The organism is Alteromonas sp. 009811495, from assembly GCF_028865455.1.
Lineage (GTDB): Bacteria > Pseudomonadota > Gammaproteobacteria > Enterobacterales > Alteromonadaceae > Alteromonas.
The window spans coordinates 3113324-3170994 of record NZ_CP113972.1 but is presented as its reverse complement, the minus strand read 5'-3'; the positions used below and the strand labels follow the sequence as shown (position 1 = coordinate 3170994).

Below are 57671 nucleotides of genomic sequence, written 5' to 3'. Positions count from 1 at the left end.
CTACATCAACAGTAACTGGCTTTGTTACTGCATAGGTGCCAATGTATTGGCTTAGTTCGTCTTGGCTAATTGGCACTACGGTTTTTATTTCAGCTTCCGAATAGCCAACGTTTAATGCTTCTTTTAAACGTATTTCTAGTTCGGTTATTAACTGCCTGCCGTTATTGCCGTTTGTCATAATGGCGTAGCCGTTGCCCGTATCTAGCTCAATGTATAGCTGCGACATAAATCCAGCATCTGCGCCGCCGTGGCCAAAGCCTAAAATTTTCCCGTTGTCATCCATATTGATGAAAAAGCCAATTCCCACATTAGGCGGCTCAATACTTGGTGTATTGTTGGTTAACATTTCTTGTGCGGTAGCTTGAGATATCCAGTCTGTTTTTTGCCCCAAATACGCACCGCGTACACTGCTTGCAAACTTCAACATGTCTGATGGCGTACTCCACATGCCTGCTGCAGCTAGTGTGGCGTAGGTATGCGCCCCACCTTTAATTGGCGAGCCATCACCATCGTACGGGGTAGCCATATTGTTCGATAGGTTTGTTGTTATGGGTTGTTCGTACCCTGAACGCGTCATGCCTAAAGGTTTAAATAAAAGCCGTTGCGACATAGTCGGCAAAGTTTCGTTAGCTACGTCTTGCAAAGCAAGTTGAGCAAGCGTAGTGCCGCCACCTGAATAACGCATTCGCGTGCCTGGTTTAATATCAACAACTACTGCGCTGGTGTTTGCTGGCCCGCTTCCCTCTAACACTTGCTGCAAAGTTGGCACTGGCTCACCCGTTGCGTAACCAGGGAAGCCGTGCACTGTGGTGCCCGCCGTATGGCTTAACAGTCGGCGTAACGACACCGCTTCTTGGCCAGTCCATTCATGTTCGGGTAGTTTCCAGCTGGTAAGCAAATTATTTATGTCGGTATCTAAATCAATGGGGTTATTTTGGCGGTACTTCATCAATACTGCTGCAAATGCGGGCTTAGAAATACTGCCTGCTTGGAATACCGTGTTTTCATCAACCGCCAATTCGGTTGTTATATCTTTAACGCCGCTTTGCATGGTCCAGGCTAGCTGTCCATTTCGCATAAATGCGACAGACACCCCAGGCACATTGTAATGCGTCTGCCGTTGCTCTAACGACTGATAATTAACCGCTTGCCCTTCTATTCGAATTCGGCCTGCTAGCCCAGTTTTTAAAAGGTTGGCTTCTTGTGTTTTTTCGACTGGTGAGGAAGAGGCGGTTACGGTTTCAGGTTCCGCGCAGCCTAAAAGTGATGCAAGGCAAAAAGAAAGTGTTAAGGCAGTAAGTGTCTTGGTTGTTTTCATCAGAAGTATTCCGTTACGCGTTTTCTTTTTTTAAGTAACTTCATTTGATGCATGTTCTGGAAATATCCCAGCTTGAATTTCGCCAATGATTAAGTTTGGCCCTTTGTTTAGTATTAAAGAAATTTTAAAACTGTCATTAGTTTCTAGTGTTTTGCTGCGGTGCATACATGACCTCTCCTTCATTTTTTCAGGCTAGACTGTAGGATTTTTTTCAACTCCAGCTGAACTGTCTTTGATGATGATTAAGTGTTGGTAGTGTTCAGTTAATGATGCATTGACTCATCAAGTTTATATGATTTTATCCAGACTGTGTTTATTAACTGCTGGATAAGTCATATGCCATATTGTCACCAGACACTAGCACACAGATAATAAGGAATGCTAATAACGGCAACCCAACTTTATACTGCAGTCTTTATTGGAAAAATTGACACTATACGAAATTGACAAGAAATGTTGATTGTTTTACTTTTGATAGCACGGATTATGGTTGTTCCGTCGAAGATGCTTACTACTGGCAAAAAGGACTGAACATATGGCCGACCAAATCGAACTGATTATTGAGGAACGCGTCAAAAGGGAGTTGCGCGTTTATAAAGTAGCATTTTTTGCATTTATAGCAGGGTTTGTCTTCTTTATAACTATTGGCCTCATATCCAAAGGGGAACTTTTTCGCTTTATTATAAAAACCGTCTACCCACCCAACTTGATTTATACGGATATTTCTGTAGAGCTAGAAAAAGATGCCAAGCTCAAGAATAGCCTCGTAGAAAATGCTGACTACGACAAATTAACTATTCCAAATGCTACTTTACAAACATTCCCAACCTTATCTAAACAACTTCCCAGTACTGTATGGAGTACGTTATCAAGTGGAGAAAGGGAAGATTATGTGAAAATGGTCTCGAATAGAGACTTCTTTGAAACAATACTTGAATACCATACAGACCTAGCAAAAATATTTATTCACCCAACCTCTAACCGAGCCAGATTGAAAGCAGAAATTCAAAACCACGGACGTATTCCATTCGATGTGCAGCTTTTAATGGCTGGCGCTCATTTAGAAAATAAGCCCACTAAACATTGTAATCAAGATTTTCACAATGGCTCCCTTCAAGCCATATTAGTCATTCCGTCTTCATACCCTGCACAAGAACTAGGTTTTCTAGATTGCCGTTTCGGATGGCCTAAAATTAAGTTGCAAGTAAATAATTTTTCTGGGATTGAGTTAGTAGGTGTTAGGCGTAATGGAAAAACAAATCGGCCAATCCTACTTTTAAGCCGCGAGGCCGGACGACAGCTAAAGTTAAATGGTTGGAATTCATACAGCGCGAATGGCTACGGAACTGCACAAGTTTCAGAAGTTTTATGAACTAAAGAAACTTCGAGTCAAACATCTGAACCGAAAAATAGAATTGAGCGAAAGAGAATTCTCAATAGTGAAAATAGCTATGGCCATCTTTTAGCTGCGTGATTTAAAGGACTTGACCAAATTTCAGATGGTTCGCCGAGTGGAGAAAAGTTATATTTTTTCAGCAATCATAGTCTATCACTTGTTGCTGGTTTTGCGTAAACACTCTTCAGACGCAGATACGATTGACTTAGTTCTATCAAATGCTTTTTCAGCGCGAACAGTGCGAGGGCACGAGACGAGGGGGCTAAATCACCGACCATCGAAACTTAAACTGCGCTGGCGGAGTGAAAGCCTGTGGTTAAATCTTCAAATTTTAAGATTTAGCATTAATAAACTCACGTTTACACATTGATATTTGTAGTACTTGTGCTCTCTTAGACAATCCGGACAAACCCGTGGATAATTAACTACGATATATGGGGTATCAATAGCCCGCCGAAAAGTCCGATTAATTGGAGAAATCTTTGATGGGGTTTCCGTAAGTCCTAAAGCTGACAACAATGGTTTCGGATCGTGCTCCCCAGATAATAACTGGTGGATTGGCGCACGATTATTTTTCCAAGCTAACCCGCATGACGCAAAAGATGACCGACATGCCTAAAACCGTTATCTTCTGAAACTCGGATAAGGTAACTGGCCAAGCACTCTTCAGAGTTGATGAAAGGCCGTGACAACAACATTTCAATCTCCTCCGACTTACTAAAGTAAGTATTGCTGTCTGTACATTTGCAGCCCACTTTACGCAATCATTTAACACAGGATATTTGTATTCAAAAGGAGTACTTCTAAATAGCAAGCGGGCTAACTCCGTCAGTTTATAAACACAGCGTTTGCCAAGCACAGATTTAATGGTTAAAAAAAAATAATCGGTCAATTTTTGTTCTATACTAAATTTTGCAAATTCAATCATCATCACAAAACGTCCATACGGAACTCGTGCGAATTAAACAGATTGCTCGCATTTGAACATTTTAAGGGATTAGCTATGAAACCCAATTTGGCGTGGCCAAAAACCGTTCTCTTACTTAGCATTATGCTTTTCCTTGTCACAATAGCACTGGCATTTGTTGGTTCACTCTCATATGGACTGCTAAAAATCTATTCGATTTGGGGGGCAAGCATTGTTGGTCTGCTGCTTTTCATAGGCTGTCTAGGAAAAAGAATTTGTGGGCAATGGACAGGAGTTCTTATCGACGGTCGATTTAAATACAGCTTGTCTAGAGCACAAGCTCTTATATTGTTTATTTTACTCGGTTCAGCAATCTACGCTATTACGATCCACAACTTAGAGTGGCAAAATATTCCGTGCAAATACAGCGAGGGTGACCCATTTTCGGTTCAAGACAGCGCAGAAAATATTCGCCAATTAATTACGTCTGATGGAAACCATGTTTTTTTGTTACAGGCTGATGGGTGTGAGTATCAACTAACCCAGGATGAAAGTGTTGTGGACTCTGTTAAAAAGTCATCCATGGAAATAGACATGAAGTTTTTTGCCTTGATGGGTCTAGGACTTAGTACCGGATTGATGTCCCCTTTGTTGCGACGCAGAACAAATATCGAAGGTGCCTCCGAGAAAGTCGAAGTGCCGCCAACCCATCAAGAAGCCAGCGCAGCCTCCCCCTCAATAAAAGCAGCGATTGGCAATGTATTGGTGAATAACAAATCAGATGAAGCCGAGTTTGCCGATATTTTTGTTGGCGAAAAGCTAGACGACGCGGAGCAAATAGATTTGTTCAAAGTGCAAATGGCATTTTTTTCCGCGATCGTCTATGCCGTCTATCTCTTGCTCCTGAATGAAACTTTTCTCATACACAGCGGCTTTTTTATCAGTGATCTTCCTTCTATTGAAGATGAATTGCTCACACTACTGCTGGTTAGTCATGGCGGATACCTTAGCGGCAAAGTGATTGGCTCTTCTATTGGCAAACCCGCTCCCTCCATCGTCGCGAACAATTCAGTAGAAAAAATTAACCAAAAACAAATAGCAAGCAAGAAAAGAAAACTGAGATTTCAACGCGATACTATCAGCGCGATAGCAGAAGCAGCGCGGCGCCGAACAAAATAACTAATTATCAAATGTAACACATGCATTTGTATCAAGGAGAGAACAATGGGACTTTCAGTCGATTTAGCAATGTCGGTAATTTCAGGCGTTATCAAACTTGGTGGCCGCATTGACAAAGTGCTAGCAGAAAACCGTGCGGTACAAGCCGACTTTGTGTTACCCGAATTTTATAACAGAAACATAGCCAATCTGGACATGAGTAACGCCGCAGTTGCTATTGTAACCGGTATTTTTAGTAATAATTCGCGCAATGAAGCGGTTAGCATTAGAACTATACTGTCTTGGCAGGATGATGAATTAGAAGCCAATGCGGCAAGCGTTAATAGTGAAATTTCTGCGCAAAACCTGCGCTCGCTATTAACTTTAATCGGGTCAGAAGACTTGGCACCGGGTGCGTACGTAGCCTTGGTAGAACAGAATGAAAACCTAAAAGGCATATTTGGCGATTGGTTTTTTGAGCATTATGTGAACCCACAAAACCCCAACCTAGCGCTTGCACAGCAACTTGATCAATACAGGGTAAATCGCAGAATTGCGTTAAATGATAACGATATCTATCGCACGTCGATGATGATTTCTGCAGGACGAGTCACTCAATCTTCCAGCGCATGGCGCATTGCTATGGCTTCTTTAGATGTATTTGGTGAGTTAACGCTGGAAAATCAACAGTCACTGATCAAAGACGAAAAAAGTCGGAAGATCGTTTCCTCGGTGCTAACTTATTTCACTAAAGGTGATTTGGAAAACGACGTTCAGACCCTGGATAGTCTATTCAAGCGAGTGCTTTCGGCAACACTCAATGGGTTGCTAGATACAAAAGATACGTGGAAAGGCGATGAAAAATGGGTAACCAGCTTACTTGAAGCTCTGGCGGACGCACGATCTTCTGTTGATGAATCAAACCAAGAAGATTACCTGGTTGGCTTGCTATCAGGCGAGGGATACAACCGCTTGGTGGGAGAACTAATAGAAGAAGCCGGCGAATACTTAGAAAGCGAAGACGCAGGCGAAACTAAAAGTTTTAAAACCGTCGTCGCCAAAATGCTTTCTAAAACCGCTGAGTATTATAGAGAAGGGCCAGAGGGTGGCGACTTTAAATTTGTAAAGCAGCATTGGCCAGATATTGCGCGGGCTGGACTCAAATCATTCGCAACACATAGCGAAGACTTATTGTCTGGCAATTCAGAATTAATGAAGACAATACTGACATCTGCCACAACCGCTTTAGGCGCGAGAACCGGAGATTTCAACGGAGAAGATCTAACAGTAGCAGCGCAAGCAATTATTAAAGCAGTGGGAGAAAACCCTGAGCTAATTGACGATCAAACATGGATGGGCACGGTCTTCATTAGTTTTGCAGACACGGTTCAAAACGTTGGATTAATCAACACATTTACTAAAACCGGTATCGAGCAGTTAACCCGCACAACCTTGCTTGCCATTGTCGAGCATCCACAACTAATCAAAGACAATGGAGAGTTTGTCACTGCGTTTATTCGGGACTTATTGTCCGGACTTGCTGCGACCAAAACAATTACAGCTCAATCTCTTGGGCAGGTTGCAATTGGTACAGTACTAGACGTAATCAGCACTCGACCAGAACTTGTTAAACCTGATAGCGCTATAACGCCGGTAATTGGCAGCTTTGCCGCAGAGTTAGGTAAACTCATAGACAATAGCACCCTCTCCCGGCTCCAGGGTGAGGACATTTTAGGGGCCGGTGTACGCGCAATAGCAGCCAACCCTTCACTGCTGATAAAAGCTCAAAACACAGTGACATTGAAACTGGTAGACAAAATTCTCGAGGTGACCAATAACCACGAATCACGTTTACTCAATGGTTCAGGATTAACGCAGTTAATCGCAACGAGTTTGACGTTGCTGGCTAGCCACGGAAAACGATTAATCGATCCGGACACTAATGATCCGGTTCAAACCTTGCTGAACAACTTTGCCGCCGTCTTGACTGCTTCCCTAGATGAAGCGGCCAGACAACTTGGAAACAGCATCGACTTGAACACCCTACCTGCGACAATTGAGGAATTATTAACACGATGGTGTCGCGGCACTTTATCGGTGGATTCCTTCGAGGGAGAAGCCTTTGCAGACCTATTCGAGCAAATTGCTTATATCGTTGCTGACAGAATTAAATTGCCACAGCTATCTTAACGTGTCTAAGGAGAGAAGGATGTTTAAGCGTGTTACGTTTAGTAAATTAACACTCATTGCAGCACTCAGCGCAGGCTTGCTTAGCGGTTGCCTGACAACAAAGGACGTTTCGCTTGCAGTAAGAGCTGCAAATGCTGAAATACAATCCGCTGCATTTGCCGACCCATCGGCGTTAACGAACTTACCTGTGGACGCTGATTCAAAAGAAGTAGAGTCAGCGGAAACGCAGCTTTTGAAATCAATCCAAACACTGGAGGAAATCGGAAAACAGCAAAGTACGCCATCCATCAATAACAAAGCTGCAGTTGCAGCCCTAAAGTTGCGTCTAACCATTCTGTATATCGTGACCGATCGATATAACCTGGCTGAAGTAACAGCAAAGTCTATTGAACAAGGCGATTTATCAAGTCAAACACAGCGCACATTTGCTGGAATAACAAATGAATACGCTGCGTGGCGCAAAGTCACTAAAAGTGGCACTGACTTCAGAGTGTGCGGGCCAGGAGAGTCAGATGTGAATTCGTCCAGCTGCCTGGATTGGGAACACTACCCCAAAAAACTAAATGATGCTCAAAACGTCTTGGTTAATACTACAGACGGTGCTGCTCCTGTACTCTTGTCACCAGAGAACTCTGACATACATGCATTTTTGTCGGTCTGGAAAGGACGAGTAGGTGCACAATTTGTTTCACAGCGTTCCAACCAAGTTATTAGCCCTGCTCAAGTTAACTCAGCATCAATGCGCTTGGCATCGGTTGTTGCAGCGGTAACACCTTATCTAACAAAAACGCAAAGCCAAGATCTTGAAGACCTATGCAATGGCGTTGGCCAGACAATTCCGGTTGTTAAACGAACCCTACAGTTAAAAAATATGATGAACGATTTTGATAATATGATTGAAACAAAATTGGTCACGCCGAGTCTGTCGGAAGAGGCCAAAGATGAGCTACTGCGCCATCAATTTAAGCATGCTAATTCAGATTGGTTTAAAGGTTGTAAAAACCTTTAAACCAATCAATCAGCGCAAAGAATACTATGAGTGACGGTAATAAAGTAGCTTATATAACAGCTGGAGGTACAGTAGTTGCCGCGTTAGTGGCGGGTTATTTTGTTTACCCAAGAAACCAACCTCCCGAAGCCATTATTGACCCTGCACCTGACGGTAGCAAAGTTTTTACAATTGTGCAGGGCCAAACTGCGCAATTGACCGCAATTGATTCAGGCGACCCTGAAGACTCTGATTCTGATTTGTATTTCCAGTGGACATCAATTGATGGAGAAACACTATTCGAAGGCCTAGGAGTAAAGTATAGGGTTTTAGAGTTGTCTAACTTACATCCTGAAACCCATGTAATTATCTTGAATGTGACGGACGAAAAGGGCAATGGCAAAATGGATTCTGATAAGGGAACACTGGTGGTTACTGCTGGACAGTCTCCAGAAATACGTATTTTAAATTACCCCACTTCAGTTGAGATACCAGGATCAGCTACCTTCGATGCCTCTAAGTCTATTGATCCCCAAAACCTGAAACTAAATTTTGCATGGTTTGTAGACGGAAAGGTTGTTGGGGAACACAATCCTAGCTTAACCTATCCCAATTTTATCGAATCTAAGACTTATACCGTAGAGCTTGTCCTTACAAATTCAATTGGTCTACATTCCAGTTGGAAGGCAGAGGTTGTAGGAAAAAGACCTCCTCGCCCCGTGAGCATAACAACAAGAGTTCTGGGGGGCCCACTTGAAATTATGAGGCCAGGTGAAGTTGTAACGTTTAGCGGTGAAATTATTACGAATGGTTACCCCATCAAGGTGATCGCCGATCGACTCGAAGTCGATGATGCAAGGATAACTAGCTTCCAACGCATATCATCAGATGAGGAAGTTACCAATGGAAGCAATGGTAGGCCAGGTAGCAATGGTACTGCCAGAGGTGAAAATGGCCGTTCAGGACAGAATGGAGCAGATGGGTCTGCCGGAACCCAAGGGCAGAGTGCAGGACAAATCGAAATAGAGGTTAATGAATTTTCTGGAAATCTTGAAATCTTTAATGTCGGCACGAACGGAGCTCACGGTGGGAATGGTGGAAATGGAGGCGATGGCGGAGATGGGGCTCGAGGCACTCCATCAAGGTCAGGGCTGATAGATTGCTCATCAGGACCTGGACGAGGTGGGACAGGTGGAAATGGAGGAAACGGTGGCTCTGGAGGTCCAGGGGGTATAGGTGGGAATGGTGGCCCAATATCTATAAAAGTTGATGAAAAATTTAATGGCCTAATAGAAGCACAGACAATTGGTGGAGCCGCAGGAGCTGGCGGAAGACCAGGTGCCGGCGGTACAGGAGGGGCTGGTGGTCCAGAAGGCGAAACACGTGGATGGTGCAAATCAGCCGCCAGATACGGTGGGTCAGGTCAAAATGGGGAATCAGGGTCAGTCCCACTCCCTTCTAGCTCTGGAGTCCCAGGGGAGATATCATTTAACGTTAAAGGCCAAGAAACCTCGACAAGACAAGGAAGTGCACGCTATAGCGAAGACTAAATATAACATTATTATTACTCCAGCCTTATACAGTGTCAAAGCTCCCCATTTATTAGCTTACCAGCTAGCAGTTTACCTATGGCGGTGTTAGCCCCAATTAGCTTCTTAGCGCTGGGGCGAATCATTCCAGATTAAGTTAGATTTTTACCATCACTACAACTCCAAATACCCCCGCAATCGCTTCTTGATATAGAAATTATATAAACCCACACGTAATACCCAGTTCATGCCCATCTGCTTGGCAAGGGCGTAGTATCTGTCTTTCACTCTTTCATATATGCGCTCTCGCGCGGCTATTGCTGCGTTTCTTGGCGTTACATTACCTAGTTTTGTGTCGTTAAGAATGTCTTCTAGCGCTTTCTTTTGAGTCTTGTAAAAGGCGCTGTCTACATTAAGTGGTAGGTGGTCTTTGGCTTTTTTGGCATTTTGGCGGCTTTCCAGTATGTGCAAAATGACATTGGTTGCGTTAAGTCTGCCTCTCATATAATCGTGGTGACGAAACCGCTCTTCAAAGAAGCCCATGAACGACATTACTTTTTCGCTGGCCAAATCTTCTGGTTTGGCAGTAATGGTATACACGTTCATAATGTCAAAGTCGTTTAATCCAGCCGACTTCTCTAGCAGTGCAATACTGTAAATCCACGCGTCTTTTTGTTCTTGCGTCGCATTGTCGTAGTCTGCAAAGTCTTCTTTGTACTGAAGCGTTAAGCGCTCTATGGCGTCATTAAGTTGCTCGTCGTTATCAGTAGTATCTTTGTATATTTCTTGGCATAGCTCTTTTGATGTTTGTGCTAATCGCTTTACTGCCGTTTTGGTAGAGGACGTTACAATATCTACTATTTGTTTGGCCCGTTCATCAAGTAACTCAACCTTGTGGTTTATCTTGTCGGTCATCAACCAGTCTTGAAAACGACTTTGGGCAAAAATTCCTTTAGCGGCACTGCTAGCAACGCTCATCATGTTGAAATCAGGTGACTCGGCATCAAGCGTTAAATCCATTGTTGACGCTTTTGCACTAGGTGAGATGTAAAAATAAAAACGCTTAGCGTAATCCAGCGGGTCGTTATCGTTAGACTTTGCGAGCTCTCTTGCCATTCCTAACGGATAGTTATTAAATGCACCGCCATCAATATAAGTAAACTTGCCATCGGGCTTAACCGATGAGAAATCTTCTGCACCACGCCCTTGATAATCGGGCTCTTCAAACCGTCTAAACAGCGCAACCGGTGAAAAAGCAAACGGAAATGCACCGCACGCACGTGAGGTGTCGGCTATGGTTTGCCAGGTGTTTTGATTATCGTCGTTCTCGCCAAGTGTAATGGTCAATCTGTCTTGATGACGGGTTTCTACAAACTTGCCACCAGTAAGCCCGTCGTGGGTAGCGGTAAAAATGTCTCTGGCGTAGTCCACACCGTTTAAGTTAGACAATGCCAGCCCAAGCTTTATGGTATCGGCGCTTGCCGGATGAGGAGCTTTAGTAGGTGTGGCGGCACTTTCGTAGCGACCTAAAATCAAGTTTCGTGCTATTGAATCAACAAAGCCTGAAGACAGAATAGAGGTGTTTTCATTGTCGTTATCATGCGCAGTAAGCAAGCCATCGATGTGTACCTTTTTTACCCACGCTAAATAGCCAACGTTAGTGAGTGGCTCGGTTAACGAGTGGCTTTCGTAAAGCAGCTTTTGGGCCGTTAGCGCTGCGGTCATGCCGCCAGCACTCGCGCCTGTCATTACATCAATTTTAATGTGCTGGTCGGGTGGATTAGATTCGTTGTGCAGTTTTATGGCGTTGATAATTTCATACATGGTGCCAGCTTCGTAAGAGCCCAGCGAGACGGCACCTGAAATGGCGATTGCTACTTTGTATGTCATGACAAATTCCTTATGATCATCACAGAACACACTTCGTCCAGACTGCTGATAGCTTATGGTCGTGGTGTATAAGTCACCGCTTTTTTATTAGTGTACCAGTTACTCACCGTTAAACTAGTCAGAATTAGCTTGTTAAGCAGGCTTCATGTTCGTCCACCCTTTTAAATAGGTCACACAATTTCACCTATCGCAATTCATTACTTATTGAAATAATTGTTCGGTTAAATCTAGGGTACGATTACAGGCATTAAATTACAGTTAAAGTAGATGTAGGTAACGAATGTTTTCAATTCATGTAGAGCGCACCATTAATAAGCCCATTGCCGAGGTGTTTGCCATTTTAAGTGACCATGCTAATTACGCTCAGTTTAAAGGTGTAGATAAGTCGACACTGCTTATTGACGGCAAACATGAGAAAAATGGCTTAGGTGCGGTGCGCGAAATTGTTGCCGGTGGGGCCAATTTACATGAAGAGATTGTGGCTTTCGATCCGCCCTACAAACTGGGCTACAAAGTTATTAAATCTAAGCCGCTGCCGTACGATCACGAGTTAGGCGAAATCACGCTTGAAGAAAGAGGTAATAAAACTCATGTTACGTGGCGCTCAGTAGGGCATATCTCTATTTTTCTGTTAGGTAGCCTCTATTTTGATAAGCAAGTGCAGAATGTGGGAAGTCGAGCCTTCGGAAGTATTCTTAAGCATATCGATGCTATGAGCTAATTTTTTATGAGCCAAAACTCTATGAACTAGCTGGCCCCAATTTGGGCTTCTATTCGTACTTTCATCTTAGCAATTTCATTATAAAGCACGTTTAATTGCTCACTGAAATCCTTAGTGGTTTTGTGTTCATTTTGCACAATGGTTAGCTCAACAGCACTGGTTAGCTCGGCCAATGCAAAGGCGCCAATATACCTAAGCGCAGTAATGTAAATGTGGGCAACACGTGAGATTGTGGCGTAGTCGTTTTCATCAATTGCTTTGCGCAGTGAATCAAGTTCGCCTTGTAACCCAATAAAGTCTTTTAGTAACTCGTTATACAGCAGCTCGTTACCTCGAAGCTTACGCATAGCTCTTGGCTTATCAATAACTGAAAGGGTGCTTTGCTTGAAAGAAATGGCAGACTGAACCGCATTGTCATTAGCGTTATCAGGTGCTTGGCGCACTGTGTTAACCTTCATCGCCTTGCTCAATACATCGAAAAACGTCTTCGGCTCAATAGGCTTGTTGATGTGCTCATTCATACCTGCATTGTAGCTTTTTTCGATGTCTTGCTGCATTGCATGTGCGGTCATCGCAATTACTGGCAATGATAAGTTCAGCTCTTTTCGTATTACTTGAGTTGCCGCTAATCCATCCATAACGGGCATTTGAATATCCATCAATACCGCGTCGTAGGTTGAATCTTCGCGAAGAATATTAATCGCTTCTAAGCCGTTACTTGCTACTTTCACGTTCGCATTAGTATCGGCAAGCAGTCCTAGCGTTACTTTTTGGTTTAGTGCGTTATCTTCGGCAAACAGAATCTTTTTGTTGCTGAAATCAGGTATCGCAAATTCATCTGTGGCGAGTGTGCGCGCAGGCATGTTAAGGCAAAGTTCTTGTAATCTGTCTATGAGCTCACTAGTACCTAGCGGTTTTTTGATAAAGGTATGGATCCCAAGTTGTCTTGCCTGTTCGTGCATTCGAGGCGAATCAAACGCCGACAACATAATCACTTTGGGGATTTTGTTTGAGAGCTCCTGCTTCATTATTGCAGCCACTTCTAAGCCGTCGATATCAGGCATCTTCCAATCTAAAATCATTACATCATAAGGGGCGTTTTGCGACACAGCTTCCCGCAACATGGCAATGGCTTCTTGCCCACCAGTTGCTGTGTCTGATTGGATATTGGCACTCGATAACGCCTCGGTAATGGCGCGTCTAGACAAACTTACGTCATCAGCAATTAGTACTTTAAGAGCAGAGAGTTGCTTAGAGGGTGATACTAGTTGTTTGGCCGGGTCACGCTTAACCTGTACGGTGAAGTAAAAGCTTGAACCTTTACCCAGCTGACTTTCTACCCAAATCTCCCCGTCCATCAATGCGGCAAGTTGCTGGCATATTGCAAGCCCTAACCCGGTGCCACCATAGCGACGGGAAATTGATTCATCGCCTTGATTAAACGGTTTGAACAGCTTGGCTTTTTGTTGGCTGCTTAATCCAATACCCGTGTCTTTCACTTCAAACTCTAGCTGAATATCATCGTCTGCCTGCTTACACCTTACACTCACCGATATGAGACCCTCTTCGGTAAACTTGAGCGCATTGCTGACCAAGTTGCTCAGTATCTGCTGAATGCGCAATGGATCGCCAATCAGGTGTAAAGGCACATCTCTGGCAATATATTGAATTAGCTCAATATGGTGTTCATTTGCGCGCCCCAAATGCAGTCGTATGGTTTGATTCACCAAGGTATCCAAGTTGAATTGCGTCGACTCAATTGTCAGCTTTCCTGCTTCAATCTTGGAAAAGTCTAAAATGTCGTTAATCACGCCAAGCAAGGTATGCGACGCTGATTCTATTTGAATAAGGTTGGTTTGCTGTTCTTCATTTTCAGCAGCACGCTGAGAAAGCTTAGTTAGGCCTATAATTGCATTTAGCGGTGTGCGTATTTCGTGGCTCATACGGGCAAGAAAGTCAGACTTAGCTTCAGTGGCTTTTTGTAAGTCCAGAGTAACGGTGTTAAGCGCTTTTCTTTGGTGTCGCGTGCGTAACCACAGGCCAATGACTAACAGTAAGAAAAAGAACACGATGGCAATGAAGTAAAGTTGATAGGTGTTCTGCTTTTGCTGAATAAGATTGCGTTGTTCTTTTAATAAGTTGTCTTTTTCCAGCAGCTTTATTGTTTCTTCTTTTTCTGAGATTGCTAAGCGAATTCGATTAAGCGCTAGTGAGCGAGATTGCTGTTCATTAAAGCTTTGCTCATACACTTGCCTGTATTGCTCGGCATAATCTAATGCCGCATGATAGTCATTGTTCGATTTAGAAAGTGAAATAAGTTGTTCAAGCGCACCTAGTAATAGTGACTTATCGTTTTGGATAGCATCTGAATTTAGCCCAGCATTTAGTTCAGCTATCGCCAGTTCTATTTCACCGCGTCGTTCATAGATTTCTGCAAGCTGAAGAATATAGGCGCCTTCGTTGTAACGAAAAGCCACCTTGCGGTCAGCCTCGGCGGCTTCGTTAAGCTTTTTAAGCGCTTCGCTTAGGTTGTTCTGTGCAATGTGCAAGTCAGCCATGGCACTGTAAACAATACCGATAAAAGGGTATTGAACGTCACTTAGTATCTCTTCTGCCAATAGCAGGCTAACTTGTGCCTCTTTGTACATGCCCATTTTACTTTGAGCATACCCTTGAAAAAAGTAGGCCACGCCTTCGTCTTTTTGACTGTATAAGCGCTGTGCCGTTTGTTGGTATTTTTTGGCAAAGGCAAGTATTTGTTCGTAATCCTTTAACGACGAGTACACATTGCCCATTGAACTATACACAAACAAAACGCGGTCACTTTGCATTTCGTTATACAGCGCGAGTGCGCGATTAAAGGCCTCAATAGAACTGGCGTGTTCGCCAGAAAAGTCGAGTATTAGCCCTTCTAATCGGTACGACTCGGCGAAGGCAAGCGTATTGTCGCTTGATTCAGCAAGTTCGCGGGCCTGAAGTATTACTTCATATGCGCTTATGTAGTCTTGCTTTAAAATGAATTGGTACGATCGTAAATTTAGGAAACGCGCTTTTTCATAGTCATCTGAGTTTGAAGCAAAAAAGTTGTCGAGGGTTTGAAATGTTTCGTCAACGGTAGGGTCGCCTTGTTGTATACGTTCTTTAAGCCCATCAATTAAGCTAGTGGCGACGTATGCGTTACCCTGCTGCGTTTGGTAGGCAAACGCAGGCATCATCACCCAAAATAGGGTGATGGTTGCAATGAGAAACAGGTAACGCATACTTGCTTACAACGAGTTTGTTAATAATGAACTACGCGTGGCGCTTTGTTTTCATCGGTAAAACGCTTCTCTATTTCTTCCCAGTTTTTGTCTTTAAACAATTGTACGTCCTCTTCAGACAAGCCGTATTTAGTTGCGGTCGCCACAGGATCTTTTTTATAGGCTTCTAGTAGCTCGCTGTTGGTGTCTAACTCAACTAAAAAATCTTCTAGTGTTTTGGCCATATCAATTTCCTTCAGTAATGGAGGTTGGGTTTCTGAAACTTACTACTTGTTGCTCTGTTAAACCAAGCTTGGCCAGTCTATCTTGGCGATAGGCTGGCAAGCCTAGCGATGGGATCACTAAGGTGGAAACTAAAGTCGTTTCGGCATTAATCAAATTGCAAAGCGCCACTTTTTGAATTACGGGCTCGCTGATTGGAAGAGTAGGGGCTTCGTAAATAATGAGTTCGTGATTGTCTGGGTAATGTTCAAGCAGTATTTCAGTTAATAGCGCAAGACCAGGACGATTATGTGTAGCGTCAAGTACGCTTAATGAGGCTTCACCCACCAATCCAATTTGCCAAATAATTTGGGTCATGTGCGGGTCGATACGATAATCGCGAAATAGAAATTGTGTGGCCTCGTAAGACTGGCAGCCAAACTTTGAAGGGTCTATGCCCAAATCTGCAATAAGGCAGTCTTCTGCAGACACACCAGGCAGCATAGTTGCGCTGTAGCCTAACTCACGTACTTGATTGATGGCGTCGTGTGAAGGGGTGACGAACACACCAGCGTGACCGTAAAAGGCTGCACACACTTTATGTCCATCAATTACCGCTTGTACGATGCGGTCAGTCATTTGTTTGTAGGTAAGTGCGCGAGACTTGCCTTCTTCGTAAAGGTCGTCTAATGAAATGCTGTTTGCATTGAGCTTTCTAACAGCATGCTCGCCCACCTTGTTCATGATGCCCATAAACACAATGTCGGCATTTTCTATGTGGCTCTTGGCTGCTAATGTCATTTGGCCGGCTACGCTAATGCCGGTGCCGACAATGACAAGCTCTCCTTTTTTGGCGTTTTCCATGATGTCCTTTTCAATTATTTAAGCCGCACAACATCGAAGTTTCACTATAAATTAGTTTGTGCCTATTTACTATTGTGTTTTCTACAACGTCGTGGGTTGTGTGACACCTTAATATCGCGTTTCTGGTTTTGTTTTATAAATCATGGCTACCCATATATATTCGCAATATAAATAACACTGATAGTGGCGGCATGTTAGGTTATAGCTACACTTAGCGACTAACTATTATGGCGAATGAATCACTATGACTACATCTAAACAGTTATTTACGCATATCTCATCTGAAGGTGAACTTACGGTTTCTTTAAAAGAGGTTGAGGTTCCACAACCTAAGCCACACGAAGTCATTGTTCGTATGGAAGCATCTCCAATCAATCCTTCTGACATGTGGCCAATGTTTGGGCCGGCTAGCTTAGACAAAGCAACATTTGACGAAAGTAAGAATACACTTGTTGCCCCCGTACATAAGCCACTGCTCGCACGAATCAAGTCGAGACTTGATCAAACCTTACCCATCGGCAATGAAGGAGCTGGAACGGTAGTCGCAGCGGGTGACAGCCCTGAAGCGCAAGCGTTAATGGGTAAAACTGTGTCAATTTTAACAGGTGCTGCGTACACCGAGCACGCATGCGTGCCTGTGCAAGCGTGTTTACCTCACTTAGATGGCACTACGGCACAACAGGCTGCATCATCATTTGTTAACCCGTTAACTGCGCTAGGTATGGTAGAAACCATGCGTATGGAAGGGCACAAGGCGTTGGTGCATACCGCAGCAGCTTCGAACCTAGGGCAAATGCTTAACAAGATTTGTTTAGAGCAAGGTGTTGAGCTGGTCAACATTGTGAGAAGTCAGCAGCAAGTCGACATTCTAAAAGCCATTGGCGCTAAAATTGTACTTGACTCTTCAAGCGAGAATTTCAAAGCAGAACTTTATCAAGCAATTGATAGCACGGGCGCAACACTCGCCTTCGACGCTATCGGCGGCGGCGAATTGGTGAGCGATATTCTTACTATGATGGAAGCGTCGGGCAGTAAAGATGCGAAAGGGTTTAATACCTATGGCTCTGACAGCAACAAGCAAGTATATATCTACGGTGGTCTAGACTTTTCACCCACTATTTTAAATCGTGCTTATGGCATGACATGGGGAATAGGCGGTTGGTTGCTTATGCGCTTTCTTGGCAAGCTTGATAAAAAGCGTGTGGGCGAGTTGTATCAAAAAGTGGCAATGGAAATTAACACCACCTTTGCGTCGTCTTATTCAAAAGAGCTTTCACTTGAAGAAGCGTTACAGCCAGAAAATGTGGCTTTGTATAATGCTAAGAAAACAGGTGAGAAGTACTTGATTGTACCTAATAAAGGCTAACTGAACGAAAGACATTGCCTGTAATTATTGTAATTACAGGCATTGCGTTACTATCGATGTTTAGTTATTGCGCTTAAACGGTGGGCGTGCACCACGTTTTTGCGTATTAGGTTGTTCATCTAATACTTCTAGCTGCGCCACATCATACACGGGCATCATTTTTGTTGTGCGGCGATAAGGCGGTTTGCCGCGCATAATCACTTCTTTTACTTCAACGTATTCAATGGCTTCTTGGCCCACAGATTCAAGCTGTGCCACATCATTAACCGATAAGCTAACTACGCGGCGCTTAAATGGTGGTTTGCCGGAGTAGTCTACAACTTGTACGTCGACTGTTTCGGCGTTTGCCGACGGTGTTGCTTGTACTGAAAGTGCTGTGAAACTGAATGTTGTAGCAGCAAATAGCGATCCTAGTAAATAGCGTAATTTCATGTCCTGTCCTCGTATTAACACTCCTAACTTTCTACATTGTATGAACGAATAAGCGCTAAACAATGATGATTGGCGATAGTTAATAGCTATCAGTAAATTTTGTAAACAATGATTTACTAATCACAGACAACATAGCGTCTATCCCCTACTTATACGTTTAGTTGTACGCAAAAGGTGCAACGTTTATGTGCTTTTGCACAAAGGTTGTGCAGAGAAAAGTGAGAGGCGAGAGAAGATGTCGTTAAATCAACCAATTACTGTTTTGGTCTTTATCTTGCTGTTCATGTGAACCATTGCCAATATTGGGGCCTGCCAGTGAAGCGTTTTTTTTCGGTTTTGTTATTCTCATTATGCGCTTTAACAGCACCCGTCTCAGCTATTGAACACAACGTTCCGTTGTCACAAAGCTCAGGAGGCACACTCTACTTAGAAGCAACATTGGAGTCGAAATTCAAAACGTCTTTTTTGCTGGATACCGGTTCTAGCTTAGTTACGCTTAACCAAGCGACCTTTGATGCCTTAACCCGAGATCAAAAACTCACCGCCACGCGCACCTCTGCCGCCAGAATGGCCAATGGCAAAATATTAACGGTTTCTCAGTATCAACTAAACTCGGTGCGCATCGGCGATGCGTGTGAAGTAGGCCCAGTTGAGGTGGCGGTTTTGCCCAAAGGGAATAACATTCTTGGAATTAATACGCTGTTGCGTGTTGCGCCATTAACTATTACACCTGAGTCGGTTACGCTAGCAGGGTGCCAATAGAGACGCGTTAGTCTTCAGGTCCATCTGTTGTGAAAATCAGGTGTTTGCATTTGTCTTTAAACACAACGCCTTTCTTTAACAGCGCCGCACTTAGGCGTTTTTGCCATTTCTTTTCTTCATCTGCAGCAGCTATCAATGCGCTTTCATCTTCAAATTGAAAGCGAAGTAGTAACGACCCCGGAAACTGATGGTACTGCACGTCGAACCAGCACTGCACCATGCCATCGAGCTCTTCGCGACCTTGTGCTTCTAACGTATCTGCTACATCGAAAATGAGGGCTTGTTGTTTTAGTTGAACGGCTGAAAGCTTTTTCATTACAGGTGTTTCTCAATGGCAATTTCTACGCTTTCTGTCACCTCTGCACCTTCAATGGTTAGCCACATTTGACCATCTTGAATGGTGACTTGAATTTGCATCGAACGCTGAACCGCGTTAGCAAGTGTTGCCGATAGTGCTTCTGGAAGTGTAAAAACAGATAGGTTTTTTCTTGTCTGCAATTTGCTTTGCTCTTTTTTCCACCACGCATCAAAACTGTTATCTGCGTATGAGTAAATCATCATTTGCTGACTTTGATTGCAGCCTTTTTTAATACGCTGTTCAGAAGGCTGGCCTAGTTCAATCCAAAGCTCAATGTCGTCACTGAAACTCTTCTGCCAGAGGTCGGGCACATCATCATCGGATAACCCTTTTGTGAATTGAAGTCTTTCATGTGCATTGACGATAAATGCAATTATACGCAGCATCATGCGCTCGTCGTTTTCTGATGGGTGACGCGCAATAGTAAGGTTGTGATCGTTATAGTAATTGCGGTCCATATCAGTAATTGATATGTCTGCTTTAAATATGGTCGCTTTAAGTGCCATGGGGGTCTCTAATATGTACCAAAGTAAAGTGGTTGCGGTTAGTCGTCTCTATTAAATGCTTCTAGCAGCTCAATTTCAAAGTATAGGTTACTGTTAGGTGGAATTTTTCCTACCTGTCTTTCACCGTAGGCAAGCTCTGCGGGAACCCATAACTTACGCTTTCCACCCACTTTCATGCCTTGTATACCCAAAAACCAACCTTGGATAACTTTATTTTTCGATAATACGGTTTGAAATGGACGACCTTTCGCATAGGAAGAATCAAACTCGCTTCCATCTTCTAATAAACCGCGATAGTGCGCAGTAACCAGCGCGCCCTTTTTAACTTCGTTGCCTTCGCCAAGCACAGTGTCTTCTATTTTGAGTGTGTCTGTCATGTTCTGCAGTTCTTCTTTATTTCTGACGGCGAATAGTAGTGTATTTCTGTGGCTAGGGAAAACGCTAATTCACCTAGCACTACCATTGCATCAAAGGTTAAACGCCCTGCAATGCGCTTTGAACGCTGGGTAAATTAAGTACTTTTTAAACGCGATACAATTTTCGACGGGCTAAATTGTAATCTGCGGAGTTTTATTATGAAGAATTTGTTGTGTGGTTTTATGCTGGGTATGGGGCTGCAATTTTCTGCTAATGTTCATGCCACTATTGATGTATCAGCGGTTGAAACACTAAACACTATTAATGTAACTGAAATGACGGCTTCAGAGTTTGAAGCGCAATTTATTGCAAAAGATGCAGGCGGATTAGCAGTGCTTAGTGGGCGCTTCCAATCACCAGAAGCGCTAATGCACTATTACACCACACTGACAAAAGAAGACATTGCGCGCTATACACAATGTGCATCTTTGCTAGCAGAGCTTACGCCCGCGTTTTCTGATTTTAAGAAACAGCTAACCAAGTTAACGGGGGTTCCTCTTGAAGATGTTAAGGCGTTTGGTGTTGTTGGTACGGGTAACACCGCTGCAACCGCTTCGCCACATGCAGTGGTTCTTGGGCTTGAAATGATTTGTGATAAACAAAGTGCGGGCGACATCTCACTTACCTTTAAGAATTATTTGGCACACGAACTTGTGCATGTAACGCAATATCGCCTTACTAAGCGAACAGATTTTCGTTTTAATTTGCTAGAGATGGCGCTTTTGGAAGGTAGTGCCGATTATGTGGCGACTCTGCTATTGGAAGAGACTTTTGTGTTGGATGATAAGCGAGCCGCATTTGGTGAAGCAAATAAAGCGGCGCTAATGAATACGTTCATTAAAAGTATGGATACCTTTAATTATGCGCCTTGGCTCTATACATTGTCTCCCTCGTTACCATCAGTCGGCGAAATACCTTTAGACATGGGGTATTGGGTAGGCTTTCAATTGGCAACCGATTATATAGCAAATGGTGGCGAGCTATCACAATTGCTGGCACTTGACGACGCTCACGTTATTTATGATCGCGCGTTTCAGCAAAGTTCGAACGATTAGCATAAAATTGCATACGCTGTGCAAAAAATGAACGCGCTGATGTGGCTATAGTGTTTTTACTATAACTAAATAGGTGAAAACACATGCATCACAACACACATTCATTTCTCGTTATTGGCGCGTCTGGTAAAACAGGTTCTCGTGTGTATAACACGTTAAAAGATAATGGCTTTAACGTGAAGGGAGCCAGTCGAAATGGCGAAGTTCATTTCGATTGGCAAGCGCCTGAAACGTGGGCAGCTTCATTGCGCGATGTTGATGCCGTTTACCTTACTTACTATCCTGACTTAGCTGTTCCCCAAGCACCCGACGATATTGCAAAGTTTTGTGCGCTTGCCAAGATAAAAGGCGTTAAGCACATCACGCTTTTGTCAGGAAGAGGCGAGCCCGCCGCGCAAGTGTGTGAAGAAATAGTGCAGCAATCGGGTTTGAGCAACACCATTGTAAGAGCCAGTTGGTTTAATCAGAATTTCAGCGAGGGTATGTTTAACGCTTATATTAAGGCGGGCACTATTGCGTTACCCGTTGGCAGCGTTACCGAGCCATTTGTAGATGTGGACGACATTTGTGAAGTCGTTGTCGCCTCACTGACTGATGATAAGCACAATGGTGAGCTATACGAAGTAACGGGCCCACAATTGCTTAGCTTTGAGCAACTCGCGCATACGTTTTCTTCTGTGCTTAATCGGCCCATTCACTTTCAACAAATCTCGCTCACCGATTTTGTACAAGGTTTAAAGTCGCATCAGGTCGACCCGAGTGCCATTGAGATGCTGTCTTATCTATTTACAGAGGTGCTAGATGGTCGAAACGAGTTTATTGCTGATGGTGTTCAGCGTGCATTAGGTCGCCCAGCAAAGTGTTTCAGTGATTTTGTGGCCGACAATATAGCGTATTTTGGTGATCATCATGATTGATACGTTTGAAGCGGTTACTTTGTTGTCGATAGTTGAAGCACTGCTTCAACTATCGATGATCGTTATGGTGGGGTTGTATTTTATTTTCAGCAATACCGTAATGCGCGTACTTGCCACGCATCACAATGGTGTTGAGGTAATGAATGGTATTAACGCCGTTATTTTGAATCCCTTGTTTCTGTTTTTGTTTGCAGTGTCTGGCGCGGCAGGTGTTTATTTCTTTTGGTTTCATACCGGATTTCAAGCGCTATCGGGCTTGGTATTCTTTATCGGTACTACAGTTGTGACAATGCTGTTTAATGTGCCGCTTAACAACAAGCTAAAAGACGCTGGTAGCGAACATGTCGCTAGCGTTTGGGCTGAGTATTTAACGCGATGGGTTAGGTGGAATCACGTTAGAACGATTTCAGGTGTGATATCTGGGTTTTTATTGTCGCTTTAATGCTATGCTAAATTGCAAGGTATAGCAGATGAATTGGGTGGTACATATTTATGGGGTTTGACTACAAAGCTCGTGTTGAGACGCCCATTCGCGACGAACCTATTGGTAAGTTATTGGATAGCTTACGGATGGAAAGCGCCTTTTTTACGCAGTCAACACTAACAGTGCCGTGGGCATTAAGCATGCCGCCCATGCACAACTGTATGATGTTTCATATGGTCGTAAAGGGTAGTGCGGTATTTCACATTGGCACAACTAGCTTAGTATTAAATGAAGGCGACTTTATCTTATTCCCTAAAGGTGAGGGGCACCGGCTTAACGATGGTACGTGTACTTTCTTTACGCCTTTAAGTGAATTACCTATAAAAGCCGTAACCGAGCGTTTTGAAACGTTAAGTTTTGGCGGTGGCGGGCAGTCAACAGACATGGTGTGTGGCGTGTTGCTTTTCCAACATCCCTTGGCGATTAAACTGCTAGGTGTGCTTCCCTCTTTTATCCTTATTCGTAAAGAACTGCTAGGAGAAAAGCAGTCTCCTACCAGCGTGGTCACTAATATCAGTCAACTGCTTGAGGCAGAAACAAGTGGCGTTGGCATTGGTGCAGAGGCGGTAATTGCGCGTCTAGCAGACATATTGGTTATTACGGCCATGCGGCAACATTTAAGTCAGTTAGATGCGGAGCAGATGGGTTGGTTAGGGGCGCTTGAGGATGATCGTATTGGCCAAGCCCTAACATTAATCCACGATAGCCCAGACTATCATTGGTCGCTTGAAGAACTTGCTCAAAAAGTGGGCATGTCGAGAACCAGTTTTGCTCAACAATTTAAGCGGCTGGTGGGTAATACACCCATGGAATACCTTACAGAATGGCGAATGTCTTTAGCCTATTCTAAGCTGCAGCTATCAAAAGATTCTATGCTTGCCATTGCATTGGATATTGGTTACCAATCTGAAGCCGCATTTTCGCGAGCTTTTAAGAAAATTATTGGTAAAAGCCCTAATGCGGTGCGCAAGGCATATCAAGCCGACGCACTTTAGGCAACGTCAGCTTCGGTTTGAGACGCTTGCTTGTCTACCCATTTAAAAATCTGGCTGACCGTTTTAGCATCACCAAGTATTTTAGTATGCCCGGTATTCTGCATAGGCAGTAAATGTGCATTGTCATTAGCGTCAAACAGCTTCTTAGCATCAGAAAACGGTACTTGCTTATCGGCTACGTCATGCACCAATAAGCTGGGTATATTTGAACGACCAAGCAACTGATGAACTTCAAGCGCTTCAAATCCAAGCCCTACATAGTTTTCAACGTCTTCGTGAAATAAGGGTTTGGCCCGTCCTCTTAGAGACAACGCGCTTGCGAAGCGACTGATTACATCAAGAAATGAAGCTGGACTCGATATGAGTACTAAAGATTTTGCTATGTTAACAGTGCTTGATACGCAGCCTAACGCACCGGCTCCCATAGAGTGGCCTATGGCGATATCAAAGTTTTTGCCAAGCCAAACGGAAGCTTCTGTTACTGCTTCAATAAAAAAGCCGGGATGAGACATAGTGTACCGGCTTGGCCCATGTGCTCTAGGGTGTATACCATAGATGGTATACTCTCGTTCTCTAAGCGCATCAAAGATACGAGTAAATTGTGTTAAATCGCCATTCCACCCATGAATAAGAAGCGCTGTCTTATTACTATTTCCTTTCCATATTGATAAATGCGCATTGCTCGACTTAAGTAAAATCTTTTCTGGCGCAACAGGTAGGCATGATGGTGGTGACGAAGGTTTTCTCACGGTGAATAGAAGCTTTAATGCTTGCGACGAAGCAATTTTAGGAAGCATAGTGCTTACGCTTGCATAGTATGCTTTGTAGCCAGCAAATATCAGTTTTTTCACGGTGAGTTCTCCAGTTAAAGTCTAGAGATTACACGTTTACACTGTCACGAAATTATCAATCCGTTCAATAAAGTATGCAAAGCGTACATACTTTTTTTGTGCTTATAGGGTTAGAGCGTGTCTGACTTTTTACTGTTTAAACAACCAAAGCACCGCGTTTTCAAACTCGCCCACCCATAAGGCTTCGTTGTGCTCACCGTCTTCTACAACATGTGAAAAGAGGTTTTGCTGGCTGACTTGCTTATCTTCAAGCGCTTCAGTCATGCGAATAGCATAGGGCACCATAGACTCTCCCTCTTTGCCACCGACAGAAATATAGAAGCGGCTATTTTGTGGAATGTCAGCACGTTCAGTAAAGCGAAAAACCTCTTCGCTAAACCAATAGGAAGGCGAAAAAATGCCCGCTTTGCCAAATACGTCGGGGTGCTTGATGATGGCATAGTGAGTCATAAGACCACCCATTGAACTACCAATCATGGCCGTATTTTCGGCATCGTCTAATGTACGATATTGCTGGTCGATGTATGGCTTCACCACGTCAGTGATAAAAGCGAGGTACGCATCTCCTTCTGCAATGCCAAAGTCGTCATGAGGCCAGGGTGAAAGCTCATTCATTCTATGCTCGCTACCGTTATCGATACCCACAACAATGATATTGAGGCCATGAGACGCTGAAAGTTTGTTTAAGGTTTCATCAACTTGCCATTCACCTGCATAGGAAGTTTTCTCGTCAAAAAGGTTTTGCCCGTCATGCATGTAAATAACAGGAAAGCGGGTTTGTTCTTGTTTGGTATTGTTATAGGCAGGTGGCAAATAAATACGTACCTTTCTATCTCGAGATAGACCGGGGATCGTGAACGATTTTTCGATAATATCAGCACTCAAACTATGATGGGTATTCTCACTGGTGGAGCTTTCATGGGCTGTCGCTTGACGCTCAGAACACGAAATTAACGACAAAGCGACTAAGCAATAAAATGTGTTTTTTAACCAGTGCTGCGGTTTGCCTACAAATGTTAACGTCATGATTGGGATACTCGACTAGTGATGTAAAAGGGTGCTAAGCATTGATAACCTAGCACATCACATTTTTGTGTGTAACTAAACTCTTTAAATGTAAGCAAATACACATTAAGGGTGAGCGAGTTTTTAATACCAGGCTTAGTGTTAACTGGGCGCTTCGAGCCGTTCCATTAATTCGCTGAATTTCGTTCTGCCAACGGGAACGCTGGCTCCTGATTTTAAGTGAGCAATATACTTTGCCCCGGACTTTTGAGAAATGCTTTCTAATTCGTTGAGTGAAATAGCGTAAGAGCGATGCACTCGAATAAAGGTGTCGGGTAAAACCTGCATTAATTTATCAAGGTGCTTGTCGTGCAAAATAACATGATTATCTTTCGTGGTTATTTCACTGTAGTGCCCAGCTGCTTGTACAAATTGAATGTTGTCGATTTCAAGAAAATGTACCATGTCTTGTTTCTTGTATGACAGGGTTTTGCATTGACCTTTTACATTAGCATCGGCAAAGCGTTGTAGCGCCTTATCAATTCGCTCTTGCGTAAAGGGCTTGCCGACGAAATCAAGTACACCTAATTCAAACGCTTCTAACGCACGGTCAGTGTTGGCGGACACCACAATAGTATGGAAAGGCTGAACGAGTTGCTCGTGGAGTAGTAAGAATCCATCTTTGCCATGTAAATTAAGATCAAGAAACAATACATCAACAGGCTGACTGACAAGACTGTCCTGAGCGTCTTCCAAATTACTAAAGTGTTTAATCGCCGCTTTCCCCTGAGTACTTTCAGTAATAAACCGCCGAAGCCTTTTGGCTACCATTGGCTCGTCTTCTACCAATACGATATTCACTTCGAGTCCTCGTGTTTGTTAGCTTTTTCAAAAGCGGGAAAGGTGAGAGTCACTACCCAAAAGTCAGCCTCTTGATGCTCTTCAAATGACCACAAATCGCCATACGCTTCTTGTAGTCTCGCTTTTACATACTTGTTGCCTACACCCATATGTAATCCGTTGATATTGTTATCTGACTCGCGCAAATCAATTGAACTAGCGCCCGCGCTACGCATCGACTTGAAGATGATACTCGTTACTTTCGCGTTTTCTCTATCAGTATTCCCCTCTAAATAGAATGAGTAAGCTTGGGAATCATAGCGGTTGTGGCTAAAGGCATTTTCGATAAGGGTTAATAAGATCCCTGGGGGAAGACGTTGCTGAAGATTAATATTACGCTTTACCAATTCAAATTTGGCATCAAAGCGATAGCCCATTATTTTTAAATGACTTTCGCAAAGCGCGAGTTCTTGTTCAAAAGTAACGAGGGACTGATTGCTAAGCTGCGCCATTTGACGAAATTCTTGCGCCAATGCTTGAATAAAAGCGACAGCATCTTTGGGAGACGTATCTACCCATTCTTCTATTGCCGTAAGCGTATTAAGAATGAAGTGGGGTTGTAGCTGCTTTTTAACCAGCTCAAGCTCTAATCGTTGGGTAGTGAGTTTGGACTGAGCGAACGCTCTTTGACGCTCACTTTGCGTTTGATTTAGCACCATAAGCATAAGCAATGCTAAACCGATAAACGATACGAAAAAGTATTGGTCCATAAAAGAAAAGCGGCTTAATACTACAGGGGAAATAAACACCATTAAACCCGTAGTCATTAGCCATGCGTGCTGTTTACGCGCAATTAAGCTAGCTATACAAACGGCAATACTGCAAACAAGCCCTGTACCAAACAACACAAAACTTCGATAGTCATAGCCATCTACAAATAGCATTATTAAGGTGTAGAGCAACGCAAGTGCGCACAATGAGTAGGTTGCAACCCGTTTTGTGTAGCGGAAAAAGGCAACAAAGAACATCGGCAATAATACGCTGATGGCCAAGGTTAACCATAAGACCACTTCCATTCTCACTACGTGCCATGGGTAGGGGTATCCGAACAAACCTCGCCACGACTCCGCTACAATTAATAAGATAAGCGTGAAACTTAAGCTTCCAAACCATAAATAAGTAGCGTTATTAAGTGATGAGAAATAAACAACAAACGAGTAAAGCGCGACCAACAACAAGGCACTTAGCATCATAATTGGCAGTCGGGTGCGTTCCTCATTTATGTTTATCAAATTGCTATAGTCATCTGCAAATACCCAAACGCCGCTATGGGTAAGACTGTCTGGCCTAAACTGGCTACTAAACCTAATCATGACAGTATTTGACCCCTGCATTATCAGATGAGGTGGTAGCAAAAATACGCTATCGATATTTCCGGGGACCTCGGGGGCATCTGCTACGGCAGGTATGCCATTGTTGCCAATAAATTCACCATTGAAATAGACCGAGTACGCGCCAAGCACTGAAATAAAGAGCCCTTTCGCTGTTTTAACCTTGTTGCTGTTAGTTAGAACTGCCCCATTGGGTAGCGGTGTATCCTCATTTAATGGCAATGTGAACTTAAGCCAAATCGCTTCATCGGGCAGCGTCAAACTGGTTATATCTTGGTTTTGCCAATTTGCCTCTTGTGATGGAAGTGAAGTTTGCGAGGAGTGTAATAGCGCAAACGATGTAGGCATAACTAACGTCTGTAACGGTGGCTTGTGCATAAGAACTAGACCCCAAATAATCGCGGCCATCAGCATCAAATAAAACCAATTTACAATTCGCACAAACGAAACTACCTACTTGTTGTTAAGAGGTATTACCTTACACAGTTTTGTTGTGGCATTGAACCTTTCTCAATGCTGTTCAGGTTGTGTAGATGCCGTTCAGGTTTTTGTCGATATAAAACGGGTTCTTTCTGATTAAAGTGTGAACATCTTTATGAGGAGAGAATGATATGACACCCATGAAAACCCTACTTTCTGGCGCTACTTTATTTGCGTTAACGGTACTTAGCGGTTCACCTTATAGCAGCGCAATGGCGGCAGAAACAAAAGCGGCCTCGCAAGCACAAATTACTATTACGCAAGCACAACTCGACACGTTGTTGAAAGAACATAAACTTTCAGGAGTGAGTCTTGCTGTTATCGATAACTATGAAGTTGTGCTTACGGCTTCAAGTGGTGAAAAGCGTTTTGGTTCGGGTCAAAAGATTGATGATGAAACGGCGTTTTCAACCGCGTCTATTTCAAAACCGGTAACCGCGCTGCTAGTCGCCATGTTAGAAGAGCAGGGCAAGTTATCTCTCGACGATTCAGTGTCAAAATACTTAAAGCGCTGGAAACTTAACCCAGCCGATTTCCCTAATCCAGACGCGATAACATTTCGCCGCCTACTAAGTCATACCGCAGGTACAACGCAAGGTGGGTTTGTTGACTATTATGAAGGCGACGATGTACCCACTGCTATTGATAGTCTAAACGGTGTGAAAGTGCCGCGCTACGACAAACCCATCAGTTTGATGTTCGAACCAGGCACTAGTTGGGCGTACAGTGGTGGAGGCTATGTGATAGTGCAAATTGCGTTAGAGGATCTTACCGGCATGTCATTACCTGAACTGGCCCAAACCATGTTATTTGAGCCACTTAATATGTCGCGTACCACTATGTATCAACCCAATCACGATGCGTTCTTATCAAACGTGGCAAGCGTACATAATGATGACCTAACCGTTATTGGTGCAGGCCTACCGATTTGCCCACAAATTGCGCCATCAGGTATGTGGAGTACGCCAACCGATATGGCCAAACTTTTAATTGAAATGCAAAACGCGCTAGCGGGAAAACAAACTCAGGTTATTTCAGACGACGTAGCAAGAACCACCACCCACATAGAAACGTTAGACGTTGCCGGCGGGTGGGGACTTGGCTGGATGCGAACCGAAGCAAAAGCTAATCAAGACTGGTTTTCACATGGTGGCTCTAACACGGGTACTGGCGGTCACATAATGGGCACAATGGATGGCGGCCGAGGTATTGCCATATTCGGCAACGGCGGTAACCCCGCGCGTATCCCAGTTATTGAAATATTGTCTGCCGATATCATGACGCAATTGGGTTGGAACACATCAATTGCTAATGCTTCGCAACAGGCTGACCAGAGCACGCTTAAAGCGATAGAAGGTACTTATGATTTGGGATTTGGACAAACCCTAACGGTTAAGCAGCAAGCAAACCAATTGGTGTATGAAGGTGGGCTAAAGCTTTGGTCAGCAGATACTAGCGGTGTATTAGTGCACGTTGGTGAAGGAAAATTCGCCACAGACGGCTATGCCAATCTGTTAAGTTTAGATGTGTCTAATGACCAAAAGCGTTTAATGGTCAGTCGGAAAGGCAGTGACAAAGTTTCTTACTTCCCAGAAGTTGAGCCTAAACCTTAAGGGTAAGCGCTTGGTTTGATTGCAAGCGTAATCCTTAACAAAACACACTAAAAAGCCGAGTGTTTACTCGGCTTTTTTAATTCGTTTTCTGCTATTTATCACGCTTTTTAAAAAACTGTCTATGCTTATTTAAACGCTACCTTAAAAGCAAGGCCATGAGAGACCCCAAAGGGCTAATACGTCTGCGAAAGGGAAAACTTCGATGACAGCATTTTACAGCATGTTGATGACCGCTAACGCCGTGTGTGCTATTAGCATTTTGCTGTCTGGTATCGACAAGCAGAGGCCCTATTTTGTTGCACTGGCCATTCTTAATGTAATCCTGTTTTTCTTCCATTGGTTTTCCCTGTCACTGCACACTGCTACCAATGCAGAAGACGCTATCCTTATCAGCAAATTTCACTTAGCGTGCATCATTATAGGTCATCCATTACTTATTCTCGTGCTCGGGCTTTGGACGCATTTTAAGTACATCAATGCGCTCTTTTACGCATTTTGTGTGCTGTCATTGCCTATATTGCTTATCAATTTGTTTTCTGACTACTCCATTCGCTATGGAGATAATGTACAGCTTGTGTATTACCAGACCGTTTTTGGTGACACCGCAACACTGTTAAAAGGCGCGGGAGGGGCGTACTTTAAGCTCATTCATTTAAGCTACGGGTTGTCGTCGCTTTTTATGATGTACTGCGTCATTCGTTTTTATAAGCAAAACCAAACCTATCTCTTTGGGGCTTTAGTTTTGACTATCGCGCTTCAATTTGCTTCGAGCGTTATCGGATTTCACATAGACCAACAAACGTTAAATTGGGTATACGTGGGAGGCGTACCTTCCACGGTACTGTCTTTATTGGTTTTGGGCATGATAAGCCGCGGCTTTAAAGAAAAGTCAGATGAATTGATGAAAGAAGTTGAAGAAAAAAGCGCGCTACAGCACGTGTTTTCAGAGCTTGCACAGATTTCTAATGAAGATGGTCAGCATGCCTTTTATGAAGAAAGTGTAGAGTTGTTGGCGCGTTTTTCTCGTGCAGACTATGTGTTATTCGGTCTGGTGGAGCCTCACGATAAACAAAATATCGCAACCAGAGTAGTGTTCAAAGACGGCAAGCGCATAGACAACTTTGTGTACGAACGAAAAGGGACACCGTGTGAAAATGTGCTCACCATCCAGTCTTGTATTCATAAAGCACATGTTGCCGATGATTATCCTGATGATGCGATGCTTCGCGAAGAGGGAATAGAGGCTTATATTGGTTACCCCATTGTTGGCAGTAATCAATGCAATGTAGGTGTGCTGGTGCTGCTTTATAAAAACGCACTGAAAAATGAAAGCACCATTAAAACGGTTACCGACGTTTTTGCAACCCGGATAAGTGCAGAACTTAGACGGCAAGTACTCCAAGATGAATTAAGGGCAACAGCCTATGTGGATTACCTTACGCGCTTGCCAAATCGGATTAAACTTCTGCGATTCATTAACACTATTCGAGCTGAGCAACACCTACACAAAAACCAAGCATTACTCATGCTTTTTGATGTCGATCACTTTGGCGAGGTGAATCGGAAATACGGTTATGATGTGGGCGATCGCGTGCTTAAAATTGTGGGCGAGCGGTTACAGAGTTATGCCAATGAAGGCGTGTTTATTTCACGCTGCGGAGGGGATGAATTTGCGGTGGTGATCCCCGATGTTCACGCTGATATTACCAGTTTAACTAATGTTCATTGGACCGCCATTCAAGCCATAGTCAACAAAACGTGTGCAATAGGTAATCGTAAAATTAATATCAATTGCACAATGGGAGCGGTCATTTTCCCTTCGCAGACCGATGTAAGCTTTGACGTTATAGGCGCCGCAGAACAAGCCTTGATGAAGGCGAAGGAGCACGGGCGTGGGCGATTTGCTTTCTTCGATCCTTCATTTCTTTCTAACCTTGAATTCACTCGCGAAGTTGAAGCCGATCTTGTCGCGGCATTGCACAACGAAGACGGTTTAGACGTTTACTATCAGCCAAAGGTTGATAGAGATGGCGCTATTGTTGGTGCTGAAGCACTGGTACGTTGGTTCAGTCACAAACGAGGTTTTGTATCGCCTGCTGACTTTATACCAATAGCAGAAGAAACGGGGGTTATTCACCTATTAGGACAGTGGGTATTAGCGCGTGTTTTAGATGACATAACAAAGTGGCAGCGCAACGGACTCAAGTTAGTTCCCATTGCAATTAATGCCACGGCTTCACAGTTTGAAGATTCAGAATTTATTCAACATCTAATGACCTCGATTGAAGCGCATTCACTTCCGCCCCATTTAATTGAGTTAGAGCTTACAGAGTCTGGCTTGCTTACCGAGCGCAAGAAGGCCATTTCAACATTAAATGCCCTTAGAAGTTTTGGTATTACTGTCGCATTAGATGATTTTGGCACTGGCTATTCGTCACTTTCGTACTTGAGCGAATTGCCTTTAGACGTGCTTAAAATCGACAAATCATTTGTAGACGGACTTCACGATGAGCGCAACCGAGAATTGGTGAAATCGATAATAGCAATTAGCAAAACTATGGAACTTACCAATGTTGCTGAGGGAACAGAGACCTTAGAGCAAGTTGAACTTATGGCATCTTACGGTTGCAAACTATTTCAGGGTTACTATTTTAGCAAGCCACTTGCGAAGTCAGACTTTGAAGCCTGGCTCACTCCTCAAAATAGTTAACGCAGGTCATCAGGTGTGTTATCGGCAACCACTGCGTTGCGCTCGCCCATCGGTTTGTCTTCGCCGACTGTACTATCTGCAGTAGTTTGAAGCTCCATAGCCGCATTTAGCTCGGCACCTATCAACACAATATAGGCACTTAAATACAACCACATCAGCAGAATAATGAGCCCGCCTACGGAACCATAGGTTTTGTCATACGAGGCAAATTCATTAAGGTAGAAAGAAAATGCACTTGATGCTAGCACCCATAGCAACGTGGCAACGCACGAGCCTGGCGTTATCCAGCGCCAGCGGGCAGGTCGTCGATGGGGGGCGTAGCGGTATAAAAGTGACAAGCTCAGATTGAATAGCAGCAATAGCAATGGCCAAGTTATCCATCTCGCGTCTTTTTTATCGAGGCTGTAATGGGTTAGCGCACTAATGAGTTCAGGTAAAAGCGATACACTAAAAAGTGCTATAAGCAGCATAAATATCATGCCAAGCGTACAAACAACGCGTGCAATTAGTCCGTGAAAAAAGCTTCTTCCTTCAGGCTCAATATAAGTGATGTTGCATGCTTTGATTAAGGCATTGCCTCCTTTGCTACTGCTCCACAGTGATAACAGCAGTGTAAAAACAAAGCCCCAACCCAGTGTCGCGCTTGATTTTTGTGTAAGGGAAGTTAACTGTTCTTCAATAATGTAGCGGCTTTTTGAAGGCACTAGGTCAACTAAAAGCACCATGTGCTCTTGTAATTCTTGTTGCGACACCACCAAACCATATAGCGAAATTGTAGCGGCCAATAATGGAAATATAGCAAGTAGAAAATAAAAAGCGGTGCCCGCTGCAATAAGCGGAACATTGTGGTCTTGTATATTGCCAAATACTCGCTTGGCGATACGCCACCAACTGCTTATAGAGAGATCAAATAATGATTTGGCACTTTTGAAATTGTCCTTGTTCACAAAATCGCATCCTTTAAATAACTGTTTACTCTTACGAAGCCCGTGAACATATGGGTTACTCGCTACGCTAAAAGCGTACTTAAGTGTCTGTAATAGCTTCACACATTACCCTTTGTGAGTGTAAAGAAGACAATGGAGTACATCGCGCCGTTAATTAAATATTATAATATTCAATGGTTTGGTTTTTAATTTTGATGGTTCGGTTATTGCAAAAACGCTTGCGGTAGCAAAACGCAACATGTGCGTTTAATGACACTTTTCGAAGGAGACAGCATGACAAAGAAAGACAGTGGTCGCGTGATAGTCATAACTGGCGCATCAAGCGGTATTGGTGCTTCAACTGCTAAACGTTTGGTCAGTGAGGGCTTCAAAGTAGCGCTAATTGCCAGAAGTGAGATCAAACTCAACGAGTTAGTCGATTCTTTAGGTGAGGAGAGTGCCTATTCAGTTGTTGCAGATGTTAGCGATTTTAGCGCTTTGGAAAATGCATTCGCGAAAATTGAAAAACGCTTTGGTCATGTAGACGGTGTATTTGCAAATGCAGGAACCGGCGCCAGCTCCCCAGGCATTGAAGAAGGTGACGTGAGTGATTGGAATACCATGTTAGGCGCTAACGTTAACGGGCTGTTATATACCGCAAAGGCGGGGCTACCGTTATTACGTAAAACCAAAGGGCACTTTATCATTACAAGTTCTGTTGCGGGGCGAATAGCCCTTAAAGGCTCGGTGTATGGTGCGAGCAAGTGGTTTGCCTATGGTTTTGGGCTTAACCTAGCAGAGGAAATGCGAGAGTGGGGCGGAAAGTGCACTACTATCTGCCCTGGTATGGTCAACACGCCATTTTTCGATGAGCCTAAAGAAGACAAACTTCAACCTGAAGATATCGCAAATTCAGTGGTTTTTGCACTAAGTGCAAGCGACTCAGCGTGCGTGCGCGAAGTCTATGTTATGCCAGCAGCCTAAAATGTTTATCATACTCAAGAACGAATAATTTATTGGTTTGATACGGGTGTGTAAATTAAATGTTGCTATTTTGTGTAAATTTGGTGTATTTTTTGAGCGACTCGTACGCTTGTTCGCTTATGTAGCATTTAGTGTTCAGCTAATGCTCGAATGAGATGATCTGCTACCACATTGACATAAAAGTGCGTACACGTTTACTGGGAATATGACAAATTCGCCCATTGATTTAAATCAGAAGAATATCGCACACAAATATAAAGTGTTTGTAGATTACGTGCAGAAAGAGTTTCTAATCATCTGTTAGATGTAAGTATTCAGCTGGTGAAGGGGAGCTTTTTAAATATTGAGTTTCAACCGTTTGTTTTTTATTAATTATTTTTAATTTACAAAACTTTATATTGAGAATATATAAATTAATGATGGTTTTTTAAAGTAAAGTTGTGAACGGGCATTGTTACTTTGAACAATAAATTAAACTAACCGGTTAGGTTTTTATGGAAATACTTAAACTGTATAGGAAGTATGGGCCGCTTAGAACAATTGCTTTTTTTATCTCAGTATTTTTTTCTATTGGTTGCTATCACTACTTTATAGACAACTACTTTCCGCAATATAGCTTATTCAACTTTTCACCGGTCAAAAAAAGCTTTGATTTCTACTCTGGGTCTGGAGGAGGTCTGTATGTTCATATCGGTAAGGTGTTGTCAGAAAAGACAAAAGCGGAAAGCTGGAATAGTTATGAAATTGTAAATAAAGACACTGCTGGTGGCTCATCAAATGCAATAAATGTTCTTATGACTCCTCGTTCGTTTGGATTAGTTCAAGAGGAGACGATAACAGAAAATGACTTCATTAGAGAGCAGCTTCATTATATTTCCCCGCTCTATCTCGAAAGAATGCACATTGTTTTTAGGAAAGACTATCCTGGCCAAAAACTGTCTCTTGACAAGTCGCTCAACAAAGAAACCAAAGAGTATTTCAAAAAAGCCAGAATCAACACGGGTCCTGTAGGAAGTGGCACTAGGGTGTTAGCAAGCTACGTGATAAATGAAATAGACTTTAGTGGTGATAAAGATAGTGATGACAATCGAGATAAAATATTCAACTTAGACTCTAGCGTCGCATTCCCACTTCTAGATAGTCCGAAACCGCAGATGGAGATTGTTTTTCTAGTGACAGGGGCTCCAAACAAGACTGTCGCAGACTTTTTAGAAAAGAAGAATTCAGACGGAAGTTATAAGTTTGGTCTAGTTTCAATTAGTCCAGCGTTCGTTGCGGAGATAAATAAGAAATATAGTTTAAATCTTAGAATGTCTGACTTTAAAGGTAAGCCCACGGACGGTGGAGCGCCTTCTATTATTTACAAGACCGCAAAAAGTGTCTCTACTATTGGTACTTACGCTTTCTTAATTTCATCGAAAGACATATCGTCTTATGAACATAGTAAAATAATAAACCTTTTAAATGATGAAGAGACTAAGAACTCTATCAAGAAAAAAGCAGAAATAGATGGCGCTGGATTCGAGCATTTTCCACTAGATGAAATAGGTTATGGTGTTAAATTTAAGGAGGGGTACATAAAAAAAGTAATATTATTTTTACAATCACTTGTCGGTTTTATTTCTACAGTTTCAATATCAACAATATTATTCTTTAAACTTTTCGTAAAATACATGTCAACCCACATACAACACAAGTATATTGATAAAATAGCTGTCTTACAGAAGAGACTTAAAGAAAAAAATGTTTACAAAGATGACGTAATAGCATCAGAGTATCTGAAGTCAGTGATTTCTGATTCGTACGAGTTAGAAGACAGACTTCTGGAAGAAGCCGAGCACGGTGTCTTATCGGCAGATGATCTTGGGTCTATTTTAATGAGCTTGGATAGAATAAAGACTCGGGCGAGGAAAATGCTCTCCAAAGCTTTTCTCCGCTCCGAAAACGAAATTCCAAGTAAAGAGTGCCTGAAAGAGTTATATATCGAAGGTTATTTATTGGAGAACCACTACTATCAATTAATTGAAAAAAGGGATTAGTCTTAATTAAATTCTTATTTTTCTATTCCTAAAATAACAGTGAAGTGAAAAACTATTCACAACATGAAGTCTGTCAAATTCGTCAAATAAAGTATTCCGTTTGAAAAAGCCCGCCTACTCTTAGTGCTAATGAATTGTGCCTCGCTGCGCTCGTAACCTTTCGCGTAGTGAATTGCAGCAATAACACCATTTCAAAGCCAAAGTAGTAGAAATACAACAGGAGTACATAATGTCTAATGAGTTTGCCGGAAAGACAGCGATCATCTCTGGAGCAGCAGGTGGGATAGGCTTGGCATTGGCAGAAGCCTTTGCCGAACAGGGGATGAATATTGTAATGGGCGATATTGATACGCAAGCGTTACAAATATCTGCCGATGAACTGCGTGCCAAGGGCTTCAATATTTTAACTTGTGCACTTGATGTCACAGACTATGCGCAGTGGGAGGATATTGTGACAAGTGCCAAAGCACAGTTCGGTAAGGTGCACATGGTAGTTAACAATGCAGGTGTGGGCGGAACGCCGGGAAAAATAGAAGACTCAGAACACGAAACATGGCGCTGGGTAATGGACGTAAACGTAATGGGTGTGCTTTATGGCGCGCAAGCATGTGTACCCGCTATTAAAGAGCATGGCGAAGGCGGCTGGGTACTTAATGTTGCCTCTATGGCAGGTATGATGGGGATGCCATACGCAGGCGCTTACTGCGCTTCAAAAGCGGCAGTGGTATCGATGTCTGAAAGCTGGGTTGCGGAACTACAGCCGCACAATATCCATGTGTCGGTATTGTGCCCAGCTTTCGTTAAAACGCGTATTCACGAATCTTATCGCAATCGTCAACAGAAATACGCTGTAGCCTCTGACAAGCGTATTGATAAGGATAAGCTAAAAGCGGGAGCACAGGCTGCTACGCGAGCCGTCGAATCGGGCATTCCAGCTACAATGCTTGCACAACGAGTATTAGAAGCATTGCGTTCGAATCAAACTTACATCTACACGCATCCTAATTATCGCAAAGTAACCAGCGCGCGTTTTAAAGCCATTGATCATGCATTCGTTGATGCAAAAGACAGTGACGTGGTTGGGCATCTAATTAATGATGATATCGTGACGTTTTAACGGGTGTTGTTGGTGAATGGGCACGACCGAGTATGCAGACATCCATATTAGTTTACACTCGTTAAACTACATTTTTGGGTGGTTGGTCGTGTGGTTAATTGAAAGTTAACCAAAATATTAGTAATGCTATAAAGTTACACAATAGAACTCCCATAACATGAAACACACTGGATAATAATAATGAACAAGCTCCTAAAAGCGGCAGTAGCGGTGTCGATGGCACTTTCTATGCCCGTAATGGCAGATAAATCAGACAAGGAAACGGTTTTCAACAGCGCGACTTTTGAAGCGATGGAACTGAGAAACATTGGCCCTGCATACATGTCTGGTCGTATTGCCGACATTGCTGTCGACCAAAATAACCCATCAACTTGGTATACTGCTGTAGGCTCTGGTGGCGTGTGGAAAACCACAAACGCTGGCACCACATGGAAGCCAATTTTTGATAAACAGGCTGTGTATTCAATTGGTGATGTGACGATAGCGCCAAGCAACTCAAACATTGTTTGGGTTGGTACTGGCGAAAACAATGGTGGTCGTCACATTAGCTTTGGCGACGGTGTTTATAAGTCTACAGATGGTGGCCAGACATGGAAAAATATGGGGCTGAAAAAGTCTGAGCACATTTCTGATATTATTATCCACCCAACAAATCCCGATATTGTATGGGTTTCTGCGCAAGGTCCACTTTGGACGGGAGGCGGCGAACGCGGTCTTTATAAAACCACTGATGGTGGTGAGACGTGGAAGCAGGTTCTAAAAGGCGCCGATGAGTGGACTGGCGTAACGTCGCTACTTATTGATCCTCGTAATCCGGATAAGCTATATGCTGCCACGTGGGCGCGTCAGCGTACCATTGCTGCTTACGTAGGTACCAATGAAGGGGCAGGTATTCACACATCAGATGACGGTGGTGAAACTTGGACTGAGCTAAAAACTGGCTTACCAAGTGGCAACATGGGTAAAATTGGTATGGCAATATCACCAATGAACCCTGACGTGCTATATGCCACCATTGAAACCGACAATCGCAAAGGCGGTTTCTACCGTTCATCAGATCAAGGCGCAAGTTGGAGTAAAATGTCTGATGAAGTAGGGGGCGGTACGGGTCCTCACTACTATCAAGAGATATTTGCTGACCAGCATCAATTTGACCGCGTTTACATTGCCAGCAACTACAGTAAAGTGTCTGATGATGGCGGCAAAACATGGACGCCAATTAATACCAAACGCAAACACGTAGACGATCACGCCATGGCGTTCCATCCAACCGATCCTGATTTTGTGTTGATGGGATCTGATGGTGGTATCTACATGTCTCACGACAGAATGGCCAACTGGCGATTTATGGCAAACCTGCCATTAACGCAATTTTATAAAGTTGCGCCAGACGACAGCAAACCCTTCTATACCGTTTATGCTGGCGCGCAAGACAACTCGACACAAGGTGGTCCATCTCGTACTAACCGAGAAGAAGGTATTAAGAACAAAGATTGGTTCTTAACCTTAGGCGGAGACGGACACCAGCCAGCGGTGGAGCCAGGCAACCCAGATATAATGTACTCTCAGTGGCAACAAGGTAATCTGGTTAGAATTGATACAACCAATAAAGATGGTGTGTATATTAAGCCACAACCACTACCAGGAGACCCGGCAGAACGCTTTAACTGGGATGCGCCAATTAACGTATCAGCACACGATCCGAAGCGCATCTATTTTGCTTCTCAGCGTGTGTGGCGAAGCGATGATCGCGGAGACAGCTGGACGCCTATCTCTAAAGACCTAACGCAGAATAAAAATCGTATGCACATGCCGATGATGGGCAGAACCTGGTCGGTAGAAGCTGGATGGGACTTGTATGCAATGAGTGAGTTCCACACTATTGCTAACTTTGCAGAGAGCCCAGTAGATGAAAATATCCTGTGGGTAGGTACTGATGATGGCATTATTCAAGTGACCACTGATGGCGGTAAAAACTGGAAGAAGATTGAACTAGACGATATTCGCGGTATTCCTGCCACGGCTTACGTCAACGATATTCGAGCGGATCTGTTTGATCCAAACACCGTTTACGTCGCCTTGGATAATCACAAGTATGGCGATTACAAACCGTATCTTATTAAGTCGACCAATTTAGGTAAAAAGTGGACGTCACTTGCCGATGATTTACCTGAGAAGCATCTTGTTTGGCGTATTGTCCAAGACCATGTAAACAAAGATTTGATGTTTATCGGTACTGAGTTTGGCATCTTCTTTACGGTTGATGGTGGTAAAGATTGGGTTGAACTTGATGGTGGCATGCCAACGATTTCAACTCGTGATGTAAAGATTCAACGTCGTGAGAATGATTTAGTAGCCGGTACATTTGGCCGTGGTATTTATATTCTGGATGACTACGCACCATTGCGTCAGCTTACCAAGCAATCGATGGAGCAAGATGCGTTACTCTTTGCACCAAGTCGCCCGGTTAAGTGGTTCCAGTTAGATACTAACCATACTGACTCTGACGGTGATGATCGCTTTGTTGCTGAAAATCCGGAGCACGGTGCAACACTGACTTACTATCTGAAAGATAGCTTGCTAACTGCCAAGGAAAAACGTCAGGAAGCTGAGAAAAAACTGCTTGATGACAAAAAGTATCCTAAATATCCAAGTTGGGAAACAGTAGAAGCCGAGCTTGAAGAAGCGAAGCCTGCGGTTTATCTAGAGATTCGCGATGCCAATGGTGATGTGGTGAATCGTGTTGAAGGAAGCACTAAGAAAGGTCTTCACCGTGTAACGTGGGAAATGGACTATGCGCTCACAACACCGCTTACCGATAAAGAAGGTCGAAATGGTGGCTTTATGGCAATGCCTGGTACTTATACCGCGGCCTTGTTTAAGCGTGAGGGCGCTGAAATAACGCAGTTGGCAGCGCCAGTTGAGTTTGTTTTAGAGTCGATTTACCCAGGTGCTTTAGAAGGTCCTTCTGCTCAAGACATTAAGACATTCCAAGCGTCGCTAGAAAGTGCTCAGAAACGCGCAATGTCGTCAACCGCTGTGCTTAAACAGCTTGAGGGCACTATGGAGCTACTACGTGTTGCCATTGACCGTACACCGAGCGATGTGTCTTCACTTGAAGCGAAGTATGCGTCTATACAACGCGAAATTCACGATGTGAATAACGTACTGTTTGGACTTGAGTCTCGTGATCGCAAGGGGGCAAAACCTGCAAATGTGATGAGTCGCTTAGGCTATGCACGTTCGGCGCTTTGGTCATCGTATGGTCCAACACAGCAGCATAAAGATCAGTTAGGTTATGCGGCTGACGGTCTAGCAGACGTTACGGCTCGTATTAAAACGCTTCAAGAAAGCGCGGTACCAGCACTGCAACAATCTGTTGTCGACCAAGGAGGTCCTTGGACTACAGGTTTAACTGTTATTGCTAAGTAAGTAAGCCTTTGATAAAAAACGGCAGACAGTGTTCTGCCGTTTTTTGTTTTCACTCCATTGCGTTATTTGCAAAGGCAAATACGTTTTAATTGTAAGAATTTAGATTGTTTAAACTCACCTTTGCACTGGGCAGTGTGTTGGTGTCTGCTCAACTTTTAGCAGTACCAGAAGCCAACATTGAAAGATACACGGTTACTAGTGAACGTCCGTTTTATGACGACACGCTCGCGCGGATTTTTCCTCAATATCGCTACAATCAGCGCAATATTGGCAGCCCTGTTCACATTAACGATATCTTATTGCAATCACCCTCGGTCAGCTTAAACGGGCAGGGTGGACAATTACAAAACATCAATATTCGAGGCTTTTCAAGATGGCGCGTTCAGTCGCTTGTCGATGGTGTTCCCGTTGTTAGCGATCGCCGCGCAGGCGCAAGTATTGGTTTTGTTCCCCCATCATTAATTGACAATGTGTCTGTTGTACCCGGCGCAACCTCTACCTATCTTGGTTCAGGAGCAATAGGTGGAGCGGTCAATTTGCACTTTAATAGTGTTGTTGAGCCAACTATTCAAATAGGCGTTAGCGACAACCAAAATAGGCGTGAAATTAGCTATGCTGACGTTGTTGATGACACCGACTGGCATATTGCTTATCGGCATGCAGGCAATGGCGAAGATGCGAATAGTCGAGAATTGTTAGATGGGTTTGAACAAACATCATTTTTTATTCGTCATCGTTCACAAGACAGTGATGTAGAGGAAGCATGGACACTTTATTCACAAAATCGAGATATTGGAAAGTCGAGTAGCGATTTTCCCACGGATCGGATAACGGTTTATCCAAGTAATACACATTGGCTCGGGAAGCTTCGTTTTAATATAAGAAGTCAAAGTGATGATAGTGAAAATGGCCTAGAGGCAAGTGTGTGGTGGCACCGCAACACACTTGAAACTAACACACTACGACCTGAAAAAAGGATAAATACTAGCGACAATGAAGCACTGGACTTTGGGGCGAGTGTAGGCAAACGCCTAATGGTAAGTGAATGGTTCACGCACTGGCAGTTACAAGTAAATGGCCGAGAAGGCGTAATTACTGATGAGAGTGAGTTTTCGCTGCCATCGGCATCGCTGGAATATGCTATCCGAACCTTGGATGCAAGCGAGCTTACCGTTGCAGGCGTATTAGATGCCAGTCGCTCATTTAACAGTGTGTCAGTTGCTGCGGGCGGTCGGGTCGATTGGCAGCGACAGTCAACAGATATTGCCGATGTTGTTGATGCTAAGAACGTAACTAACGCTAATGTCAGCGGGTTTATAGGCACAAGCTATGCACTGTCGTCACGATGGACAACAAGTATTTACTTGTCGAGTGCCTTTAGAAATCCATCACTGACCGAGCGCTTTTTTAGCGGGGAAACACCGCGTGGTACTGTACTTGGAGATAGTCAGCTGGATAGCGAAAGCGCCACCAATACGCAGGCTACAGTATTTTATGTAGATGATCAGATTAGTGGTTCATTAGCACTGTTTTATCAGGAAGTTGATAATTATATCGAGAGAAAAACGGTTCGTGATACTGCGGGGAATGACACCGAGATATTGCAATATTCCAATCTCGATAGTGCCGTGATCAAAGGGGCAAATTATCAAATTAAGTGGAATGACTCAAATGATCAATGGGGCGTTCAACTGACTGGGGCCTTCACACATGGTAAGGACAACCATGGTGCGACAGTTGCCGATATCCCCCCGCACAATCATCGTCTAACCCTTCATTACGATGCAAAGCAGTGGCGGTGGTTTAGTTCCGTAATTTATCGAGCCAGTAAGCGAGAGATTGGCGACGGTGAGCGTGAACTCGAACGCGTGGTTACGTTAGATATAGGCGCGGCATTGCAACTTACACCACGGATAACAGTTAATGCTGACGTTCAAAACCTAACCAATCAGCTTTTTTATAGTAGTGCCGACGAAAAAGCGGCATATGCCCAGGGGCGAACGATACAATTGAGTGCCACTTTCTTACTGTGAACGGTATAAACGTTTTTTGTATTTGCTCTTTAGTGTGGTGTATAGCATGACTAAACCGGTAAGCCATAATACAAATAATAAAATGGCGACCGGAAGAAACACCCAGAGTTTCGCCCCTTCAAAAAACCAGCTGCCATCATGTATGGCCTCTATTGTGTCGGTGCGTCTGTAGGCGACATGAAGCACGTCGGCAGTGGTTGCATCTATCTGCACTTCCCAGTGGTTCTTACCCCGTATCTTAATGATGCCTTTGCTGGGTCTTACATCAAGGCGGTCAATGTCATCCCATGTTGTTATGTTAACACTGGGAACCTGTTGAACTGCATTTAACACGCTTTCGAAACTAACGGTTGGCGCAGCGTTTTGCACTTTTTGAGTAGGAGGTTGAAGCCAGTCAAACTCCTTCTTTACCTGCAGTAGTAACCCGCTACCAATAACAATAACAACGGGAATAAAGATCACCAGAGAAAACCATAAATGTAGGTTTCGGCTGATTCTTCGAAGGGATGATGACATGTAATTACTACCTCAAGCGATTAAAGCGCGCGGTGCTATTGTGGGCGCGCTTGTGCTGCACTATAAGGCAAATGACTTTTTGAGTAAAAATAGAAAACGCTCAAGTGCTATAAAATATCGTCTGTTTGATACATTGCGACATTTATTGAATAACAGGGTGTGCAAAGTGCAGTCGTGTATCACAGGTAAGTGAGGTGACTGATTCTTTTACTGTCATTGCACCTAAGTATTGCCATTTTGCTGATTCAATGCCTTGTGCATTATTGGTGGCAGCGTAAATATCCCACTGTATACGATTGTTGGAGTAATGCACTAAAGCCAACTCGTCGCGAAAATCTGACTTATCGACAAATGCTGTATCTGTGCTGGCAACAAGCTTTAACCAGTGCGGCCCATTGAGTGGTAAAGGTGTATTAGTAGTAAGGTCGCTTTGGGGGATACGAGCAATATGAGAAACAGGTCGAAATCGTGCATTAGCTTTTTCTTGGCTAAACAGTTTATCTGCTGTTTCTAGATCACTTTCTAGCCTATACGCCGTGAGCAACTGACTAAAAGGTGGCAGCTCGCCAAGACTTGGTTCGTTGGTCATGGGTAAACTAAGCACGTGTTGAGTTTGGGTGCCCCCTAGAGAATGCATAACAAAGAGGTTGTACGTAAGAGGTGTCGTCGCGTCTTCACCCTTTAATTCAGGGAATAATTTAATTGCCATTCCAAAGGCTCTTTTATCAACTTGCTTGGTGCCGCTTAAGCTCACTGATGCTCGCACAATGACCGGAACATCCGTGCCTTTTGAATAAAGACCAGTGAACGATGAGTTTTCACTTATACGCCAATTGCCGGCAAAGCAAATGCCGTTTGCTTGCAATAGTTTTTGTTTACCTTCAAGTTCAATGAAATCAGCAGTACTGGATAACGTGCGTTTGGCATGCTTGAGTAGAAGATTTTCGCCATTATTGTCGAAGAGTTTACGTGACACTTGGTATTGCGGCAGAAATGGATACGGGTCTGAAAATACGGCTTGCTTCACGTGCTCATAATAGTCTTGGTTGACGTTGTCATCATTGTCTGAGCTATATGAGATAAATGGCAATGCAATTAACCCAACCGCAAAAAAACGCCATATTGTGAAAGTATTTTTCATAGCAAAAGGTCTTTTTGGATATTACGTAGCTTCAAAAGGCGCTTAGCTATGGCGTGTTCACCAGTGAGAACAAGACAGCAACAGCTGGCCAATACCAAACAGCGTATGGGTGATCATTTCACGCCTAATCAGCTTCTCGGGCGAACTCATACCATTGGGTGTGTAGCCGTAGAAATTACGCAAAAATGTAATCTAGATTGCACCTTATGCTATTTGTCTGAGCATTCGCAAGCAGTTCGTGATATTCCACTTCAAGAGGTTTATCAGCGATTAGATAGTATATTGCTGCACTATGGGGCCGGCACTAGCGTACAAATTACAGGGGGCGATCCCACGCTAAGAAAGCACAGTGAACTCGTCGATATCGTGGCTTATGCCACTCAGTTAGGACTGCATACCGCGCTATTTACAAACGGCATAGCAGCGTCAAGAGCATTACTTACCCAGCTTGCCAACGTTGGCCTCAACGATGTGGCTTTTCACGTTGACACCACACAAGAGCGTGAAGGGTATAGTAGCGAGAAGTCATTAAACGCCATTAGAGAAGAGTATATTGCCCGCGCACAAGGGCTTGGTCTTATGGTGATCTTCAATACAACGGTGCATAACAGCAATTTTCATGAACTGCCAATGCTGGTGGATTTTTTTGTTCGCAACGCCAGTGTAGTTAGCTTTGCATCATTTCAGCTTCAAGCCGAAACCGGGCGGGGGGAGTGGGGAGCAAGAAGTGATGTTGTTGACCCTATGACGGTGAAAGGTGCTATTGAAAAGGCCGTAAACAAAACGTTGCCATGGGAAAAAGTGCGCATAGGGCATAGTGATTGTCATAGCTATATGCCAACGTTAGTGACCAATAATTCGGTTTTTTCTGTTGTTGACGATGCGAATCTATTTGCTCAATTCATCGAAGCGTTTAAGCATATTCAAATTACCCGCCAGCATGGAAAAGGGCGTATTGCATTGGCTTATGCAAAAGCGCTTCTTATGCAGCCACGTTGGATAGCGAAACTTGTCAAAGCCGTATTCCAAAAACTCTTTGAAATGCGCGCAAGCTTAGTAAAAGGTCGCGGGCGAATTCATAAGTTGTCTTTTTTTGTTCAAAATTTCATGGATGCCAATGCCCTAGTGCAAGAGCGAATTGATGCGTGCTCTTTTATGGTGATGACCGCAGATGGCCCAGTGTCTATGTGCCAGCATAATGCAAACAGAGACGACTACATTTTAAAGCCGCTTTCTTATACCAATGCTCGTGGGCAAGTAAAACGTTACGAGCCATTGAGTGAGCGCTACAAAAAAGAACGTTATCAACACGATAACATTATTCCAATTCGCAATCTTTCTGATAGAGAGCAAAACGACGAGCAAAATGGCGACCAAAACGGTGACCAGAACGAAAGAGCAGCGAGTTCAAATCAACTAACCGGGAACAAGATATCATGATACCGACAAAGACCAGCGTAACGCGACAACTAAGGTTATTTCACTGTAACCCATTTTTACTACTGCTCCTGTCGTTGTTTTTTGTTTATCTTGTACCCGCGACAAGCTATAGCGAAGCCGCGCAGGTAGTGGCGAGTGCAAATTCAGGAAATGATAGCGAACAGCCCCTTGAAGTGCGTTATAAACGCGCTATGAAGCACTGGCGCTATGTCTTAACAACGTATGTCGATGAACAGGGGCGGACAAATTTTCATGCCCTAGCGAAGGATATTGAGCCACTAGAATACGTGGTGTCAGTTATTGAAGTTGTGAGCCCAAGTGCCACTCCTCAACTCTTTCCTAGTAAAGAAGACGTACTGGCGTTTTATATCAATACGTACAACGCGCTTGCGATGTACGGTGTTATTGAAAGAGGCATCCCAGACGGTTTCACAAACTTCTTTTCAAGAGCGAGCTTTTTTAAACTTCGCGATGTCGTTATTGGGGGGGAAGTAACAAATCTGTACGACTTCGAGAATGACGTTATTCGTCCGCTTGATGAGCCAAGAGTACATTTTGCGCTAAATTGTATGGTAAAAGATTGCCCCAGACTGCCTCAAGAGCCTTTCTATGCGCACAACCTTGATAGCGTGCTCGAATCGTTAACCACCGCGTTCTTTGCTAATCCGAAGCATTTCTATTTAGACAGTAAGCACAAACGCGCATACGTGTCAGAAATACTCGACTTTTATACAGAAGATTTTGTTGAGTCAGGTAAGTCGCGAGACCTGCCTCAGTATATTAATCGGTACCTAGAATCTGAGATACCGAGTCATTACAAAGTGCGCTTTATTGACTACGATTGGCGTATAAATTCAACCGATACGGTAGGCGTATCGAAGTGAGGCGATGTGATATATAATTAAGGGCTCAATTTCCCCTCATTTTTATATTTCATAGGCTATACATGATCCACAACGATGTTTTACGTCGCTTGCGTTACGCACTTGCAATTAACGATACTGCTGCCATCAGTATATTCAAACTTGTCGACTACGACATGGATATTGATTACCTACATGCCATTATGAAAAAAGAGGGCGAGGAAGGTTACTTACCTTGTCGCGATAAAATTATCTCGTTGTTCTTAGATGGCTTGATCATAAAAAACCGAGGAAAACAGGAAGGCAGTACGCCGCAAGTTTTAGAAGCCGGTGAGCGCTTAAGCAATAACGACATTCTCAGGAAAATCCGTATTGCTATGAGCTACAAAGATGACGATATGATTGTTGTGCTAAAAAACGCTAACTTTCGTATCAGTAAAGGCGAGTTATCTGCATTCTTTAGAAAGCCTGATCACAGAAATTTTAAACCTGCTGGAGATCAGGTTGTCCGCAACTTATTGCAAGGTATGGTGAAAAAGTACCGTCCTGACGCTACACGTAGCGCAAATAGAAAATCTAGCGATAAGACCAACGACAGAAGTAAAACGGTAGCAAAGGATAAAGAAGGTCAGAAGACCAACTCGGTTTGGGGAAAAGTCGCTAAACCGTCACGTTGATATTTAATTAAAATTGTTTGATTTGCTCGTAGCGTGCGAATGTGAACAACGAAAAGGACAGATTAAATGAGCCGACATTTTGATAGTGCTGAAGGATTATGCGAGGAAAAAGACAATGCCACCCATGGTTATGTTTTTAACCAAACCATGTTGCGTATTGCTGACCCTAAGCGTTCGTTAGATTTTTATACGCGAGTAATGGGCATGACGCTCATCAAGCGATTAGATTTCGAAGAAATGCAGTTTAGCTTGTATTTCTTAGCTGCGGGTGAGGACTTTTCTGACATTAGTGAAGACGACAATACCCGCATGCAACAAACGTTTGGACGCCCTGCAATGTTGGAGTTGACTCACAATTGGGGGGATACACCCGAAACGGTGCAATATCACAATGGCAATAGCGAACCTAAAGGGTTTGGTCATATCGGCTTTCATGTACCGGATGCAGAAGCAGCATGTGCGCGATTTTCATCGCTTGGCGTAGAGTTTCAAAAAGGTCTTAACGATGGCGCCATGAAAGGTATAGCGTTTATTAAAGATCCAGACGGTTATTGGATTGAAATTTTCAATGCGTCCAACGTGGCCGACACCTGCGCACCACATCTAAAGAAGTAAATTCGAAAAAACACTAAAAGGAGCGCTTGCTCCTTTTAGTATTTTCTCTTCTACCATTCAACGTTTTACACGCGATTTTACAACCATTTGCTATAGCATTCGTGGTCTACATTGAAGGCACTTTTACACCAGCTTAAGGGGCCAGCTTAAAATCAAGTTGTACTAATAAACCCTTTTGTTTCATGGCTTTCCCGTTTTTAATAGCGGGCTTGTATTGCCATTGCTTAAATGCGGCAATGGCATTTTTTTCAAAAATCCCTTTAGGTGACGACTTCACTATTTTGATATTGTCTGTACTGCCTGTTTCAGTAATATCAAACTTTAGTACCACAAAACCTTCCAGGTTTTCCTTAATAGCCTTATCAGGGTAAATGGGCTCAATGCGCTTAGTGGGATAGGCTTCATTTATTTTCGCACTGGCTTTTTTCATTTCAGCCTGAGGGGCATTCGCTAATACGGTGTTTGCGGTAAACAAGGTCGCAATAGTCAATGCGACTACGGCTACTATCTTACTGCCGCTGGCAGGTTGTTTTATTGCATGTAAGCGTTTCATCATAGTACTTTTTTCTCCAAAAGTAGGGTACAGGGTTATTGTTGTGGAGCACTCCTGTGCGCATTGCACGAGTGCTTTGGCGTAGTTAATTTTTTCTTTTTCAGTTTTGCTTTGTAATACACTGTGATCACAGGCGAGTTCTTGATTTATACGAAATGACTTAAGTGCAATCCATGATAATGGGTTAAACCAAAATACGGCCGCAAGTACCAATGCCAGTGTGTTCCAAAGATGATCACAGTGCTGTCGATGCACAGCTTCATGCTCTAGTATTAAAGCCTGCTGAGCCGGTGTGAAGGCAGATTTAAACCAATAGGGTAGCAACACTTTAGGGGCAAAAATTCCAAACAGCATAGGTGTAGCAGCTTTGCTTGAATAGTAAGCTTCGGTGTCAATGGCCTTTCTCTTGCTAATTGAGCGCCACGTAGTGACGTGATGCACCAGAACATAGGCCGCAATTGTGCTTGCCCCTACTGCCCACACACTAAATAGAATATTAATATCTTGATTTACGATATCGGGCCTTACCCCAACCACATAACGACTAAATGCTGCTGACTCTATTGCTACCATGTCGACAGGAAGGTTGTTAGCAATAAGTAACAAAGGCACAAGAAGCCATAGCTTGTAAGTCAATAATGTTCCTAAACGCGCTGTTAAGTGGCGTTCTGTTAATACCAACATGGCAAGTGAGATACACAGCACACCCTGCTGTGCGATAAGCCAATCAATCATTGTCTTTTTCCCATTTCTCAATTAGTGCTTTCAGTTCGCTTACATCTTGTTTGGTTAGCTCATTTTGATTGGCAAAACCCGCCACCATAGGCGCAATCTTTCCTTTAAATAAGCGACTGACAAAACTGCTGGTTTCTTTTTTGGTGTAATCTTCGCGAGCGATGAGAGGGTAATAAAGGTATTGGCGCTGTTGCTTTTCAAAGCTAACCACTTCTTTTTTAACGAGTCTTCCCAGTAATGTCTTTACTGTTTTCTCGTGCCAGTCTTTGCGCTTGTTCAAGCGTTCTACAACTTGATTAGATGTTGCAGGGCTGTCATCCCAAAGTACATCAAGCACTTCAAACTCAGCGTTGGAGATATCGCTTTTTTGCGTGTTACTCGTCATTGTTACTCACCACTATATATGATTACAACTGTAGTCTTAAGATTAAGATTACATCTGTAATTATATTTTGCAAGTAATTTGTTGTTTATTTAATAAACAAGTGTAGGGAGGGGCAGAAGTAAGGTCTAGAGCACAGTAAAATTTAAGTCGTTTTCTTCAATAAATTCGCCAAGAATGCGCGCTTGTTGATTACCTCGTGGCACCATTACATAGCACTTAGGTAGCGGGGTAACTTCGCGTAACTCGTACCACAGATCATCAAGAACATCGTTGCCATGTTTTAGGAAGGTTTCACCCCAGGAGGTGGTGTAGAGCACACTTACATGTTCAACAGACGCTTTTTGACGTAGGGTTGGAAAGTTCACCACAGCTAAACACGCGGTAATGCGCTCGGGAGCGAGTAAGTCCTCTCTTGGCAGTGCAGAGACTTTTACCGGAGGGAAGTATGCGCACAGATGCTTTAATAAGTCGTTGAGGTCGAGCTCACTAATCTCGCCATAGTTATAATCGAGGTATACCTTGCTGTTGGTATCAATTATTTTACTGGATACACACCACACCATCAGTGCTAATGCATTTGACGCTTGAGTAATGCGCTGTGCGTCATCCATGATACCCGATTTGCTAAGCAAGTCACCCGCGTAGGCTGTCCAAACCTCGGTACCATTTTTCTGTTGCTTCATGGCAATGGTGATTTTTTCGCAGTAAAGGCTTTCGTCAAAGGCGCGTCGCAAAAACTCTATTTTGTGCTGTTTCTTGCCATAGAAGGTACTAAGGCGTCTGCCTAGCACCGTCATATCTTTTTCATCCATGGTTTGTTTGTATTCGCCAAGTTGTTTAGAGATACGGCGATAGCACTTCAACAAAAAGCGATGAATACGAGCGCTAAGTTGTACGCGCTCGCTAAACGACCATTCGTGTTGGTTGTCTAACAAGTAAAGCTGTTTTCTGCTCCAACCCCATCGCTTAGCATAGGAAGCCATAATTTTGCGCTTAAAGTTGGGCTTTTCGTTTTCAGCGATTGTTTCGCTTAAGCGGCATGCGCATTTCAAATACAAGCATTGCTGCAAAATCAAGATGTCTTCGGGTTGGCCGTGGGATTTATAGTGTTCAATGAGCTCATCAAACATAAAAGCATAAGGGTCGATATCAGCAACTTGTCCGGGCGCTTCACTGCCATGGTGTACGTGCTTCTTCAACACATTACACAATGGCTGTCCGTGCTCAATATTTGCTAGATAAACTTCTAATTTGGCCATCTTGAGCAGCGACTTAAATGGCGAGTCCATTGCTTTACCCAACTGCCATATTGCTGCTCCAAACAACTCGCTAGCGTCTAGCCGCTCTACGTTGCCCAAATCCATGAACCAATCAACATCTGGGGAACCGCCTTTCTCTAAGCTGCTGTAGAGTGCTTGGTATTGCTTGTCGTTGGTTTTCTCTGGCGTTAGCCACCAAAAAGGCGCTTTTCCTGCAACCACAATATTGGTGCTGTAAAATTCAGCCTTCAAAAATAACGCTTGCGCTGAGCCTGCGCTCTCGCCATCGGCTACACCAAAATCGTTTTGTTTCACTTTGCCGATTTCAGACAGGAAAAAGTGAACCTCGATATTAAATTGCTGCTCTGCCCACGCTTCAATTGCCGATAGTTTTTGCTGCAATAAATCGAGCGCTTCGGGTGAGAATTGGCTGCCGTCTACACAAACCCAATAATCAAAATCCGATTCATCGGTTTGTGCAATAGTGCCTATACTTCCCATTAATACGAGCGACGCTATAGCGCGCTGCCTTGGCCAGATTTGTTTTATATCGGCAAACAGGTTTTGCTGCTGTGGGAAGCAGCGCATGAGTGCATTTTCCACATCGGGTCGAAACGAGTAATTGTTAATACCGAAGGGGACTGCTTCACCCTTAGCGTTTGGGGCGACGTAGCCAGGCAGTTGTTCGTGGTTTACATGCACTAAGAACGGCAGTACGTGAAATAGTGGGCGATGTTCTAAAGGAAGAAGTGTCAAGGCACGCTCAATGCGCGCTTTGTTGTATCTCAAAACGCGTAATAAGCGAATAGTTAAGTTCTGTTGAACAGAAAGCGGCTGAGGCGCTGTCATTGCACTTTTTCTAACATCTTCATGTTGCCAAGCATAGCGCTATTTCTTGTCGAATTCCTTAATTTTCAGTGATAACTGATAAGATTTACCTAATGGATTTGGCTGTACATCGAATTCCGCTCATTCGGTAAGTATCTTAGGTGCGCTTCTCTTCATACTTCTCGATGAGTGATTCGGTTCGCTTATCGCTTTCAAACACAAAACCATCCCTGTTGAAAGAGAGCGAGTTTTCGCTTGTCACTACTTTTCTGGCATCGGTTAAAAATTGTTGTATGGCATTTTCTGCATCGCCATTTTCTTGCAGTGACTTGGCGTACTCAGTCGCTTTTGACCACTCACTGAATGAAGACAATTTGGCGGTTTGCGAAATCAAAGACGACAGGCGAGTATCTTTTTCCAAATAGCGCTCAAGTTTCTCAGAATTGATACCTTGCAATGCGAGATTATCGCTTTCTATATTTATCGTCTCGTTGTCGTCAAGACCCAGCGACCGGGCTAGATTACTTAACTCTGTGGCAAGTTTTTGCCTGTTAAAGTTCAGATAGTTTGCAATGGCATTGCCGTCTAAGGGAGCTTCGCCCTTTTCGATACTTTCCAGTAGCTGCGCCGTTTTGTCAGTGCCCAATTGAGCGTGGAAATCGTTGAAGGAACCTTGTAGTTCATCGGCTTTTTTAGCCTTCTCTACCACAGCCTGTAAAGCGTTGGTATTCCCCGCTGAGTCGTTCATATAGTCGACAAGAGACGGTCTTGAAGCGGTATTTAAGCGAGATAAATTTTGGTAAGTGGCGTCCATTTAGGCGTTCTGTGTTAACGGCGCAATAGCGCTGTAAGTTCAACATGTCATTACAGCAGCAAATATTGCGCCACAGATATTTTTCGCGCGTCATCCCTCTCAATCTATCTTTTATATTTATCGTCTAGTGGGATATTGTTCCAACAGTTGCTCGACAAGTTCATCGAGTTTAGCCTGTACGCTGATACTGTCTTTTGACTCAAGTTCAACACTGCCGGATGCACTGTAGATAAACTTGCCCTCCTTAACGATGTCAATTTCCAGACCTTGATAAAACGACACTTGCTCGCCCACGGGAATGCTAAATATGCTGCCAAGTGAAATTCCACCGGAGCGACCATAGCTACCCGTTCCCAAACCTAGATTAAGGGTTGTTCCATCATCTTTTGTAGCTTTAGAGGGAAGATAACCAACGCTTATATCTGCGTCATCCTCTGTAGTAGGAGTAAGCCCTTTTAACACAAGATGCTGAGTAATTTTATTTTCTAAATGATTTTGAAGTACTTGGTTTACCGCGTTAAGTGGCGGTTTAACGAAAAAGGTTTCTATATCGGCAAAGTTTTGTTGTTCGTCTACATTAACTTGAGGTTTATTAGACGCACAGGCTACGGTAAGCAGTGCTGTAATTACTATGAACAGAATGCGTAAAGTCATTGTGTATTTTATCCTTAAGCTGGTGCAGGCATTACTTTATCAGTTTACTTAAACGCCCAATTACGTCTAATGGTTTGCAGAGTAAATCAAATAAATTATTGGTGATAGGTTTGTTTATTGCGATCTTTGCACTAGGTTTAGGGGAGAACGCGGTTAATTGGTATTACATATAGTGGAGGTGTCTAGCGTGCGAATGGCTGCGGTAATGCTTCTTCTTATCTGCGCACTTTTCTTTTCAAGGTTGCCACAGGCACAAGAGAATGGATTCACAATTACATGGGCCATTAATGACGCCCCTCCTTTTCACATTATCGAGGGTGAATACGAAAATTCAGGTATGTGTGATGTGCTCATTGATGCACTTAGTGCGCAAATGCCAGAGGTAGCGCATGAGACTATTCTGATGCCTCAGAATCGAATTAGAATGCTATCGAAGCAAAAGCAAAATTTGTGTTTTCCGTGCCTTATAAAAAGAGAAGATAGTGAGGTATGGCTTTACACTGATGAGACGGTTGTTCATGCGCCTTTAGGAATTATCGGGCTACCTGATGTCCTCGCGCCGTATTTAAGGGCGGATGGTAGAATATCATTGTCAGATCTTGCCAACGCGTTAACGCTTAGAATGGGAAAGCCGCTAGCGCGACGTTATCCTGATGTGCTGCAGCAATATGTCGATAAAGTCAGTAAGACAAGCCATTTTGCCGAACTTACTGGTGAGAACGCTACAGTACGAGTACTTGAACAAATTGCACTGGGAAGAATAGATTACACCCTTGAGTACCCCTCTATTTTGAAATTTCATAACTTAACACAGGGCGAGAAAGCGTTGGTGTACTATGAAACGACTGAGCTATCCAGCAAGGGAATATCGGGTGCAATAGGATGTACAAACAATGCGTGGGGCGAAGAGGCAGTTTCCAGAATAAACAAGGCGTTACCCGTTATTTTGAGTAGTCCCATCTATCAAAAGCAAGAACAGTTTTGGCACGCAAATGTTGTCGTGCCAGATAAGAGCGCTACACGTTAACTGCTTCAATTCCTAAAGACCCTAAGCCATTATGCTCGCAAACGCTATAATGTCGTCAAAATTGGTGTCGCGCGCTAACGTGCCAAATGTTAATCCGCAGGCGTTACTTAAACGCGCATTACAAAACGCTTGTGCTAGCGGGTTGCTGTCATCACTCAGCAACACAGCGCCTTGTAACGCTAATGCTGCCTGTTCGGTAATATGTCGGCTTCGCAATTCCATATCGCCAGTGGCTGAAAAAGCGTCATACAGCTTTGCAAAATGTAAATCAAAGTATTTGTTCTTTCCTACTTGTTGCTTTAATTCATTAAATAGGGCGTTTTTCGCATTAGGCTCTTTAGCAATGGTGCGTAGCACATCTAAGCACTGCACGTTGCCGCTACCTTCCCAAATCGAATTAAGTGGTGCTTGGCGGTAATATCGAGGCAAAGGGTTTTCTTCAACGTAGCCAATGCCGCCCAAGCACTCCTGAGCCTCGTTTACAAAGGCAGGAGTACGCTTACAAATCCAGTATTTTCCAATAGCAGTCGCAATTCGTGCAAACGCGGCTTCTTGTTCATTGTTCGGCGCGTCATCTACTGCTTTAGCGACACGCATAGTAAGTGCGGTAGCAGCTGCGCACTCTAAACTAAGATCTGCTAATACATTGCGCATTAAAGGTTGATTAATAAGGGTATTGCCGAAGGCGTCTCTATGGCTAACATGGTGCATTGCTTGTACCAGCGACTGACGCATGAGTGCTGAAGAGCCAATCATACAATCTAGTCGTGTTAGCGACACCATATCGATGATAACGGGAACGCCGCGTCCTTCTTGTCCAACCAAATATGCTGTGGCGTCCTGAAATTCAACTTCAGAAGAGGCATTACTCCAGTCACCAAGTTTGTCTTTCAAGCGCTGAATTCTAACGTTATTTAATGTGCCATTTTCCAGTCGCCGAGGTAACAAGAAGCAACTTAATCCACGTTCAGCTTGTGCCAGAATTAAGTGTCCATCACACATAGGAGCGGAAAAGAAAAACTTATGACCGACAACGCGATAACTTCCATCATCTTGTTTTGTCGCCGTAGTGGTGTTGCGACGCACATCTGAACCACCTTGTTTTTCCGTCATCCCCATACCTAGGGTGATTCCCGCTTTATCTTTTGCGGGAAGCTCTCGATTATCATAGGTGCCATAGATGAGCTTTTCTAGCCAGTATTCAGGAAGTTCTTTTGCATGGCGCAATGCAGGTACCGCAGCATGGGTCATTGTGAGTGGGCATGACGTACCCGCCTCAGCTTGATAATGCATGTACATAAGTGCCGCGCGCACAATATGTGAGCCAGCTTGACTTTCATTGCGCCAAGAATAATTGTGCGCGCCATTCTCCATGGCAGATTGCATAAGCGCATGATAGCTCGGGTGAAAATCTACGTTATCTATTCGCCTACCGTAGCGATCAAAAGGTGAGAATACAGGTTTGTTTTTGTTCGCCAATTCTCCATGTTCCATTAATGACTCACCTGTTACGGCGCCATAGGTGGACAGTGGTGACAGCATAGACGATTTTTCATTAGGCAGAAAAAGACAAGTGAAATGCTGTAGCAGACCGTCCTTTTCCCAAAGATTATAGGGAGGCATTACCTGAGGTTGGTTGTCTACGGTATGGGTTTCAAAACGGTTTTGTTCAGTCATAACATGTTCACTTAGTGCAATGCGATATAGAAACATTACATATAATATTTTATTTAATCAAACAAAGTAATGTTGAGATTGGTAGAAGGTTATTAGAAAGTGTTTGATAGGACGTATCAGCTGCTCGTGTATTATGGTAGCGATAGTGCAAACTCAGGTAAGTGCCACACGCACAATAAGCAAAAATCACATGTAGGTGAATTCGACTAAAACATGACTACAGATAAAGTGAAAAAGCCGGTAGCGCGTAAATTGCTCCTTAAACTGCTGGGCTCAAGAGACGATATTCAAATGAATGCAGCAACTGCTGTAAGAGTAGGGGCATTGTTTGGTATTTCGGAAAATAATGTTCGCGTTACTCTTAACCGTTTGCACAGTGCTAATTTACTGTCGCTGGTGGAAAGAGGCTACTATCAATTAGGGCAAAAGGGTAAGCAGTTTGCGGGTGAAATAAACCAGTGGCGAAACGCAGAGTCGCTGTTGACCTCGTGGCACAACGATTGGATTGTTGTTCAAACATCGATGTTGGCTAAAAGTGATAAAAAGCAGCAACGTCACAATACACGCGCCTTAAAGCTTCTTGGCATGCAGAGATTGGTCAATGACATGTACGTCAGACCAAACAATATGAAAGCGAGTGTAAATGAAATCAGGCAGAAGCTACTTACAGTAGGTTTATCGAAAGAGGCCCTCGTATTTAGCGCTTGTGACTTTGAGCAACGTATTCAGCAGAAAGCGTGTAAATTGTGGCATGGCGAACGCTTGGAAAAGCACTACCGGGAAGGTATCGACGAATTGCAACAATCCCTTGATAGCCTTTCAACGATGCCCCTTGAAGATGCACTCATTGCTTCTTACGAAGTGGGAGATAACGCAATTCATGACTTGGTTTTTGACCCATTACTACCCGCTCCTCTCGTGAACGCAAGTCTTCGAGAGCAATACCGCGAATTGGTGAAGCACTACGATGACGTAGGTAGTCAAATTTGGTATCAATTCTTGCATGTTTAAGTGCATAAGAGCTAGGTACATGAGAATTGAGTTGGCGTAAATGTAGGGAAGTAAACGGTATTTATGAGTAAAAACAGACCGCTATTTAAGCACATACGTAATCATACTGCTTTGTTCAGTGAACTGTGTCACTACAGAAATAAAGCAGTACAACATCTTGGTTTTCAAGACTACGAATTTCACAAAACACCAAAGTTTATTACCGAAGATGGTGCGCGACTGACCATTGAGCCTGAACGCAGTATCGTGTTACCTAGTGTCAATACCCTTGCGGGTCTCAAAAGCAAGCTTGTACAGGCCATTGAAACACTGCACATGGTTGAAAATAGTGAGATTGGTTA

At 43.6% G+C, this 57671-nt stretch carries 50 protein-coding genes (2 of these 50 running past the window's edge); 26 read left to right on the top strand and 24 right to left on the bottom strand.

The features are described from left to right. Together OZ660_RS14430 and OZ660_RS14425 are read right to left on the bottom strand one after the other, a co-directional pair. Nucleotides 1-1318, bottom strand: partial view of a serine hydrolase domain-containing protein gene (locus tag OZ660_RS14430; protein WP_274741388.1) — the 5' portion only. The gene continues 194 nt to the left of window position 1, outside the view; only the first 1318 of its 1512 coding nucleotides appear in the window; it begins with the start codon at nt 1316-1318; the stop codon falls past the left edge of the window. 30 nt (nt 1319-1348) lie between these two features. Then, a complete protein-coding gene (locus tag OZ660_RS14425; protein WP_274741387.1) occupies nt 1349-1483 on the bottom strand; it encodes a hypothetical protein in 135 nt (44 codons plus the stop codon). Between the two features lie 370 nt (nt 1484-1853). Here OZ660_RS14425 and OZ660_RS14420 point away from each other — a divergent pair, with 370 nt between their 5' ends. Then, nucleotides 1854-2690 carry a hypothetical protein gene (locus OZ660_RS14420; protein ID WP_274741386.1) on the top strand — a complete coding sequence of 279 codons (837 nt, stop codon included), beginning with the start codon at nt 1854-1856 and terminating at the stop codon, nt 2688-2690. A gap of 592 nt (nt 2691-3282) precedes the next feature. Here the strand turns inward: OZ660_RS14420 and OZ660_RS14415 are convergent. Then, nucleotides 3283-3648: a hypothetical protein gene (locus tag OZ660_RS14415; RefSeq protein WP_274741385.1), complete on the bottom strand. Its 366-nt coding sequence runs from the start codon at nt 3646-3648 to the stop codon at nt 3283-3285. 69 nt (nt 3649-3717) lie between these two features. Here OZ660_RS14415 and OZ660_RS14410 point away from each other — a divergent pair, with 69 nt between their 5' ends. The 4 genes from OZ660_RS14410 to OZ660_RS14395 are packed head-to-tail and all read left to right on the top strand — an operon-like array spanning nt 3718 to nt 9507. Continuing rightward, on the top strand, nt 3718-4800 hold the full coding sequence (locus OZ660_RS14410) for a hypothetical protein (protein ID WP_274741384.1): 1083 nt from the start codon (nt 3718-3720) through the stop codon (nt 4798-4800). Between the two features lie 45 nt (nt 4801-4845). Further along, on the top strand, nt 4846-6969 hold the full coding sequence (locus OZ660_RS14405) for a hypothetical protein (RefSeq protein WP_274741383.1): 2124 nt from the start codon (nt 4846-4848) through the stop codon (nt 6967-6969). Nucleotides 6970-6988: 19 nt separating this feature from the next. Then, the gene (locus OZ660_RS14400) at nt 6989-7978 is read left to right on the top strand and encodes a hypothetical protein (RefSeq protein ID WP_274741381.1); all 990 of its coding nucleotides are present in this window, start codon (nt 6989-6991) and stop codon (nt 7976-7978) included. A 26-nt stretch (nt 7979-8004) separates the two neighbouring features. Next, nucleotides 8005-9507 (top strand): hypothetical protein, encoded by a 1503-nt coding sequence (locus OZ660_RS14395; RefSeq protein WP_274741379.1) that lies wholly within the window; start codon nt 8005-8007, stop codon nt 9505-9507. A gap of 153 nt (nt 9508-9660) precedes the next feature. On the opposite strand, the gene OZ660_RS14390 is transcribed toward OZ660_RS14395, so the two are convergent. Next, entirely contained in the window at nt 9661-11376 is a 1716-nt protein-coding gene (locus OZ660_RS14390; RefSeq protein ID WP_274741378.1) for a patatin-like phospholipase family protein, read from the bottom strand. 280 nt (nt 11377-11656) lie between these two features. On the opposite strand from OZ660_RS14390, the gene OZ660_RS14385 reads away from it, so the two are divergent. Further along, nucleotides 11657-12097, top strand: coding sequence for an SRPBCC family protein (locus OZ660_RS14385; protein ID WP_274741376.1), 441 nt, complete (start codon nt 11657-11659; stop codon nt 12095-12097). A 26-nt stretch (nt 12098-12123) separates the two neighbouring features. Here OZ660_RS14385 and OZ660_RS14380 read toward each other — a convergent pair whose 3' ends face one another. The 3 genes from OZ660_RS14380 to OZ660_RS14370 are packed head-to-tail and all read right to left on the bottom strand — an operon-like array spanning nt 12124 to nt 16422. After that, nucleotides 12124-15357 carry a tetratricopeptide repeat-containing hybrid sensor histidine kinase/response regulator gene (locus OZ660_RS14380; RefSeq protein WP_274741375.1) on the bottom strand — a complete coding sequence of 1078 codons (3234 nt, stop codon included), beginning with the start codon at nt 15355-15357 and terminating at the stop codon, nt 12124-12126. Between the two features lie 20 nt (nt 15358-15377). Further along, nucleotides 15378-15581: a hypothetical protein gene (locus OZ660_RS14375; RefSeq protein WP_202262176.1), complete on the bottom strand. Its 204-nt coding sequence runs from the start codon at nt 15579-15581 to the stop codon at nt 15378-15380. A gap of 1 nt (nt 15582) precedes the next feature. Further along, entirely contained in the window at nt 15583-16422 is an 840-nt protein-coding gene (locus OZ660_RS14370) for an SAM-dependent methyltransferase (RefSeq protein ID WP_274741374.1), read from the bottom strand. A gap of 244 nt (nt 16423-16666) precedes the next feature. Here OZ660_RS14370 and OZ660_RS14365 point away from each other — a divergent pair, with 244 nt between their 5' ends. Then, complete coding sequence (locus OZ660_RS14365) at nt 16667-17788, top strand: zinc-binding dehydrogenase (RefSeq protein ID WP_274741373.1); 1122 nt, start codon at nt 16667-16669, stop codon at nt 17786-17788. A gap of 60 nt (nt 17789-17848) precedes the next feature. Here the strand turns inward: OZ660_RS14365 and OZ660_RS14360 are convergent, their stop codons facing one another. Beyond that, a complete protein-coding gene (locus tag OZ660_RS14360) occupies nt 17849-18220 on the bottom strand; it encodes a hypothetical protein (protein ID WP_274741372.1) in 372 nt (123 codons plus the stop codon). Between the two features lie 315 nt (nt 18221-18535). Between OZ660_RS14360 and OZ660_RS14355 the strand changes: the two genes are divergently transcribed. Next, nucleotides 18536-18982, top strand: a complete 447-nt coding sequence (locus OZ660_RS14355) for a retropepsin-like aspartic protease family protein (protein WP_201283952.1) — start codon at nt 18536-18538, stop codon at nt 18980-18982. Nucleotides 18983-18989: 7 nt separating this feature from the next. On the opposite strand, the gene OZ660_RS14350 is transcribed toward OZ660_RS14355, so the two are convergent. The 3 genes from OZ660_RS14350 to OZ660_RS14340 are packed head-to-tail and all read right to left on the bottom strand — an operon-like array spanning nt 18990 to nt 20223. After that, nucleotides 18990-19298, bottom strand: a complete 309-nt coding sequence (locus OZ660_RS14350) for a hypothetical protein (protein ID WP_274741371.1) — start codon at nt 19296-19298, stop codon at nt 18990-18992. Continuing rightward, entirely contained in the window at nt 19298-19846 is a 549-nt protein-coding gene (locus OZ660_RS14345) for a YaeQ family protein (RefSeq protein WP_274741370.1), read from the bottom strand. The genes OZ660_RS14350 and OZ660_RS14345 overlap by 1 nt, the downstream gene beginning before the upstream one ends. 38 nt (nt 19847-19884) lie before the next feature. Next, complete coding sequence (locus OZ660_RS14340; protein ID WP_274741369.1) at nt 19885-20223, bottom strand: FKBP-type peptidyl-prolyl cis-trans isomerase; 339 nt, start codon at nt 20221-20223, stop codon at nt 19885-19887. Nucleotides 20224-20421: 198 nt separating this feature from the next. Here OZ660_RS14340 and OZ660_RS14335 point away from each other — a divergent pair, with 198 nt between their 5' ends. The 4 genes from OZ660_RS14335 to OZ660_RS14320 all read left to right on the top strand — a co-directional run bounded on the left by OZ660_RS14335 (nt 20422) and on the right by OZ660_RS14320 (nt 23714). Further along, nucleotides 20422-21318 carry a DUF2268 domain-containing putative Zn-dependent protease gene (locus OZ660_RS14335; protein ID WP_274741368.1) on the top strand — a complete coding sequence of 299 codons (897 nt, stop codon included), beginning with the start codon at nt 20422-20424 and terminating at the stop codon, nt 21316-21318. 83 nt (nt 21319-21401) lie between these two features. Further along, nucleotides 21402-22235, top strand: a complete 834-nt coding sequence (locus tag OZ660_RS14330; protein WP_202262166.1) for an NmrA family NAD(P)-binding protein — start codon at nt 21402-21404, stop codon at nt 22233-22235. Further along, nucleotides 22228-22677, top strand: coding sequence for an anthrone oxygenase family protein (locus OZ660_RS14325; protein WP_274741366.1), 450 nt, complete (start codon nt 22228-22230; stop codon nt 22675-22677). Before OZ660_RS14330 ends, OZ660_RS14325 begins: the two co-directional genes overlap by 8 nt. Before the next feature lie 50 nt (nt 22678-22727). Next, the gene (locus OZ660_RS14320) at nt 22728-23714 is read left to right on the top strand and encodes an AraC family transcriptional regulator (protein WP_274741365.1); all 987 of its coding nucleotides are present in this window, start codon (nt 22728-22730) and stop codon (nt 23712-23714) included. Here the strand turns inward: OZ660_RS14320 and OZ660_RS14315 are convergent. From OZ660_RS14315 to OZ660_RS14300, 4 genes are all read right to left on the bottom strand, one after another. After that, nucleotides 23711-24565, bottom strand: coding sequence for an alpha/beta hydrolase (locus OZ660_RS14315; RefSeq protein WP_202262163.1), 855 nt, complete (start codon nt 24563-24565; stop codon nt 23711-23713). The genes OZ660_RS14320 and OZ660_RS14315 overlap by 4 nt on opposite strands. Nucleotides 24566-24694: 129 nt before the next feature. Next, on the bottom strand, nt 24695-25591 hold the full coding sequence (locus OZ660_RS14310) for an alpha/beta hydrolase (protein ID WP_274741364.1): 897 nt from the start codon (nt 25589-25591) through the stop codon (nt 24695-24697). Between the two features lie 141 nt (nt 25592-25732). Next, nucleotides 25733-26431, bottom strand: a complete 699-nt coding sequence (locus tag OZ660_RS14305; protein ID WP_274741363.1) for a LytR/AlgR family response regulator transcription factor — start codon at nt 26429-26431, stop codon at nt 25733-25735. Next, nucleotides 26428-28242: a sensor histidine kinase gene (locus OZ660_RS14300; protein WP_274741362.1), complete on the bottom strand. Its 1815-nt coding sequence runs from the start codon at nt 28240-28242 to the stop codon at nt 26428-26430. The genes OZ660_RS14305 and OZ660_RS14300 overlap by 4 nt, the downstream gene beginning before the upstream one ends. 170 nt (nt 28243-28412) lie before the next feature. Between OZ660_RS14300 and OZ660_RS14295 the strand changes: the two genes are divergently transcribed. Further along, entirely contained in the window at nt 28413-29894 is a 1482-nt protein-coding gene (locus OZ660_RS14295; protein WP_274741360.1) for a serine hydrolase domain-containing protein, read from the top strand. A gap of 202 nt (nt 29895-30096) precedes the next feature. Further along, entirely contained in the window at nt 30097-32604 is a 2508-nt protein-coding gene (locus OZ660_RS14290) for a putative bifunctional diguanylate cyclase/phosphodiesterase (protein WP_274741359.1), read from the top strand. On the opposite strand, the gene OZ660_RS14285 is transcribed toward OZ660_RS14290, so the two are convergent. Further along, complete coding sequence (locus tag OZ660_RS14285) at nt 32601-33551, bottom strand: YihY/virulence factor BrkB family protein (protein ID WP_159626927.1); 951 nt, start codon at nt 33549-33551, stop codon at nt 32601-32603. The genes OZ660_RS14290 and OZ660_RS14285 overlap by 4 nt on opposite strands. Nucleotides 33552-33824: 273 nt before the next feature. On the opposite strand from OZ660_RS14285, the gene OZ660_RS14280 reads away from it, so the two are divergent. From OZ660_RS14280 to OZ660_RS14260, 5 genes are all read left to right on the top strand, one after another. Further along, nucleotides 33825-34514 (top strand): SDR family oxidoreductase, encoded by a 690-nt coding sequence (locus OZ660_RS14280; protein WP_274741358.1) that lies wholly within the window; start codon nt 33825-33827, stop codon nt 34512-34514. A 494-nt stretch (nt 34515-35008) separates the two neighbouring features. Further along, complete coding sequence (locus OZ660_RS14275; RefSeq protein ID WP_274741357.1) at nt 35009-36553, top strand: hypothetical protein; 1545 nt, start codon at nt 35009-35011, stop codon at nt 36551-36553. A 229-nt stretch (nt 36554-36782) separates the two neighbouring features. After that, complete coding sequence (locus OZ660_RS14270) at nt 36783-37670, top strand: SDR family NAD(P)-dependent oxidoreductase (RefSeq protein WP_274741356.1); 888 nt, start codon at nt 36783-36785, stop codon at nt 37668-37670. A gap of 180 nt (nt 37671-37850) precedes the next feature. Next, nucleotides 37851-41102, top strand: a complete 3252-nt coding sequence (locus tag OZ660_RS14265) for a VPS10 domain-containing protein (RefSeq protein ID WP_274741355.1) — start codon at nt 37851-37853, stop codon at nt 41100-41102. Between the two features lie 104 nt (nt 41103-41206). Beyond that, on the top strand, nt 41207-43135 hold the full coding sequence (locus OZ660_RS14260; protein WP_274741354.1) for a TonB-dependent receptor domain-containing protein: 1929 nt from the start codon (nt 41207-41209) through the stop codon (nt 43133-43135). Here OZ660_RS14260 and OZ660_RS14255 read toward each other — a convergent pair. Together OZ660_RS14255 and OZ660_RS14250 are read right to left on the bottom strand one after the other, a co-directional pair. After that, nucleotides 43127-43651, bottom strand: a complete 525-nt coding sequence (locus OZ660_RS14255; protein ID WP_274741353.1) for a PepSY domain-containing protein — start codon at nt 43649-43651, stop codon at nt 43127-43129. The genes OZ660_RS14260 and OZ660_RS14255 overlap by 9 nt on opposite strands. Before the next feature lie 142 nt (nt 43652-43793). Further along, nucleotides 43794-44792 (bottom strand): hypothetical protein, encoded by a 999-nt coding sequence (locus OZ660_RS14250; protein ID WP_274741352.1) that lies wholly within the window; start codon nt 44790-44792, stop codon nt 43794-43796. A 48-nt stretch (nt 44793-44840) separates the two neighbouring features. Between OZ660_RS14250 and OZ660_RS14245 the strand changes: the two genes are divergently transcribed. From OZ660_RS14245 to gloA, 4 genes are all read left to right on the top strand, one after another. Continuing rightward, nucleotides 44841-46232, top strand: coding sequence for a radical SAM protein (locus tag OZ660_RS14245; RefSeq protein WP_274741351.1), 1392 nt, complete (start codon nt 44841-44843; stop codon nt 46230-46232). Continuing rightward, a complete protein-coding gene (locus OZ660_RS14240; protein WP_274741350.1) occupies nt 46229-47116 on the top strand; it encodes a DUF547 domain-containing protein in 888 nt (295 codons plus the stop codon). The genes OZ660_RS14245 and OZ660_RS14240 overlap by 4 nt, the downstream gene beginning before the upstream one ends. A 62-nt stretch (nt 47117-47178) precedes the next feature. Then, on the top strand, nt 47179-47772 hold the full coding sequence (locus OZ660_RS14235) for a DUF1456 family protein (RefSeq protein WP_274741349.1): 594 nt from the start codon (nt 47179-47181) through the stop codon (nt 47770-47772). Nucleotides 47773-47838: 66 nt separating this feature from the next. Beyond that, nucleotides 47839-48387, top strand: coding sequence for a lactoylglutathione lyase (gene gloA, locus OZ660_RS14230; protein ID WP_202262150.1), 549 nt, complete (start codon nt 47839-47841; stop codon nt 48385-48387). A gap of 133 nt (nt 48388-48520) precedes the next feature. Here the strand turns inward: gloA and OZ660_RS14225 are convergent, their stop codons facing one another. The 5 genes from OZ660_RS14225 to OZ660_RS14205 all read right to left on the bottom strand — a co-directional run bounded on the left by OZ660_RS14225 (nt 48521) and on the right by OZ660_RS14205 (nt 53615). Beyond that, a complete protein-coding gene (locus OZ660_RS14225; protein WP_274741348.1) occupies nt 48521-49675 on the bottom strand; it encodes a M56 family metallopeptidase in 1155 nt (384 codons plus the stop codon). After that, nucleotides 49668-50060, bottom strand: a complete 393-nt coding sequence (locus tag OZ660_RS14220) for a BlaI/MecI/CopY family transcriptional regulator (RefSeq protein ID WP_202262148.1) — start codon at nt 50058-50060, stop codon at nt 49668-49670. The genes OZ660_RS14225 and OZ660_RS14220 overlap by 8 nt, the downstream gene beginning before the upstream one ends. A gap of 125 nt (nt 50061-50185) precedes the next feature. Beyond that, on the bottom strand, nt 50186-52168 hold the full coding sequence (locus tag OZ660_RS14215; protein WP_274741347.1) for a class I adenylate cyclase: 1983 nt from the start codon (nt 52166-52168) through the stop codon (nt 50186-50188). A 136-nt stretch (nt 52169-52304) separates the two neighbouring features. After that, entirely contained in the window at nt 52305-52961 is a 657-nt protein-coding gene (locus tag OZ660_RS14210) for a hypothetical protein (RefSeq protein WP_202262146.1), read from the bottom strand. A 117-nt stretch (nt 52962-53078) separates the two neighbouring features. After that, nucleotides 53079-53615, bottom strand: a complete 537-nt coding sequence (locus tag OZ660_RS14205; protein ID WP_274741346.1) for a DUF4136 domain-containing protein — start codon at nt 53613-53615, stop codon at nt 53079-53081. A gap of 193 nt (nt 53616-53808) precedes the next feature. On the opposite strand from OZ660_RS14205, the gene OZ660_RS14200 reads away from it, so the two are divergent. Continuing rightward, nucleotides 53809-54642 carry a hypothetical protein gene (locus tag OZ660_RS14200; protein ID WP_274741345.1) on the top strand — a complete coding sequence of 278 codons (834 nt, stop codon included), beginning with the start codon at nt 53809-53811 and terminating at the stop codon, nt 54640-54642. A gap of 21 nt (nt 54643-54663) precedes the next feature. Here OZ660_RS14200 and OZ660_RS14195 read toward each other — a convergent pair whose 3' ends face one another. Continuing rightward, complete coding sequence (locus tag OZ660_RS14195; RefSeq protein ID WP_274741344.1) at nt 54664-56319, bottom strand: acyl-CoA dehydrogenase family protein; 1656 nt, start codon at nt 56317-56319, stop codon at nt 54664-54666. A gap of 213 nt (nt 56320-56532) precedes the next feature. Between OZ660_RS14195 and OZ660_RS14190 the strand changes: the two genes are divergently transcribed. Together OZ660_RS14190 and OZ660_RS14185 are read left to right on the top strand one after the other, a co-directional pair. Further along, nucleotides 56533-57330 (top strand): PaaX family transcriptional regulator, encoded by a 798-nt coding sequence (locus OZ660_RS14190; protein ID WP_274741343.1) that lies wholly within the window; start codon nt 56533-56535, stop codon nt 57328-57330. Nucleotides 57331-57393: 63 nt separating this feature from the next. Continuing rightward, on the top strand, nt 57394-57671 hold the 5' portion of the coding sequence (locus tag OZ660_RS14185) for a hypothetical protein (protein ID WP_274741342.1). The gene runs 832 nt beyond the window's last position; 278 of the gene's 1110 nt are visible here — the first part of the coding sequence; the start codon lies at nt 57394-57396; its stop codon lies off the right edge, out of view.

Coding starts and splice junctions, on each gene's coding strand:
- OZ660_RS14275 (WP_274741357.1), top strand. CDS start 35,009: ATGGAAATACTTAAACTGTATAGGAAGTATGGGCCGCTTAGAACAATT.
- OZ660_RS14390 (WP_274741378.1), bottom strand. CDS start 11,376: ATGACATACAAAGTAGCAATCGCCATTTCAGGTGCCGTCTCGCTGGGC.
- OZ660_RS14290 (WP_274741359.1), top strand. CDS start 30,097: ATGACAGCATTTTACAGCATGTTGATGACCGCTAACGCCGTGTGTGCT.
- OZ660_RS14410 (WP_274741384.1), top strand. CDS start 3,718: ATGAAACCCAATTTGGCGTGGCCAAAAACCGTTCTCTTACTTAGCATT.
- OZ660_RS14385 (WP_274741376.1), top strand. CDS start 11,657: ATGTTTTCAATTCATGTAGAGCGCACCATTAATAAGCCCATTGCCGAG.
- OZ660_RS14240 (WP_274741350.1), top strand. CDS start 46,229: ATGATACCGACAAAGACCAGCGTAACGCGACAACTAAGGTTATTTCAC.
- OZ660_RS14190 (WP_274741343.1), top strand. CDS start 56,533: ATGACTACAGATAAAGTGAAAAAGCCGGTAGCGCGTAAATTGCTCCTT.
- OZ660_RS14235 (WP_274741349.1), top strand. CDS start 47,179: ATGATCCACAACGATGTTTTACGTCGCTTGCGTTACGCACTTGCAATT.
- OZ660_RS14375 (WP_202262176.1), bottom strand. CDS start 15,581: ATGGCCAAAACACTAGAAGATTTTTTAGTTGAGTTAGACACCAACAGC.
- OZ660_RS14420 (WP_274741386.1), top strand. CDS start 1,854: ATGGCCGACCAAATCGAACTGATTATTGAGGAACGCGTCAAAAGGGAG.
- OZ660_RS14225 (WP_274741348.1), bottom strand. CDS start 49,675: ATGATTGATTGGCTTATCGCACAGCAGGGTGTGCTGTGTATCTCACTT.
- OZ660_RS14265 (WP_274741355.1), top strand. CDS start 37,851: ATGAACAAGCTCCTAAAAGCGGCAGTAGCGGTGTCGATGGCACTTTCT.
- OZ660_RS14255 (WP_274741353.1), bottom strand. CDS start 43,651: ATGTCATCATCCCTTCGAAGAATCAGCCGAAACCTACATTTATGGTTT.
- OZ660_RS14325 (WP_274741366.1), top strand. CDS start 22,228: ATGATTGATACGTTTGAAGCGGTTACTTTGTTGTCGATAGTTGAAGCA.
- OZ660_RS14310 (WP_274741364.1), bottom strand. CDS start 25,591: ATGACGTTAACATTTGTAGGCAAACCGCAGCACTGGTTAAAAAACACA.
- OZ660_RS14340 (WP_274741369.1), bottom strand. CDS start 20,223: ATGACAGACACACTCAAAATAGAAGACACTGTGCTTGGCGAAGGCAAC.
- OZ660_RS14400 (WP_274741381.1), top strand. CDS start 6,989: ATGTTTAAGCGTGTTACGTTTAGTAAATTAACACTCATTGCAGCACTC.
- OZ660_RS14425 (WP_274741387.1), bottom strand. CDS start 1,483: ATGCACCGCAGCAAAACACTAGAAACTAATGACAGTTTTAAAATTTCT.
- OZ660_RS14370 (WP_274741374.1), bottom strand. CDS start 16,422: ATGGAAAACGCCAAAAAAGGAGAGCTTGTCATTGTCGGCACCGGCATT.
- gloA (WP_202262150.1), top strand. CDS start 47,839: ATGAGCCGACATTTTGATAGTGCTGAAGGATTATGCGAGGAAAAAGAC.
- OZ660_RS14365 (WP_274741373.1), top strand. CDS start 16,667: ATGACTACATCTAAACAGTTATTTACGCATATCTCATCTGAAGGTGAA.
- OZ660_RS14245 (WP_274741351.1), top strand. CDS start 44,841: ATGGCGTGTTCACCAGTGAGAACAAGACAGCAACAGCTGGCCAATACC.
- OZ660_RS14405 (WP_274741383.1), top strand. CDS start 4,846: ATGGGACTTTCAGTCGATTTAGCAATGTCGGTAATTTCAGGCGTTATC.
- OZ660_RS14200 (WP_274741345.1), top strand. CDS start 53,809: ATGGCTGCGGTAATGCTTCTTCTTATCTGCGCACTTTTCTTTTCAAGG.
- OZ660_RS14270 (WP_274741356.1), top strand. CDS start 36,783: ATGTCTAATGAGTTTGCCGGAAAGACAGCGATCATCTCTGGAGCAGCA.
- OZ660_RS14345 (WP_274741370.1), bottom strand. CDS start 19,846: ATGGCACTTAAAGCGACCATATTTAAAGCAGACATATCAATTACTGAT.
- OZ660_RS14380 (WP_274741375.1), bottom strand. CDS start 15,357: ATGCGTTACCTGTTTCTCATTGCAACCATCACCCTATTTTGGGTGATG.
- OZ660_RS14320 (WP_274741365.1), top strand. CDS start 22,728: ATGGGGTTTGACTACAAAGCTCGTGTTGAGACGCCCATTCGCGACGAA.
- OZ660_RS14205 (WP_274741346.1), bottom strand. CDS start 53,615: ATGACTTTACGCATTCTGTTCATAGTAATTACAGCACTGCTTACCGTA.
- OZ660_RS14335 (WP_274741368.1), top strand. CDS start 20,422: ATGAAGAATTTGTTGTGTGGTTTTATGCTGGGTATGGGGCTGCAATTT.
- OZ660_RS14195 (WP_274741344.1), bottom strand. CDS start 56,319: ATGACTGAACAAAACCGTTTTGAAACCCATACCGTAGACAACCAACCT.
- OZ660_RS14360 (WP_274741372.1), bottom strand. CDS start 18,220: ATGAAATTACGCTATTTACTAGGATCGCTATTTGCTGCTACAACATTC.
- OZ660_RS14220 (WP_202262148.1), bottom strand. CDS start 50,060: ATGACGAGTAACACGCAAAAAAGCGATATCTCCAACGCTGAGTTTGAA.
- OZ660_RS14210 (WP_202262146.1), bottom strand. CDS start 52,961: ATGGACGCCACTTACCAAAATTTATCTCGCTTAAATACCGCTTCAAGA.
- OZ660_RS14330 (WP_202262166.1), top strand. CDS start 21,402: ATGCATCACAACACACATTCATTTCTCGTTATTGGCGCGTCTGGTAAA.
- OZ660_RS14280 (WP_274741358.1), top strand. CDS start 33,825: ATGACAAAGAAAGACAGTGGTCGCGTGATAGTCATAACTGGCGCATCA.
- OZ660_RS14215 (WP_274741347.1), bottom strand. CDS start 52,168: ATGACAGCGCCTCAGCCGCTTTCTGTTCAACAGAACTTAACTATTCGC.
- OZ660_RS14295 (WP_274741360.1), top strand. CDS start 28,413: ATGACACCCATGAAAACCCTACTTTCTGGCGCTACTTTATTTGCGTTA.
- OZ660_RS14395 (WP_274741379.1), top strand. CDS start 8,005: ATGAGTGACGGTAATAAAGTAGCTTATATAACAGCTGGAGGTACAGTA.
- OZ660_RS14250 (WP_274741352.1), bottom strand. CDS start 44,792: ATGAAAAATACTTTCACAATATGGCGTTTTTTTGCGGTTGGGTTAATT.
- OZ660_RS14350 (WP_274741371.1), bottom strand. CDS start 19,298: ATGAAAAAGCTTTCAGCCGTTCAACTAAAACAACAAGCCCTCATTTTC.